This window comes from Pseudaquabacterium rugosum (assembly GCF_038066575.1).
In the GTDB taxonomy this organism is placed as follows: domain Bacteria; phylum Pseudomonadota; class Gammaproteobacteria; order Burkholderiales; family Burkholderiaceae_C; genus Pseudaquabacterium; species Pseudaquabacterium rugosum.
The window spans coordinates 1-55,925 of the sequence record NZ_JBBUTF010000025.1 but is presented as its reverse complement, the minus strand read 5'-3'; the positions used below and the strand labels follow the sequence as shown (position 1 = coordinate 55,925).

53 protein-coding genes and 1 pseudogene (1 of these 54 running past the window's edge) are annotated in these 55,925 nt (G+C 73.2%); 31 read left to right on the top strand and 23 right to left on the bottom strand.

All coding sequences use genetic code 11. The annotated features are described in order from the left end of the window. A protein-coding gene (locus AACH11_RS21440; protein WP_341376313.1) for a LacI family DNA-binding transcriptional regulator crosses the window boundary here: on the top strand, positions 1-681 show its 3' portion. Its footprint begins 414 nt before the window's first position; the window shows 681 of its 1,095 coding nt (coding positions 415-1,095); the start codon falls outside the window, past its left edge; its stop codon occupies positions 679-681. Positions 682-761: 80 nt separating this feature from the next. Here AACH11_RS21440 and AACH11_RS21435 read toward each other — a convergent pair whose 3' ends face one another. From AACH11_RS21435 to cobA, 7 genes are all read right to left on the bottom strand, one after another. Beyond that, on the bottom strand, positions 762-1,478 hold the full coding sequence (locus AACH11_RS21435) for a Crp/Fnr family transcriptional regulator (protein WP_341376312.1): 717 nt from the start codon (positions 1,476-1,478) through the stop codon (positions 762-764). Positions 1,479-1,598: 120 nt separating this feature from the next. Then, positions 1,599-3,623 (bottom strand): nitric oxide reductase activation protein NorD, encoded by a 2,025-nt coding sequence (locus AACH11_RS21430; RefSeq protein WP_341376311.1) that lies wholly within the window; start codon positions 3,621-3,623, stop codon positions 1,599-1,601. Next, positions 3,623-4,678 (bottom strand): 4Fe-4S binding protein, encoded by a 1,056-nt coding sequence (locus tag AACH11_RS21425; RefSeq protein WP_341376310.1) that lies wholly within the window; start codon positions 4,676-4,678, stop codon positions 3,623-3,625. Before AACH11_RS21425 ends, AACH11_RS21430 begins: the two co-directional genes overlap by 1 nt. 19 nt (positions 4,679-4,697) lie before the next feature. Beyond that, a complete protein-coding gene (locus AACH11_RS21420; protein ID WP_341376309.1) occupies positions 4,698-5,546 on the bottom strand; it encodes a CbbQ/NirQ/NorQ/GpvN family protein in 849 nt (282 codons plus the stop codon). Between the two features lie 51 nt (positions 5,547-5,597). Next, positions 5,598-7,043 (bottom strand): cbb3-type cytochrome c oxidase subunit I, encoded by a 1,446-nt coding sequence (locus AACH11_RS21415; RefSeq protein ID WP_341376308.1) that lies wholly within the window; start codon positions 7,041-7,043, stop codon positions 5,598-5,600. Positions 7,044-7,446: 403 nt separating this feature from the next. Continuing rightward, positions 7,447-7,884 (bottom strand): c-type cytochrome, encoded by a 438-nt coding sequence (locus tag AACH11_RS21410; protein ID WP_341376307.1) that lies wholly within the window; start codon positions 7,882-7,884, stop codon positions 7,447-7,449. A gap of 82 nt (positions 7,885-7,966) precedes the next feature. Next, positions 7,967-8,881, bottom strand: coding sequence for a uroporphyrinogen-III C-methyltransferase (gene cobA / locus AACH11_RS21405; RefSeq protein ID WP_341376306.1), 915 nt, complete (start codon positions 8,879-8,881; stop codon positions 7,967-7,969). 204 nt (positions 8,882-9,085) lie between these two features. On the opposite strand from cobA, the gene AACH11_RS21400 reads away from it, so the two are divergent. The 25 genes and pseudogenes from AACH11_RS21400 to AACH11_RS21280 all read left to right on the top strand — a co-directional run bounded on the left by AACH11_RS21400 (position 9,086) and on the right by AACH11_RS21280 (position 32,989). Beyond that, positions 9,086-10,855 carry a cytochrome D1 domain-containing protein gene (locus tag AACH11_RS21400; RefSeq protein ID WP_423228794.1) on the top strand — a complete coding sequence of 590 codons (1,770 nt, stop codon included), beginning with the start codon at positions 9,086-9,088 and terminating at the stop codon, positions 10,853-10,855. A gap of 85 nt (positions 10,856-10,940) precedes the next feature. Further along, positions 10,941-11,246 carry a c-type cytochrome gene (locus AACH11_RS21395; protein ID WP_341376305.1) on the top strand — a complete coding sequence of 102 codons (306 nt, stop codon included), beginning with the start codon at positions 10,941-10,943 and terminating at the stop codon, positions 11,244-11,246. A gap of 79 nt (positions 11,247-11,325) precedes the next feature. Next, positions 11,326-11,646, top strand: coding sequence for a c-type cytochrome (locus AACH11_RS21390; protein WP_423228795.1), 321 nt, complete (start codon positions 11,326-11,328; stop codon positions 11,644-11,646). Beyond that, a complete protein-coding gene (locus AACH11_RS21385; RefSeq protein WP_341376303.1) occupies positions 11,646-12,950 on the top strand; it encodes a cytochrome D1 domain-containing protein in 1,305 nt (434 codons plus the stop codon). The genes AACH11_RS21390 and AACH11_RS21385 overlap by 1 nt, the downstream gene beginning before the upstream one ends. A 50-nt stretch (positions 12,951-13,000) precedes the next feature. Beyond that, positions 13,001-14,095 (top strand): siroheme decarboxylase subunit beta, encoded by a 1,095-nt coding sequence (gene ahbB / locus AACH11_RS21380; protein ID WP_341376302.1) that lies wholly within the window; start codon positions 13,001-13,003, stop codon positions 14,093-14,095. Continuing rightward, a pseudogene (locus AACH11_RS21375) lies at positions 14,082-14,501 on the top strand (AsnC family transcriptional regulator); the annotation flags it as partial. The gene ahbB (AACH11_RS21380) and the pseudogene AACH11_RS21375, both read left to right, overlap by 14 nt. 261 nt (positions 14,502-14,762) lie before the next feature. Continuing rightward, positions 14,763-15,242: a siroheme decarboxylase subunit beta gene (ahbB, locus tag AACH11_RS21370; protein ID WP_341376328.1), complete on the top strand. Its 480-nt coding sequence runs from the start codon at positions 14,763-14,765 to the stop codon at positions 15,240-15,242. Positions 15,243-15,290: 48 nt separating this feature from the next. Continuing rightward, positions 15,291-16,574, top strand: a complete 1,284-nt coding sequence (gene nirJ, locus AACH11_RS21365) for a heme d1 biosynthesis radical SAM protein NirJ (RefSeq protein ID WP_341376301.1) — start codon at positions 15,291-15,293, stop codon at positions 16,572-16,574. 111 nt (positions 16,575-16,685) lie between these two features. Beyond that, complete coding sequence (locus AACH11_RS21360) at positions 16,686-17,876, top strand: ATP-binding protein (RefSeq protein WP_341376300.1); 1,191 nt, start codon at positions 16,686-16,688, stop codon at positions 17,874-17,876. 373 nt (positions 17,877-18,249) lie between these two features. After that, on the top strand, positions 18,250-19,776 hold the full coding sequence (locus tag AACH11_RS21355; protein ID WP_341376327.1) for a cytochrome D1 domain-containing protein: 1,527 nt from the start codon (positions 18,250-18,252) through the stop codon (positions 19,774-19,776). Between the two features lie 455 nt (positions 19,777-20,231). Further along, positions 20,232-20,870 (top strand): heme ABC exporter ATP-binding protein CcmA, encoded by a 639-nt coding sequence (ccmA, locus tag AACH11_RS21350; RefSeq protein WP_341376299.1) that lies wholly within the window; start codon positions 20,232-20,234, stop codon positions 20,868-20,870. 18 nt (positions 20,871-20,888) lie between these two features. Next, complete coding sequence (ccmB, locus tag AACH11_RS21345) at positions 20,889-21,548, top strand: heme exporter protein CcmB (protein WP_341376298.1); 660 nt, start codon at positions 20,889-20,891, stop codon at positions 21,546-21,548. Between the two features lie 64 nt (positions 21,549-21,612). After that, entirely contained in the window at positions 21,613-22,443 is an 831-nt protein-coding gene (gene ccmC, locus AACH11_RS21340) for a heme ABC transporter permease CcmC (RefSeq protein WP_341376297.1), read from the top strand. Then, on the top strand, positions 22,443-22,619 hold the full coding sequence (locus AACH11_RS21335) for a hypothetical protein (RefSeq protein WP_341376296.1): 177 nt from the start codon (positions 22,443-22,445) through the stop codon (positions 22,617-22,619). The genes ccmC and AACH11_RS21335 overlap by 1 nt, the downstream gene beginning before the upstream one ends. Continuing rightward, positions 22,616-23,080, top strand: coding sequence for a cytochrome c maturation protein CcmE (gene ccmE, locus AACH11_RS21330; protein WP_341376295.1), 465 nt, complete (start codon positions 22,616-22,618; stop codon positions 23,078-23,080). The genes AACH11_RS21335 and ccmE overlap by 4 nt, the downstream gene beginning before the upstream one ends. After that, on the top strand, positions 23,077-25,176 hold the full coding sequence (locus AACH11_RS21325; protein ID WP_341376294.1) for a heme lyase CcmF/NrfE family subunit: 2,100 nt from the start codon (positions 23,077-23,079) through the stop codon (positions 25,174-25,176). The genes ccmE and AACH11_RS21325 overlap by 4 nt, the downstream gene beginning before the upstream one ends. Further along, a complete protein-coding gene (locus AACH11_RS21320) occupies positions 25,173-25,808 on the top strand; it encodes a DsbE family thiol:disulfide interchange protein (protein WP_341376293.1) in 636 nt (211 codons plus the stop codon). The genes AACH11_RS21325 and AACH11_RS21320 overlap by 4 nt, the downstream gene beginning before the upstream one ends. Beyond that, positions 25,805-26,374, top strand: a complete 570-nt coding sequence (locus tag AACH11_RS21315; protein ID WP_341376292.1) for a cytochrome c-type biogenesis protein — start codon at positions 25,805-25,807, stop codon at positions 26,372-26,374. Before AACH11_RS21320 ends, AACH11_RS21315 begins: the two co-directional genes overlap by 4 nt. After that, positions 26,371-27,000, top strand: a complete 630-nt coding sequence (locus AACH11_RS21310) for a tetratricopeptide repeat protein (RefSeq protein ID WP_341376291.1) — start codon at positions 26,371-26,373, stop codon at positions 26,998-27,000. Before AACH11_RS21315 ends, AACH11_RS21310 begins: the two co-directional genes overlap by 4 nt. Before the next feature lie 2 nt (positions 27,001-27,002). Further along, on the top strand, positions 27,003-27,368 hold the full coding sequence (locus AACH11_RS21305) for a chaperone NapD (protein ID WP_341376290.1): 366 nt from the start codon (positions 27,003-27,005) through the stop codon (positions 27,366-27,368). Between the two features lie 122 nt (positions 27,369-27,490). Further along, positions 27,491-30,043, top strand: a complete 2,553-nt coding sequence (gene napA, locus AACH11_RS21300) for a nitrate reductase catalytic subunit NapA (RefSeq protein WP_341376326.1) — start codon at positions 27,491-27,493, stop codon at positions 30,041-30,043. Positions 30,044-30,110: 67 nt separating this feature from the next. Then, complete coding sequence (gene napG, locus AACH11_RS21295; protein WP_341376289.1) at positions 30,111-30,962, top strand: ferredoxin-type protein NapG; 852 nt, start codon at positions 30,111-30,113, stop codon at positions 30,960-30,962. Continuing rightward, positions 30,959-31,867: a quinol dehydrogenase ferredoxin subunit NapH gene (gene napH, locus AACH11_RS21290; RefSeq protein ID WP_341376288.1), complete on the top strand. Its 909-nt coding sequence runs from the start codon at positions 30,959-30,961 to the stop codon at positions 31,865-31,867. The genes napG and napH overlap by 4 nt, the downstream gene beginning before the upstream one ends. Positions 31,868-31,869: 2 nt before the next feature. Next, positions 31,870-32,349, top strand: coding sequence for a nitrate reductase cytochrome c-type subunit (locus tag AACH11_RS21285; RefSeq protein ID WP_341376287.1), 480 nt, complete (start codon positions 31,870-31,872; stop codon positions 32,347-32,349). A 67-nt stretch (positions 32,350-32,416) separates the two neighbouring features. After that, on the top strand, positions 32,417-32,989 hold the full coding sequence (locus tag AACH11_RS21280) for a NapC/NirT family cytochrome c (protein ID WP_341376325.1): 573 nt from the start codon (positions 32,417-32,419) through the stop codon (positions 32,987-32,989). A 78-nt stretch (positions 32,990-33,067) separates the two neighbouring features. Here the strand turns inward: AACH11_RS21280 and AACH11_RS21275 are convergent, their stop codons facing one another. Next, positions 33,068-33,493 carry a 4Fe-4S dicluster domain-containing protein gene (locus AACH11_RS21275; RefSeq protein ID WP_341376286.1) on the bottom strand — a complete coding sequence of 142 codons (426 nt, stop codon included), beginning with the start codon at positions 33,491-33,493 and terminating at the stop codon, positions 33,068-33,070. A gap of 129 nt (positions 33,494-33,622) precedes the next feature. On the opposite strand from AACH11_RS21275, the gene mobB reads away from it, so the two are divergent. Together mobB and AACH11_RS21265 are read left to right on the top strand one after the other, a co-directional pair. Beyond that, the gene (mobB, locus tag AACH11_RS21270; protein ID WP_341376285.1) at positions 33,623-34,168 is read left to right on the top strand and encodes a molybdopterin-guanine dinucleotide biosynthesis protein B; all 546 of its coding nucleotides are present in this window, start codon (positions 33,623-33,625) and stop codon (positions 34,166-34,168) included. A 77-nt stretch (positions 34,169-34,245) separates the two neighbouring features. After that, positions 34,246-34,878 carry a TetR/AcrR family transcriptional regulator gene (locus AACH11_RS21265; RefSeq protein ID WP_341376284.1) on the top strand — a complete coding sequence of 211 codons (633 nt, stop codon included), beginning with the start codon at positions 34,246-34,248 and terminating at the stop codon, positions 34,876-34,878. A gap of 70 nt (positions 34,879-34,948) precedes the next feature. Here the strand turns inward: AACH11_RS21265 and AACH11_RS21260 are convergent, their stop codons facing one another. After that, positions 34,949-35,878 (bottom strand): AraC family transcriptional regulator, encoded by a 930-nt coding sequence (locus AACH11_RS21260; RefSeq protein WP_341376283.1) that lies wholly within the window; start codon positions 35,876-35,878, stop codon positions 34,949-34,951. 91 nt (positions 35,879-35,969) lie between these two features. On the opposite strand from AACH11_RS21260, the gene AACH11_RS21255 reads away from it, so the two are divergent. Then, positions 35,970-37,139, top strand: coding sequence for a saccharopine dehydrogenase NADP-binding domain-containing protein (locus AACH11_RS21255; RefSeq protein WP_341376282.1), 1,170 nt, complete (start codon positions 35,970-35,972; stop codon positions 37,137-37,139). An 85-nt stretch (positions 37,140-37,224) separates the two neighbouring features. On the opposite strand, the gene AACH11_RS21250 is transcribed toward AACH11_RS21255, so the two are convergent. From AACH11_RS21250 to AACH11_RS21225, 6 genes are all read right to left on the bottom strand, one after another. After that, the gene (locus AACH11_RS21250; RefSeq protein ID WP_341376281.1) at positions 37,225-38,493 is read right to left on the bottom strand and encodes a Zn-dependent hydrolase; all 1,269 of its coding nucleotides are present in this window, start codon (positions 38,491-38,493) and stop codon (positions 37,225-37,227) included. Between the two features lie 27 nt (positions 38,494-38,520). After that, complete coding sequence (hydA, locus tag AACH11_RS21245; protein WP_341376280.1) at positions 38,521-39,966, bottom strand: dihydropyrimidinase; 1,446 nt, start codon at positions 39,964-39,966, stop codon at positions 38,521-38,523. A gap of 23 nt (positions 39,967-39,989) precedes the next feature. Further along, positions 39,990-41,318: an NAD-dependent dihydropyrimidine dehydrogenase subunit PreA gene (preA, locus tag AACH11_RS21240; protein ID WP_341376279.1), complete on the bottom strand. Its 1,329-nt coding sequence runs from the start codon at positions 41,316-41,318 to the stop codon at positions 39,990-39,992. 88 nt (positions 41,319-41,406) lie between these two features. Then, positions 41,407-42,753: an NAD(P)-dependent oxidoreductase gene (locus AACH11_RS21235; RefSeq protein WP_341376278.1), complete on the bottom strand. Its 1,347-nt coding sequence runs from the start codon at positions 42,751-42,753 to the stop codon at positions 41,407-41,409. Between the two features lie 299 nt (positions 42,754-43,052). Beyond that, entirely contained in the window at positions 43,053-43,568 is a 516-nt protein-coding gene (locus AACH11_RS21230) for a hypothetical protein (protein WP_341376277.1), read from the bottom strand. A 211-nt stretch (positions 43,569-43,779) separates the two neighbouring features. Continuing rightward, the gene (locus tag AACH11_RS21225; RefSeq protein WP_341376276.1) at positions 43,780-44,316 is read right to left on the bottom strand and encodes a hypothetical protein; all 537 of its coding nucleotides are present in this window, start codon (positions 44,314-44,316) and stop codon (positions 43,780-43,782) included. A 327-nt stretch (positions 44,317-44,643) separates the two neighbouring features. On the opposite strand from AACH11_RS21225, the gene ylqF reads away from it, so the two are divergent. Continuing rightward, entirely contained in the window at positions 44,644-45,729 is a 1,086-nt protein-coding gene (gene ylqF / locus AACH11_RS21220) for a ribosome biogenesis GTPase YlqF (protein ID WP_341376275.1), read from the top strand. A gap of 64 nt (positions 45,730-45,793) precedes the next feature. Further along, entirely contained in the window at positions 45,794-46,249 is a 456-nt protein-coding gene (locus AACH11_RS21215; RefSeq protein WP_341376274.1) for a hypothetical protein, read from the top strand. Positions 46,250-46,259: 10 nt separating this feature from the next. Here the strand turns inward: AACH11_RS21215 and AACH11_RS21210 are convergent, their stop codons facing one another. The 8 genes from AACH11_RS21210 to AACH11_RS21175 form a co-directional block, all read right to left on the bottom strand. Then, the gene (locus AACH11_RS21210) at positions 46,260-47,096 is read right to left on the bottom strand and encodes a sugar phosphate isomerase/epimerase family protein (RefSeq protein ID WP_341376273.1); all 837 of its coding nucleotides are present in this window, start codon (positions 47,094-47,096) and stop codon (positions 46,260-46,262) included. A gap of 14 nt (positions 47,097-47,110) precedes the next feature. Continuing rightward, positions 47,111-48,391: a TRAP transporter large permease subunit gene (locus AACH11_RS21205; protein ID WP_341376272.1), complete on the bottom strand. Its 1,281-nt coding sequence runs from the start codon at positions 48,389-48,391 to the stop codon at positions 47,111-47,113. Further along, on the bottom strand, positions 48,388-48,939 hold the full coding sequence (locus AACH11_RS21200; RefSeq protein WP_341376271.1) for a TRAP transporter small permease: 552 nt from the start codon (positions 48,937-48,939) through the stop codon (positions 48,388-48,390). The genes AACH11_RS21205 and AACH11_RS21200 overlap by 4 nt, the downstream gene beginning before the upstream one ends. A 146-nt stretch (positions 48,940-49,085) precedes the next feature. Further along, positions 49,086-49,700, bottom strand: a complete 615-nt coding sequence (locus tag AACH11_RS21195) for an NIPSNAP family protein (protein ID WP_341376270.1) — start codon at positions 49,698-49,700, stop codon at positions 49,086-49,088. A gap of 42 nt (positions 49,701-49,742) precedes the next feature. After that, positions 49,743-51,584: an FAD-dependent oxidoreductase gene (locus AACH11_RS21190; protein WP_341376269.1), complete on the bottom strand. Its 1,842-nt coding sequence runs from the start codon at positions 51,582-51,584 to the stop codon at positions 49,743-49,745. 4 nt (positions 51,585-51,588) lie between these two features. Continuing rightward, the gene (locus tag AACH11_RS21185; protein ID WP_341376268.1) at positions 51,589-52,446 is read right to left on the bottom strand and encodes a shikimate dehydrogenase family protein; all 858 of its coding nucleotides are present in this window, start codon (positions 52,444-52,446) and stop codon (positions 51,589-51,591) included. Positions 52,447-52,495: 49 nt separating this feature from the next. After that, positions 52,496-54,427 carry an FAD-dependent oxidoreductase gene (locus tag AACH11_RS21180; protein WP_341376267.1) on the bottom strand — a complete coding sequence of 644 codons (1,932 nt, stop codon included), beginning with the start codon at positions 54,425-54,427 and terminating at the stop codon, positions 52,496-52,498. 73 nt (positions 54,428-54,500) lie between these two features. Further along, the gene (locus AACH11_RS21175) at positions 54,501-55,544 is read right to left on the bottom strand and encodes a TRAP transporter substrate-binding protein (protein ID WP_341376266.1); all 1,044 of its coding nucleotides are present in this window, start codon (positions 55,542-55,544) and stop codon (positions 54,501-54,503) included. Positions 55,545-55,925: the final 381 nt, after the last annotated feature.

The window sequence follows — 55,925 nt, the reverse complement described above, 5'->3', positions numbered from 1 at the left end:
GACACCCTGCTGGGCCGGCGCATCGATGCCCTGGTGGTGGCTGGCCTGCTGCAGGACGCGCAGGCCATCGCCCGCCTGCGGGCCGCGCACCTGCCGGTGGTCGAGACCTGGGACCTGACCGGGCGTCCGGTCGACCAGGTGGTCGGCTTCTCGCATCCGCAGGTGGGCGCGGCCGTGGCCGGCCATGTCCTGGCCCGCGGCTGGGAGGCGGTGGGCGTGGCCACCGGCGACGACGCCCGCGCGATGCAGCGCCTGCAGGGCTTCGTCGGCACCTTCGGCCGTGAGGTGCCGGTGGCCACCGTGGCGACGCCCGGCACGCTGGACAAGGGCCGCCAGGCGCTGGCCCGCCTGCTGGCGGCACAGCCGGGCCTGCGCGTCGTGGTCTGCAGCTCGGACGCGCTGGCCCAGGGCGTGGTCACCGAGGCCCTGGAGCGCGGCCTGCGCGTGCCGCAGGATCTGGCCGTGGTGGGTTTTGGCGATGCCGAGTTCGCGGCCCACATGGCGCCGTCACTGACGACGGTGCGGATCGACGCGGCCGCCATCGGGCGCGAGGCCGCGCGCCGGGTGCTGGCCCGCTGCCGCGGCGAGCGGCTGGACGATCCGGTGGCCGACCTGGGCTTCCATCTGGTGGAGCGCCGCTCGACCCGCGAGGACGCCCCGGGCGGGCCGCGCAGCGCCTGAGGTCGCCGGGCAGGCCATCGGCCACGGCCGGCCGGCCGCGGTCCCGCCGAAGCCCCGCCGAAGCCCCGCTGAAGTCCCGCTCAGGCCCCCTGGGCCTGCCAGGCCGCCAGCGCGCTGACGTCCGGAATGCGGATGTCGCGCTTGTCGACGGCGATCAGGCCCTGCTCCTCCAGCTCGCGCAGCACGCGTGACAGGTACTCGGGCGTCAGGCTCAGCCGCGAGGCGATGGTGGCCTTGCTGACCGGCAGCTGCACCACCACCTCGCCCGTGCTGGGCTCCCCCTCGCCATCGGCATCGATGTGGTCGCGCAGCAGGTAGCCGATCACCCGCTGCAGGCCGCTGTGCAGCGCATAGGCCTGCACGTCGTTGACCAGGCCGTGCAGGCGGCGCGACATGCCGGCCAGCATGCGCAGGGCGAAGTGCGGATCGCGGTCGATCTCGCCGACCACGGCCGCCTTGCCCACGCTCAGCACCAGCGAATCGGTCAGCGCCTGCGCGTTGATGATGTAGGGCCGGTCGCCGAACATCAGCGCCTCGGCGAAGCTCTGGCCGGGGCCGACCAGCTCGATGACCTTTTCCTGGCCGGCTGGTGACAGGCCATAGAGCTTGACCTGGCCCAGCACGGTGACGTGGAAGGCCTCGCAGGGCTCGCCGACGCGGAAGACCATGTCACCGCGGGCCATGCGCCGCAGCTGGCAGCCCTCGGCCACCCGCTGCAGCGCAACGGGGCCGATGTCGGTGAACAGGGGCAGCACCGACAGGTAGCGCGGCACGTCGAACGGGCGGGGATCGGCCATGGGACAGCTCGGCAAAGGGTGGCAACGGGCGCGCATTCTGGCCGCGGGCCGGCCTTCATGGTTTTGATCGCCGTCAAGCGCGCACCGTCACCCTGCCGTCACCGTGCGGACACCCCGTCCTCACCGCACCAGCTGCGCCTGCAGCTGGGCCAGCCGGCCGACCAGCTCGGCCGGCCGCAGCACCCGGGCATGGCCGTGTTGGCCGAACAGGTGGGGCAGGTAGTCGGCCGCCTGCGGGTCGATGGTGACGGCGAACGGGGTCAACCCGGCGGCGCGGGCCTCGCGCACGGCCTCGCGGGTGTCCTCCAGACCGTAACGGCCTTCATAGACGTCCAGGTCATTGGGCTTGCCGTCGGTCAGCAGCAGCAGCAGGCGCTGGCGCTCGGGCCGCTGCTGCAGGCGGCGCGTGGCATGGCGGATGGCCGCGCCCATCCGGGTGTAGTAGCCCGGACGGATCGCGCCCACACGGGCGCAGGGCAAGGCGCCCCAGCGCTCGTCGAAGCCCTTGAGCCGGTGCAGGCGCACCTGCTGCCGGCGCACCGACGAGAAGCCGGTCATCTCGAAGGCGTCGCCGCGGGCGGACAGGGCCTCGCCGAAGACGTAGAGCGCGTCGCGCACGATGTCGATCACGCGCTGGTCGGGCCGGCCGGTGGCCGCATCGCCCTTGACCCAGGCATCGGTGGACAGCGAGAGATCGGCCAGCAGCAGCGTGGCCAGATCCGGTCCGCTGCGCACCTGGCGGGCATAGACGGCCGGCTCGCCGCGGGACGGCACCGCCGCGCGGGCGCCCTCACCCGCCTGGTGGCGCACCCAGGCGTCGAGGTCGATGCGCTCGCCCTGGGTGCAGGCGCGCTGCCAGTGCGGCGCGGCGCGCAGGGCCTCCAGCTGGCGGCGCAACCGGCGGGCGGTGGCCTGCAGCGCCGGCGGGGCTTGCCAGGCCTGCGCCTGCGGCGGGGCGACGAAGGTCTGGGCGCGGCAATGGTCGGGCTGCAGCCGGCCGCGGCGCCAGTCCCACTCGGGCAGCGGCTCGCCGGGGCCGATGGGCAGATCGTCGGCCGCCGCGCTCGGCAGGTCGAGGTCGAAGCGCACGCGCGAGGCGCAGGCCCGGCCGTCGGGCGCCAGGCTCAGGTGGTCGAGATCGGCGGCCGCGGTGCGGGCGCTGTCGTCGGGCGTGTCGTCATCGGCGCGGTCGATGCGCATCGGGTCACCGAAGGTCAGCAGCGATTCGGCGCGGAAGGGCAGGATCAGCGGCGCCCGGCCACGCTCGTCGGCGATGCGGCGCGCGGCATGGCGGCGGGCATCGGGCGCGTCGGCGGCCGATGGCGGGCGGTCGGCATCGGCAGCGGGCGCGGTGGCCGCGGCCGGAGCGTCGGCGACCAGGGGCGCGACGGCCAGCCAGCACCAGACCGGCGCGACATCGGCCGGGTCCACGCGCGGCACCTCCACAGCCCGCGCGAGGAAGGCGGCGGTGTCGGCCGGCTCCAGACCCGCACGCAGCGCGGCCTGCACCGCCTGTTCGGCCGGGTCGTCGCCTGCCGGCGGGCGGCGGTCCAGCTCGGCCTGCAGCAGCGCGCGGTGGCTGTCGGCCAGGCCCGGCAGCGTGCGGCGGACCTGCAGGCCAGCCGCGAGGTTGAGGGCCAGCCAGCCGGGCGAGCCGGCGCGGCCATGGGGGCGATCGGGGTCATCGTCCGCCTGCTGTGCCCGCTCCGCCAGCAGCGCGCCCGCCTGCGGCCAGGCGGCCGCCACGGCAGCCAGCCACACGTAGAGCTGGCGGTTGAGCGTGCGTTCCGGATGGACGTCGAGGTCGGGCGGCAGGCACAGCACCGGGCCGGCGGCGGCCGCAGCGCCCGCCGCGGCGCGGTCCGCAGCGGACGAGCCCTGCCAGGCGACCAGCGAGGCCAGCGAGGCCCGCGTGCCGCTGCCGGCCACGCGCTGCAGCCAGCCGCGGGCGACGCGGCCCTGGCCGACCGGCTGCGCGCTGGCTTCGGCCAGGCGCGCGGCCGGATCCCCGCCGAAGGCACGGAACATCAGGCCGAGCTGCGGCCGCATCTCGGCCAGCGTGACGGCCGCCTGCGGATGCCGGCGCCCCCGCTCGGCACCGGCCGTCACCAGACGGTGCCACCAATGACCGATCCACTCTTCCATCACGACTCCTCGGTTTTCGGGTCAGGCGGCGGCAGGTCGCGCGCCGGCATCGGGGCGGGGGCGGCGGCAGGAGGCGCCGCCACGGCGGCCACCGGACGGCGCTGGCGCAGGCTCTCGCGCAGCGCGTCGCTGCCGACCGTCCACTGCAGCAGCGGCGCCACACCCACGCCGCCCTCGAGCGCGGCGCGCGTGTGCTGGGCCCGGTCGCAGGCCGTCAGGCAACGGCCGCACTGCACGCAGGCGAACATCCAGCGCTTGGTCTGGCGCGGCGTCAACCGCATCGGGCAGGCCTGCTCGCAGGCGCTGGCGTGCACGGTCGGGCGGGTGGCGTCGGGCACGCAGCCCCGGCAGTGCGCGGCCCGCTCGCGGGCGAAGCCCACCACCCGCGCACGCGGGTTGGCCATCCAGACCAGGCTCTGGAACAGGCCCACCGCACAGCCATAACGGCAGAACAGATGGCGCGCCAAAGCGAACTCCAGCGCGAACACGCCGGAGGCGATGACGATGAAGCGCAGTTGCCCGGGCGTGGAGCTGCCGTGCAGCAGGCCGCCCCAGACCTCGGCCGGCGGCAGCAGATAGCACAGCAGCGTGATGCCCCAGGCCGTGCCGGCCAGCACGCAGGCCAGGCCGTAGACCACCCACCAGCGGCGCTGCGGATGGCGGCCACCGGCCAGCGGCACCGGCGTGCGGTCCCACAGGCTGAGCCGGCCACAGGCCCGCTGCAGCACCGCATTGATGGCCTCGACCAGACTGAAGTGCGGACACAGCCAGCCGCAGTACAGCCGCCCCTGGCGCCAGGCGACGGCCAGAAAGCCGCCCACCAGCAGCAGCAGGGGCAGCAGGCCGTGGGTCAGCAGAGTCAGCACCGTGTGGCCGACGCTGACGCGGCCGGCCTGGAGGTCGCTCAAGCCCAGGGACCAGGGCTGGCCGAACAGCCACAACTGACGCTCGTGCAGATCGAAGCGCAGCAGATCGACCGCCGGGGCGATCAGGAACAGCAGCATGAAGCCCGCCTGGCTCAGGCGCCGCCACTGCTGCAGCCGGTCGGCGGCCACCGCTGCGCCCCGGTGCGGCTCAGGCCGTGCCGAGCACCGCGGCGGCCACCTGCTCCAGCGCGGCCACCGTCTGTGCGTCGTCGCTGAGCGCCTGCAGCACGGCCGCCCGGCAGGCCCGCGGCAGCGGCAGGCCGGCGGCATGCAGCCGCGCGGCCATCACCAGCAGGCGGGTGCTGGCCACCTCCTCCAGATCCTGGCCGCCGAGGCGGCGCAGGGCCTGGGCCAGCTGCACCAGACGGGCGGCGGCCTCGGGACCGACACCGCCCTCGGCGGCGACGATGCGGGCCTCGACCTCGGGCTGCGGCCAGTCCAGCGTCAGCGCGACGAAGCGCTGGCGGGTGCTGGGCTTCAGGCTCTTGAGCAGGTTCTGATAACCCGGGTTGTAGGAGACCACCAGCATGAAGCCGGGTGCGGCCGGGATCAGCTCGCCGGTGCGCTCGACCGGCAGCACGCGTCGGTCATCGGCCAGCGGATGCAGCACCACGGTGGTGTCCTTGCGCGCCTCCACCACCTCGTCGAGGTAGAGGATGGCGCCCTCGCGCACCGCCCGCGTCATCGGTCCGTCGCACCAGACCGTGCTGCCGCCGACGATCAGGTGCCGGCCGACCAGATCGGCCGCGCCCAGATCGTCATGGCAGCTGACGGTGACCAGCGGCCGGCCCAGCCGGTGAGCCATGTGCTCGACCAGCCGGGTCTTGCCGCAGCCGGTCGGGCCCTTGATCAGCAGCGGCAGGCGCTGCGCGGCGGCATGGGCGAACAGCGCGCACTCGTCGCCCTGTTCGGCATACCAGGGGGCATCGGCCGGGCCGGCCTGCGCTGCGCCGGCAGGTGCGGTGCGCAGCGGGGGCGGAATGTCCAGCGGCTTCATCAGGGGCTCCTCAGGCTTGCATCCAGGTTCTCAAGGCCGTGCGGACAGGGCTCAGGCCTGACGGGCCGGCTGGCCGCGCAGGCTGCCCGCGCCACCGCCCACCGCCGCCCGCTCGTCGGCGCCCGCACCGACGAAGAAGCTGGCCAGATAGGCGACCAGGCCGATCAGGAAGATCACGCCACCGGCCAGACGGGTCCAGTAGAAGAAGGCCAGCTGGTCCTGGGTGGCCATGAAGCTCAGGGCACCTTCGGTCGGCAGGCGCTGCAGCCAGACCTGCAGGATGCCGGCGCCGGTCAGGGCCAGCACCATGACGGCCATGCCGATGGTCATGATCCAGAAGCTCCACATCTCCACGCGCTGGGCCCGCATCGGGGCGGCCTCGCGGCCGCGCAGGATCGGCATCGAGTAGCTGATCATCGTGATCACCACCAGCACATAGGCGCCGTAGAAGGCCAGGTGGCCGTGGGCCGCGGTGATCTGGGTGCCGTGGGTGTAGTAGTTGACGGGGCTGAGGGTGTGGATGAAGCCCCACAGGCCGGCGCCCAGGAAGCCCAGCACCGAGGTGCCCACGGCCCACAGCACGGCGGCCTGGTTCGGGTGCTCACGGCGGCGGCGCTGCACCATGTTGAAGGCGAACACCGTCATCGCGAAGAAGGGGATGGGCTCCAGTGCCGAGAACACGCTGCCGATCCACTTCCAGTAGCCGGGCAGGCCGATGAAGTAGTAGTGGTGGCCGGTGCCGAGGATGCCGGTGACCAGCGCGAGGGCGATGATCGAGTACATCCACTTGTCGATCACCTCACGGTCGACGCCGGTGGTCTTGACCAGCACGAAGGCGAGCAGCGAGGCGAGGATCAGCTCCCACACGCCTTCGACCCACAGGTGCACCACCCACCACCAGGCCATCTTGTCCTTGACGAGGTTGCTGGGGTTGTAGAAGCTGAAGAGGAACAGCAGGGCCAGTCCGGTCAGACCCATCAGCAGCACCAGCGTGATGCTGGTCTTGCGGCCCTTGAGCACCGTCATGACGATGTTGAGCAGGAAGCCGAGGGCGACGACGACGATGCCCACCTTGGTCGGCAGGGGCTGCTCCAGGAACTCGCGGCCCATGGTCTGCAGCAGCTCGTTGCCGGTGAGCTCGGCCAGCTTGGCATAGGGCACGACGAGGTAGCCGACGATGGTCAGCGCGCCGGCGACCAGGAAGATCCAGAACAGGGCGAGCGCGAGCTTGGGGCTCCACAGCTCGGTCTCGGATTCTTCGGGCACCAGGTAGTAGGCGCTGCCCATGAAGCCGAACAGCAGCCAGACGATGAGCAGGTTGGTGTGGACCATCCGCGCCTGGTTGAACGGGATGTAGGGGAACAGGAAGTCGCCCACGACGTACTGCAGCCCCAGGCCGAGACCGAAGACGATCTGGCCGGTGAACAGCGCGAGTGCGGCGACGAAGTAGTACATCGCCACCTTCTGCGATGCGTATCTGACGTTAGCGGGTTGCATGCTCGCTACTCCTCTTGAAACTTGACATCGTGGTTCGCTCGATGGGGTGTGGTTCGGTGCTGTTCGTGTGAGGGGCGGTCGGGGCCTGGGGCGGTCCTTCGCGTTGGACCGAGGCCGCGGGGCACCCGGATTCCTTCATGTCCCCCGGGCGGCGCTTCGCACCGCCCTCCTCCTTTACTTACGGAATCCGGGTACCCCACGACCTCGGCCCGGCACGATGACCGCATGCGACGACAGGACCGTGGCATGCGGCGATGGGCACCGAGCGCCGGGGCGGGGGAAGCGATTCACGCAGGTCAAGGAGGAGGGCCGCAGGCCCGGGGGACACGGAGTGAATCGCTTCCCCCGTCCCGGCGCGATCGCTCAAACCGCTGCAAGCACGGCCAGCCCCCAACCGCACACCTCAGCCCTCGATGTTCGGCGGCCACTTCTCCGTGTTGATCTGGCCGGTCCACTTCAGGAACTCGACCATGTCGTTCAACTGTTCCTCGGTGAAGTTGAACTGCGGCATCTGCCGGCGGCCCGGCGCATGGGTGGGCTGGGCCTTGATCCAGGCCTTGATGAACTCACCCCCGCGGCGCTGGTAGACGTTGCCCAGCTCGGGCGCGAAGTACGCGCCCTCGCCCAGCAGCGTGTGACAGCCGATGCAGTTGCGGGTCTCCCACAGCGTCTTGCCACGCTCGACGGCCGGCGTCAGCGCCGGCTGGTTCGAGCGCTGCGGGATCTCGCGCCAGCTGTGGGTCACCAGCCCGATGAACAGCAGCACGAAGAACACCGTGCCGCCATAGAACATGTTGCGGGCGGCCTGCTTGGTGTAGCCGCCGGTCGATCCGGTTGTCATGCCGGGCCTCCTCGGTTGGAACGGGATGGAAGGGGTCGGAACCTGGGCTCGCCGGCGCGGACAGGGCGACGACGATCAGGCCTCAGCTTAGGCAGTGCGCCGGCCCGCGTCCTTGAACCGCTTCAAGAACGCGGACGATGGGCGGCTCCGGCCGCTCCGCACGCACCGGGCCGCCCCGCAGGGCGCCGACGGCCTCGGCCGCGGCCGTCCACGGCACCAGCGCACCCAAGGCCGGATCGGCCAGCGCCACCACCTCGCCGATCACGATCAGCGCTGGCGCACGCACGCCGCACTCCCGTGCACGCTGCGGCAGATCGGCCAGCGTGGCCCGCACCAGGCGCTGCCCCGGCCGCGTCGCCTGCTCGATGGTGGCCGCGGGCGTGGCCGATGGCAGGCCGTGGCGCTGCAGCGCCGCGCAGATCGTGGGCAAGGCGCCCAGGCCCATGTAGAAGACCAGCGTGCGGCCCGGCCGGGCCAGTGCCGCCCAGTCCAGCGGCGGCGCATCGGCCGGCATGTCGTCGAGCCCGGCATGCCCGGTGGCCAGCACCAGCGAGGGCGCCAGGCCGCGCTGCGTGAGCGGCAGGCCGAAGGCGGCCGCCGCCCCCTGGGCCGCGCTGATGCCCGGCACCACCTGCACCGCGATGCCGGCCGCACGCAGCGCCTGCAGCTCCTCGCCCCCGCGGCCGAAGATGAAGGGGTCACCGCCCTTGAGCCGGATCAGCTCGTGGCCCTCGCGCGCCAGCCGCACCATCAGCGCGCAGATCTCGCCCTGGCGCATCGCATGGCGGCCACAGCGCTTGCCGACGTCGATGCGCACGCAGTCGCTCGGCAGCAGGTCCATCACGCCGGAGCCGATGAGCTGGTCATGCAGCACCAGCGTGGCCTCGCTCAGCAGGGCGTGGGCGCGCCAGGTCAGCAGGCCGGGGTCGCCCGGACCGGCGCCCACCAGCCAGACACGCGGCCGCTCGCCTGAGCGGTCATGGTCGAGAACGTTCATCGCCTGATCCCTGCGGGTACGGCCCGCCTGCCGCCGGAGATGAGCGGATGCATCGTCCGGATGACGCTGCGCATGGTCGGCGTGGGGTGGCGGTCGCGTCCTTGAACCAGTTCAAGGACGTCCCGCGACGGCGGCAGGAGCATGCGCCCCGTACCGCGAAGAAGCCCGTACCCGACCGCATCACCCACCCGAAGGAGAGGACGCATGCGCCCGCAACCCACCCCATCCGCAACCCCTGCCCGTGCCTGGCTGAACCCCTTGAACCTGAGCCTGGCCCTGGCCGGCGCCGTGGCCGCACTGGCCCCGGTGGCCAGCCATGCCACCGATCCCAAGGCCACCAGTGCCGCCGAGGTCGCCTACCAGGCCGGCACCTCACCGCTGGCGTCAGAGCCGATGTACCAGGCGACCAATCCCAAGGCGCCGCCGATGACGCAGGCCGAGTTCGACCGCGCCCGCCAGATCTACTTCGAGCGCTGTGCCGGCTGCCACGGCGTGCTGCGCAAGGGCGCCACCGGCAAGCCGCTGACGCCCGACATCACCCAGTCCAAGGGCACCGACTACCTGAAGGTCTTCATCGCCTACGGCTCCCCGGCCGGCATGCCCAACTGGCAGACCAGCGGTGACTTCGACGAGAAGACCGTCGATCTGATGGCCCGCTACATCCAGCACGACGCGCCGACGCCGCCGGAGTTCGGACTGGCGCAGATGAAGCAGTCGTGGAAGGTCCTCATTCCGCCCGAGAAGCGCCCGACGCGGAAGATGAACGGCTACAACATCGCCAACATCTTCAGCACCACGCTGCGCGACACCGGCGAGGTGGCGCTGATCGACGGCGACACCAAGCAGGTCATCAACATCGTCAAGACCGGCTATGCGGTGCACATCAGCCGGCTGTCGGCCTCGGGCCGCTACCTGTTCGTGATCGGGCGCGACGCCAAGATCAACATGATCGACCTGTGGATGGCGCAGCCCGACAACGTGGCCGAGATCCGCGTCGGTCTGGAGGCCCGCTCGGTCGACACCAGCAAGTACAAGGGCTTCGAAGACAAGTACGCGATCGCCGGCAGCTACTGGCCGCCGCAGTACACGATCATGAACGGCGACACGCTGGAGCCGCTGAAGATCGTCTCGACCCGCGGCAACACCGTCGACACCCAGGACTACCACCCCGAGCCCCGCGTGGCCTCGATCGTGGCCAGCCACTTCAAGCCCGAGTTCGTCGTCAACGTCAAGGAGACGGGCAAGACGCTGCTGGTCGACTACTCGAACATCGACGCGCTGAAGGTCACCGAGATCGGCACCGCGCGCTTCCTGCACGACGGTGGCCTGGACGCCAGCAAGCGCTACTTCATGGTGGCGGCCAACCAGAGCAACAAGATCGCCGCCGTCGATCTGAAGGAAGGCAAGCTGACGAAGCTGATCGACGTCGGCAAGATCCCTCACCCGGGCCGCGGCGCCAACTTCACCCACCCGCAGTACGGCCCGGTGTGGGCCACCGGCCACCTGGGTGACGAGACCATCTCGCTGATCGGCACCGATCCGGTCAAGCACGCGAAGTACGCGTTCAGGCAGGTCGCCCAGATCAAGGGTCAGGGGGGCGGCAACCTCTTCATCAAGAGCCACCCGAAGAGCAGCCACCTGTACGTCGACACCACGCTGAACCCGGATCCGAAGCTGTCGCAGTCGGTGGCCGTGTTCGACACCCGGGCGCTCGACAAGGGCTACCAGGTGCTGCCGATCGCCCAGTGGGCCGGCCTGCCGGACGACGGCGGTGCCAAGCGCGTGGTGCAGCCCGAGTTCAACCGCGCCGGCGACGAGGTGTGGTTCAGCGTCTGGAGCGCCAAGGACAAGGCCAGCGCGCTGGTGGTCGTCGATGACAAGACCCTCAAGTTGAAGGCCGTGATCAAGGACCCGCGCCTGATCACCCCGACCGGCCACTTCAACGTGCACAACACCCAGCACGACGTGTACTGACCCACCCCGGCCCGGACGGCCGCAGGCCCTGCGGCAGCGACCGCAGACCCGCCGGCCGACCGGGTCCCCATCGGAGGACACCCTCATGAAGATCCTGCTCATCGCCGCCGCGCTCGCGCTCGGCAGTGGCGGCGCCATCGCCGGCCCGGACGAGGCCATGAACAAGGCCGGCTGCATGGCCTGCCATGCCAAGGACAGGAAGCTGGTCGGCCCGGCCTTCAAGGAGATCGCCGCCAGGCACAAGGGCCAGGACGTGGTGGCCCGCCTGGTCGACAAGGTCCGCAAGGGCGGCGCCGGCGTCTACGGACCGATCCCGATGCCGGCCCACGGTGCGGACAAGATCTCCGACGCCGACCTGAAGGCGGCCGTCGAGTCCATCCTCAAGAGCTGAGGCCACGGAGATGCACGGGCCCGCGACGGCGCCAGCGCAGGGGCGGCACGCCGTCCGCCTGACCGGCGTTCTGCACGGCATCCTGGCGACGCTCCTGCTGGCGGTCGGCGGGCCCGCCGATGCCGCCGCCCCGGTGCCTGCCGACGATCGCCGGCAGGCGCTGGTGCGGATGGTGCGGCAGGACTGCGGCTCCTGCCACGGCATGCGTCTGACCGGCGGGCTGGGCCCGCCACTGACCCCCGCCGCCCTGGCGGGCAAGCCGCTGTCGTCGATGGCGGCCACCATCCATGCGGGCCGGCCCGGCACCCCGATGCCGGGCTGGCGCGCGATGCTCAGCGCGGACGAGGCGGCCTGGATCGCCGAACGTCTGGCTGACGGTTTTCCTGAGGAGTTGCGGTGATGGATCGACGCGACTGGATGCGCGCACTCGGTGGCCTCGGCGCGCTGGCCTCGACGGCCCTGCCGGCCATCGCCCTGCCGACGGACCCGTTGAGCACGGCAGACCCGGCACGGATCGCCGCGTCTGCCGGTGAGGCCCCGTCCCTGCGCGGCACCGGCGACCTGGCCGTCATCGTGCTGCGCGCCAGCGGTGCGCTGGCCATCGTCGAGACCACCGGCGGCCGCCTGCTGGGCCGCGTCGACGGCCTGGGCGATCTGTCGCACGCCTCGGTCGTGTTCTCCCGCGATGCGCTGCGGGCCTATGTCTTCGGCCGCGATGGCGGGCTCAGCGTCGTCAACCTGCTGAGCCGGCGCATCGAACAGCGCCTGATGCAGGCCGGCAACGCGATCGGCGGCGCCATCAGCGCCGATGGCCGCCGCGTGGCGGCGCAGAACTACAGCCCCGGCGGTGTGCGCGTGTTCGATGCCACCAGCCTGGCCCCGCTGGCCGACATCCCGGCCTGGCGCCAGCCCGGCGCCATCGGCCCGCAGCCCCCCGGCGGCCTGCCGGCGGACGACCCGGCCGCACAGCGCTCACGCGTGGTCGGCCTGGCCGACGTGGCCGGCGACCGCATGGCCTGGAGCCTGTTCGATGCCGACGCGATCCTGCTGGCCGACTTCAGCGCCGATCCGGCCGAGCCGCGCCTGCTGCGCCTGGACGGCATCGGCCGCCAGCCCTATGACGCGCTGGTCACGCCGGATGGCCGCCACTACATCGCCGGCCTGTTCGGCGAGGACGGCCTGGCCCTCGTCGACCTGTGGGACGAGCGGCCGAAGGTGCGCCGCATCCTCGACGGCTACGGCCGCGGCAGCCAGCCGCTGCCGGTCTACAAGATGCCCCACCTGAGGGGCTGGGCGGTGGCCGGCCGCCACGCCTTCCTGCCCGCCATCGGCCGACATGAGGTGCTGGTGGTCGACACCACCACCTGGTGCGAGGTCGACCGCATCCCGGTCGCCGGCCAGCCGGTGTTCGTGATGGCGCGGCCGGATGGCCGCCAGATCTGGGTCAACTTCGCCGTGCCCGACTACCACCGGGTGCAGGTCATCGATGCGCCCACCCGCCGCGTGCTGCGCACGCTGGAGCCCGGCCGCGCCGTGCTGCACCTGGAGTTCAGCCCACGCGGCGAGCAGGTGTGGATCAGCTGCCGTGACGACGACCGCGTGCTCGTCTACGACACGCGCACCCTGGCCGAATGCGGGCGGCTGGACCTGCCCGCCCCCTCGGGCATCTTCATGAGCGCCCGCGCGCACCGCATCGGCCTGTGAGCCTGGCCGCGCGCGCCCGGCACCTGCCCGCAATGTCCGGAATCCACGCCATGAACGGCTTCATCGACACGCCGCCGCCCGATCCCGCCGACCTGGGCGGCCTGACCGATCTGCTCAACCCCTGGCAGCGGCGCTTCCCGCTGGTGGCCGATCCCTTCCGGCTGATCGCCGGACGCACGGCCCGCACCGAGGCCGCGGTGATCGATGCCTTTGCCCAGGCCCGCGACAGCGGCCTGCTGAGCCGCCTGGGCGGGGTGTTCGACCCCCGTGCCGGCGGTGACTCGCTGCTGTGCGCGATCGCCGTGCCACCCGGGCGGCTGGACGCGGTGGCCGCCATCGTCTCCGAGCGGCCCGGCGTCAACCACAACTATGCGCGCGAGGACGTGCTGAACCTGTGGTTCGTGCTCACCAGCGCCGACCGGCAGGACACGGCCCGCACGCTGTGGCAGCTGCAGCAGCGGATCGGCCTGCCCATCGTGCAGCTGCGCATGCTGCGTGCCTACCGCATCGACCTGGGCTTTGATCTGAGGGGCGTGCCGGACAGCGCCGGCGCGCCGGGCCGCACGCTGCCGCAGCCCGACGAGGGCCTGCGCGCGCTGCCCGCCTCGGTCATCCCCCTGCGGCCCGAGGACCAGGCGCTGGCCGCGCTCGTCGAGCAGGGTCTGCCGCTGGAGCCCCGGCCCTATCGGGCCTGGGCCCGGCAGCTGGGGCAGGACGACTGCCGGCCGCTGCGCAGCCGCCTGGCCGCCTGGTTGGCCGATGGCCGCCTGCGGCGCTTCGGCGCCGTGCTGCGCCACCACGAGGCCGGCATCGCCAGCAACGCGATGACGGTGTTCGACGTGCCCGACGCCCTGCGCGATGCGGCCGGTGCCCGCCTGGCCAGCCAGCCCGGCATCACGCTGGCCTATGCCCGCGAACGAGCGCCGGGCTGGCCTTTCAACCTGTACTGCATGGTGCACGGACGCGACCGCGCGGCCGTGTGTGCCCGCATCGACGCGGCCACCGCGGCGGCCGGCCTCGCACCCTGGCCACGGCGGATGCTGTTCTCCAGCCGGCGCTACAAGCAGACCGGCGCCCGCCGCTTCACCGCGCCCCGCCCTCTTCCTGACCGCCATCCCGAGGTGTTCTGCCATGACCCTTGCTGAGCCCCACGCCGGCCTGCCGCAGGCCGCGCTGCCCCACGATCCGGTCCTGCTGGACACGACCGATGCGCGCCTGATCGACCACCTGCACGGCGGCTTCCCGCTGACGGACCGGCCCTTCGCCGAGGTCGGCCGGGCGCTGGGCCTGAACGAGGTGACGGTGATCGCCCGGCTGCGCCGTCTGCTGGGCCAGGGTGTGCTGACGCGCTTCGGCCCGCTGTTCCAGATCGAGCGGGCGGGCGGCCGCTTCGTGCTGTGCGCGATGGCCGTGCCCGAGGAGCGCTTCGACGCCGTGGCCGCCGAGGTGAACGCCCAGGCCGCCGTCGCCCACAACTACCGCCGCGACCACCGCCTGAACCTGTGGTTCGTCATCGGCACCGAGACCGAGGACGAGCAGCCCGCCGTGCGCACCGCCATCGAGTCGGCCACCGGCCTGCCGGTCCACGCCTTCCCCAAACTGCGCGAATACCGGGTCGAGCTGCGGCTGCCGGCCACCGGGCCCCTCACGTCGGCCGGCCGGCCGCAGCCGGCAGCCGCGGCCCTGGGCTGCCAGGCCTGTGATCCGCAGACCGGCCTGCAGGCGGCGATGCCCGAGCCGCGCCCGGCCGTCGCGCTGTCCGACACCGGCGCCATCACCCGCACCGCCGCCCCCCGCGCCACGGGCGCGCCGCTGAGCCCCTTCGAGCGCGCGCTCGTCACCGCCACCCAGGCCGGCCTGCCGCTGGTCGAGCGGCCCTATGAAGCGGTGGGCGCGATGCTGGGCGTGGACGGCGGCAGCGTGCGCGAGGCGCTGGCCGCGATGCTGGAGGCCGGTCTGGTGCGCCGCATCGGCGCCGTGCCCAACCACTGGCGCCTGGGCTGGACGGCCAACGGCATGAGCGTCTGGGATGTCGACGACGCCCACATCGATGCCCTCGGCGCGCAGCTGGCCACGCTGCCCGGCGTCAGCCACTGCTACCGCCGCCCGCGCCATGGCGCCCAGTGGCCGTACAACCTGTTCGTCATGCTGCACGGCCGCCAGCGCGCCGAGGTCGAGGCACAGGCCCGCCAGGTGGCGGCCCTGCTGGCCCCGCACTGCCGCGGCCACGAGATCCTGTATTCGACCGCCATCCTGAAGAAGACCGGCCTGCGGCTGGCCGGCGCCGCCTGATCCCGGCCGCACGACACCCTCCCCCCGTCCGCTCCGGAGCGTCCCCTCATGTTCCGCATCACCCAGTACCTGCGCCTGCTGGCCCGCGCCGCGCGCGAAGGCGACTTTCCGCCGCCCGCCACCCCCCGCGGCCCGGCAGGTGACGATCGGCCGGCGGCCCGGCCCGGCCCCGTCGTCATCTGGAACCTGATCCGCCGCTGCAACCTCACCTGCCAGCACTGCTACGCCCTCTCGGCCGACCACGACTACGCGGGTGAGCTGCGCACCGACGAGGTCTTCACCGTCATGGACGACCTGAGGGCCTTCCGCGTGCCGGTGCTGATCCTGTCCGGCGGCGAGCCACTGCTGCGACCCGACCTGTTCCCGATCGCCGAACGGGCCGTGGCCCTGGGCTTCTACACCGGGCTGTCGACCAACGGCACCCTCATCGACGCGCCGGTGGCCGCACGCATCGCCGCCACCGGCTTCGACTACGTCGGCATCAGCCTGGACGGCCTGCGCGCGACCCACGACCGCTTCCGCCGCCTGGACGGCGCCTTCGACCGCAGCCTGGCCGCCACCCGCCACCTGCGGGCGCGCGGCGTCAAGGTGGGCCTGCGCTACACGCTGACCGCCAGCAACGCCGAGGACTTCCCCGCCCTGCTTGACCTGATGCGCGACGAGGGCGCGCAGAAGTTCTACTTCTCGCACCTGAACTACGCCGGCCGCGGCAACATCCACCGCGGCAAGGACGCGCGCTTCGCGGCCACCCGCCAGGCGCTCGACCTGCTGTTCGACCGCGCCTGGGACGCCGCCCGCCGCGGCCTGGACGAGGAGTACGTGAGCGGCAACAACGATGCCGACGGCCCCTGGCTGCTGCACTGGCTGCAGCGCCGCGAGCCCACCCTGTACGCGCGGCATGGCGCGGCCCTGCGGCAGCGCCTGCAGGCCTGGGGCGGCAACGCCTCGGGCGACCTGGTGGCCAACATCGACAACCTGGGTGAGGTGCATCCGGACACCATGTGGTGGCACCACGCGCTGGGCAACGTACGCCAGCGCCCGTTCAGCGCCATCTGGTCCGACACCAGCGACCCGTTGATGGCGGGCCTCAAGCAGCACCCGCGGCCGGTCGGCGGCCGCTGCGCCGCCTGCGCCCACCTGGCGATCTGCGGCGGCAACACCCGCGTGCGCGCCCAGCAGATCAGCGGCGACGCCTGGGCCGAGGACCCCGGCTGCTACCTGGACGACACCGAGATCGGCCTGGACGGCAGCAACCCGCGGACCGTGCTGACCACGCCGTTCCGCAGCCGGCGGACGGTGCCGGTGGTGGTCGAAGCCGGTGCCGGGGCCTGAACGACGCGCGGCCGCCGACGCACGGACGCCCGATCGAATCAAGCGAGGTTTTGGAAGTTATCCAAGTTATCGCCGTCCGATAACTTTCCGAACTTCGCTATCATTGCCCGCATGGACCCGATCCGTAACCCGTTCGCCCCTGGGGCCGGCACACCGCCACCCGAGCTGGCCGGGCGCGACGCGCTGCGCGAAGCCCTGCGCATCAGCCTGGAACGCACCCGCCTGGGCCGCCCTGCCAAGAGCGCGATGCTGGTCGGTCTGCGCGGCGCGGGCAAGACCGTGCTGCTCGACCGCATCCGGCAGGATGCCGAGGCCAGCGGCATCCACACCCTGCGCGTCGAGGCCCCGGAAGGCCGCTCGCTGCCGGCCATCCTCGCCCCGCAGCTGCGCCAGGCCCTGCTGCGGCTGAGCACCCTGGCCGCCGCCAAGGACTACGCCGTGCGTGGTCTGCGCGCGCTGGCCGGCTTTGCCGGCAAGCTGAAGGCGACCTACCAGGACATCGAGGTCGGCTTCGACTTCGAGGCGGAACCCGGCCTGGCCGACAACGGCGATCTGGAGCATGACCTGCAGGCCCTGTTCGAGCAGGTCGGCCTGGCGGCCAAGGCCGCCCGCACCGCCGTCGCCCTGTTCGTCGACGAGCTGCAGTACGTCGAGGAAAGCCAGCTGGCCGCGCTGATCACCGCCATGCACCGCACCGAGCAGCGCCAGCTGCCCGTCATCCTGATCGGCGCCGGCCTGCCCCAGCTGCGCGGCCAGCTGGGCAACGCGAAGTCCTACGCCGAACGCCTGTTCGACTTCCCCGACATCGGCGCACTGCCCGAGGCTGCTGCACGCCAGGCCATCGCCCTGCCGATCGCCAGCGAAGGCGCCGCCATCGAGCCCGCAGCCGTCGACCGCATCCTGCAGCTGACGCACGGCTATGCCTACTTCCTGCAGGAATGGGGCAGCCACACCTGGCTGGCCGCAGCGGCCTCGCCGATCACGCTGCAGGATGTCGAACGGGCGTCGCTCCAGGCCGTCGCGGCCATGGACGAGAGCTTCTTCCGCGTGCGCTTCGACCGCTGCACCCCGAAGGAAAAGCGTTATCTGCGCGCCATGGCCGAACTGGGGCCGGGTCCGCACCGCTCCGGAGACATCGCCGCCTGCTTCGGCACCCGGGTCTCCTCGCTGGCGCCCACGCGCAGCGCCCTGATCCGCAAAGGCATGATCTGGAGCCCGAACCACGGCGACACCGCCTTCACCGTGCCGATGTTCGACGCGTTCATGCAGCGGATCATGCCGGGCGAGGACTGGCGGGAGTGAGGCGCCGGCAGGCGTCGCCGACGTCCGCCGCCTGCCCGGCCCTCCACGCCCTGCGCGCCGCCCGCCCAGAACCCGAACCCGTTCAAGGAAATTCCCGGCGCCCCTGCCTAGAGTGGGCGCCATGCCACCCCTGCACCGCCACGACGCCCGGCTACGGGCCGCCACGCCCCGCGCCCAGCCTGAGGCCCGGAGCGCCACCGCCGCCCCGGCCCGGCAGCCCGCCCCGACCTGCCTGCGGACCTCCGGGCTGTCGCTCAGCATGCGCTTCAGGCAGTGGCTCAGGCAGCGGCCCGGGTGGCTGCTCGGTCGAAAGTGCAGGCTGACGACAGCCGGCCCGACACTCGGCGTGACGCTGGGCCTGACGCTCAGCCTGATGGCCCCCTCCGCCGCCCGGGCCGAGCCCGACGCGGCCGCGCTCTACCAGCAACACTGCGCGGCCTGCCACGGCGCACAGCGCACCGGCGGCATGGGCCCCGCGCTGCTGCCGGAGAGCCTGGAGCGCCTGCGTCCGACCGAGGCGCAGCGCACCATCGCACAGGGGCGCACGGCCACGCAGATGCCGGCCTTCGGCGCGCAGCTGGCCGCCGACGAGATCGCGGCCCTGGTGCGCTGGATCCACCAGCCCGTGCAGCCGGCCCCGCGCTGGGACGAGGCCGACATCCGCGCCTCGCGCACCGCGCCGGCCCCGACCGCGGCGCTGTCCTCGCGCCCGGTGTGGTCGGCCGATCCGATGAACCTGTTCGTCGTGGTCGAGGGCGGCGACCACCATGTCTCGCTGGTCGACGGCGACCGCTTCGAGCTCATCGCCCGCTTTCCCAGCCGTTATGCGCTGCACGGCGGACCGAAGTTCACGCCCGAGGGCCGCTTCGTGTTCTTCGGCTCGCGCGATGGCTGGATCACCAAGTACGACCTGTGGAACCTGCGCGTGGTGGCCGAGGTGCGCGCGGGCCTGAACATGCGCAACATCGCCGTCAGCAGTGACGGACGCCACGTGATGGCGGCCAACTACCTGCCGCGCACGCTGGCGCTGTTCGACGCGGATCTGAACCTGCAGCGCAGCTGGGCGGCCACCACGCGGGACGGGCGCACCGCCAGCCGCGTCTCGGCCGTGTATGACGCCGCGCCGCGCCGCAGCTTCGTGGTGGCGATGAAGGACATTCCCGAGCTCTGGGAGATCAGCTACGACCCGCAGGCCGCACCGATCCACGACGGCCTGGTGCACGACCACGCGCTCGGCGAGGCCATCGCCACGCCCGGCCATCTGGGCGTGCGCCGCACGCTGCTGGACGAGCCGCTGGACGACTTCTTCTTCGATCCCGCCTACCGCCACGCCCTCGGCGCCACACGACCCAAGACCGAGGCGGGCGCGGCCACGGCGCAGGTGGTCAACCTGGACATCCGGCGCAAGATCGCCGATCTGCCGCTGGCCGGCATGCCGCACCTGGGCTCGGGCATCACCTGGGCCTGGAAGGGCACGACGGTGCTGGCCAGCCCCAACCTCAAGGGTCAGGGGGTGGACGTGATCGACATGGCCACCTGGAAGCCGGTGGCCACCATCCCGACGCCGGGGCCGGGCTTCTTCATGCGCAGCCATGCCGCCAGCCCCTACGCCTGGACGGATTCGATGATGAGCCCGACGGCGCGCGACACGCTGACGGTGATCGACAAGGCCACGCTGCAGCCGGTGGCCACCGTGCGCGAGCCCGGCCGCACGCTGGCCCACATCGAGTTCACGCGCGACGGCCGCCATGCGCTGGCCAGCGTGTGGGAGGACGACGGTGCGCTGATCGTCTACGACGCGCGCACGCTGCAGGAGGTCAAGCGCCTGCCGATGCGCAAGCCGGTGGGCAAGTACAACGTGTGGAACAAGATCACCCGGGAGGAAGGCACGTCGCACTGAGCACGGAGCACGGAGCACCGGGCACGGAACGCCGCACCGCCGGCCGCCTGCGCCGCGGCGGTGCGGCCGCGCACCGTCGCGAGGCCGGATGCACCAGCGCGCTGCGGACTTGATCCGGCTCAAGTCGCCGGAGCCGCCCGCGGATGACACTGCGCAGCGGCCGATGACGGCCCTGGCCCGTCTGACGAAGGACGGTCCGGCTCATGAACTGATCCCGCACCCGGTGCGGGGCAGCCAGGCTGCGGCACGACCGCGACCCGGGTGCCCGTCGGCGTGCACGGGCCCTGGCACCGCACCGGCGCCAGGCCGTGCACCCGCTGCCCACCGCTGCGCGCCCGTCTCCCCCGATCCATCCGCCTGCTCCACCGCCACCTCCGGTGGCCGGAGGTCGCGCCGCGGCATGTCCGGACGCGCCTGATCCCGCCGCCGCCCACCCGCCCTTGCGCCCACGCCCGATGACCGACACCGCCCTGCCCCCGCTGCTGCTGGCCCGCGGCCTGCGCCTGGAGCGCCAGGGACGCGTGCTGTGGCGCAGCCTGGATCTGGCGCTGCGGCCCGCCGAGCAGCTGTGGCTGCGCGGGCCCAACGGCTGCGGCAAGACCACGCTGCTGCGCACGCTGGCCGGCCTGCGGGCACCGGCACGGGGCCAGGTGCAGCGGACCGCGGCGCTGCGCTGGCTGTCCCATGCCCACGGCCTGAAGGACGAGCTGACGCTGGACGAGACGCTGACGCTGGAAGCCCGTCTGCACGCGGCGGGCAGCGGCCAGCGCGCCCCGTCGGCCCAGGCCCTGGCGCCGCGCCTGGACGCCGCACGCCGTGCGCTGGGCCTGGAACGCCTGGGCGCGCGCGCCTGCCGCACGCTCAGCCAGGGCCAGCGCCGCCGCGCCGCACTGGCCACGCTGCTGCTGGACGACGGCCACCAACCGCCCGCCGTCTGGCTGCTGGACGAACCCTTCGACGCGCTGGACGACGACGGCGTACAGCGCCTGCACACGCTGATCGACGGCCATCTGGCACGCGGCGGCGCCGTGCTCTACACCAGCCACCAGGATCCGGGCCGCACGGCCCGGACCCTGAGCTGGACGGCCAACTGAGGGGCTTCGGCGATGCGCATGGCCCTCCTTCTGCTGCAGCGTGAGCTGCGCCTGCTGTGGCGCCGCCCGGGCGAGCTGATGCTGCCCTGGGTGTTCTTCATCCTGATGGCCGCGCTGTTTCCGCTGGGCGTCGGGCCCGAGCCCGAGCAGCTGCGGCGCATCGCCCCCGGCGTGGTCTGGGTGGGCGCGCTGCTGGCCGCGCTGCTGCCGCTCGGCCAGCTCTTCGGCGCCGATGCGCAGGACGGCACGCTGGAGCAGCTGCTGCTGCCGCCGCGCCCGGCGCTCGCGCTGGCCTGGGCCAAGGTGGCCGGCCACTGGCTGTCGCAGGGGCTGCCGCTGCTGCTGGTCGCGCCGCTGCTGGGCCTGATGTTCGGGCTGCAGGCGCCGGCCATCGGCGTGCTGTGCGCCGGTCTGGCGCTGGGCACGCCGGTGCTCAGCCTGCTGGGCGCGCTCGGCGCGGCGCTGACGCTGGGCCTGCGCCAGGGCGCCCTGCTGACGCTGCTGCTGGTGCTGCCGCTGGCGGTGCCGGCGCTGATCTTCGGCGCCGGGGCGGTCAGCGCCTGGGAGGCCGGGCTGTCCCCACGCGGCCACCTGGCCCTGCTGGCCGCGCTGCTGCTGGCCACCGGCGCGGCAGCGCCCCCGGCCACCGCCGCCGCGCTGCGCATCGCGGTGGCCTGAAGCCGCACCGCACTGCATCGCACCGAAAACGCCCGCCGCCCGCGCCTCCGACCGGATCCCCACCATGCGCCTGTTCCACTATGCCGCTCCCCGCCGGGTCTATCAGCTGGCCGGCCAGCTGCAGCCCTGGCTGTGGGCCACGGCCGCGCTGTGCGGCGTGGCCGGTCTGGTGCTGGGCTTCGTCATCGCACCGCCCGATGCGGTGCAGGGCGAGGTCTACCGCATCCTGTTCCTGCACGTGCCGGCGGCCTGGCTGTCGATGCTGCTCTACCTGTCGATGGCCTTCTGGGCCGGCCTGGGCTGGGCGCTGCGCGCCCGTGCCGCCTCGCTGATGGCGCGCGCCATCGCGCCCACCGGCGCCGTCCACACCGCCGTCGCGCTGTGGACCGGCGCGCTGTGGGGTCAGCCCACCTGGGGCACCTGGTGGGTCTGGGATGCGCGCCTGACGTCCGAACTGCTGCTGCTGTTCCTCTACCTGGGCTGGATGGCGCTGGTGCAGGCCCTCGATGACCAGCCCGAACGGGCCGATGCCGCCGGGGCACTGCTGGCGCTGGTGGGCGCCGTCAACGTGCCGGTGATCTATTTCAGCGTGCGCTGGTGGAACACGCTGCACCAGGGCGCCAGCATCAGCCTGGAGGCCGCGCCGCGCATGGCCGCCACCATGCTGGCCGCTCTCGCGCTGTGCACGCTGGCCTGCTGGGCGGCGGCGCTGGCCGTGGTGCTGATGCGCTGCCGCGCCCTGCTGCTGGAGCGCGACGGCCATGCCCGTTGGGTCCAGGCCCTGCGCGCCCCGGCACACGGCCGGCCCCGCAGGCCTGAACCGGCCACGACCACGACCACGACCACGACCACGCCCGCCACCGCGAGCCGCAGCGCCCGCATGGAGACCTGCTGATGGACGCGACGCTCGACACCCTGTGGCGCCTGGACGGGCGCGCGCTCTTCCTGTGGGCGGCCTGGGGCATCGGCCTGCTGGCACTGACGCTCGACGCGCTGCTGGCGCGCCGGCGCCACCGCCGTGCGCTGGCCGCCCCCGACAGCACCTGGAACAGCACGGAGGACGACCGATGAAACCGCGTCACCGGCGTCTGGCCTGGCTGGTGGGTAGCGTGCTGCTGGTCGGCGCGATCACCGCGCTGGTGCTCGACGCCTTCCGCAGCAACCTGGTGTTCTTCTACACGCCCACCCAGGTGATGCAGCAGCAGGTACCGCAGGGCCGCAGCTTCCGCCTGGGCGGGCTGGTCGAGGACGGCAGCCTGCGCCGCCAGGGCCTGGACGTGCAGTTCCGCATCCATGACGGCGTGCAGGCCGTGCCGGTGGTCTACCGCGGCGCACTGCCCGACCTGTTCAAGGAAGGCAAGGGCGCGGTGGCCCAGGGCCGCTGGCAGGCCGGCCGCTTCGAGGCCCGTGAACTGCTGGCCAAGCACGACGAGAACTACATGCCGCCCGAGGCCGCGGCCGCGCTGCACACGCCGGCCGGCCCGGCGCCCCGGCCCACGGCCCTGACGACCCCGACCGGAGCCGCCCGATGAGCGTCGAGCTCGGACACCTCACCCTGTGGCTGGCCGTGGGCCTGGCGCTGCTGCTGGCCCGCGACGGGCTGGCCGCCGGCCACGACGCCGCGGCGGCCGCGCGCAGCCGCGTCCTGGCCCGCCGGCTGGCCGCCCTCGTGGCCAGCGGCTACCTGCTGCTGACGCTGGCCTTCGCCAGGGCCGACTTCTCCGTCGCCTACGTGGCCCAGCATGCGCACAGCACGCTGCCGCTGGCCTACCGCCTGGCGGCGGTGTGGGGCGGCCACGAAGGCTCGCTGCTGCTGTGGATCACGCTGCTGGCCGGCTGGGCCGCGCTGCTGACCGGTGCGGGCCGCTGCGGCACGCCGCGGCTGCAGGCCCGGGTGCTGGGCACGCTGGGCGCGATGACGGCGCTGCTGCTGCTGTTCCTGCTGCTGACCTCCAACCCCTTCCGCCGCCTGATGCCCGCGCCCGACGAGGGGCAGGACCTGAACCCCATGCTGCAGGATCCGGGCATGGTGCTGCACCCGCCGCTGCTGTACCTCGGTTACGTCGGTCTGGTGGTGGCCTTCGCCTTCGCCATCGCCGCCCTGCTCGACGAGGACCTGCAGGGCGATCCGGCCCGCACCCGTCAGGCCTGGGGCCGCTGGGCCCGGGCTGCGCGGCCGTGGACGCTGCTGGCCTGGAGCGCGCTGACGCTGGGCATCGCGCTCGGCAGCTGGTGGGCCTATCACGAACTGGGCTGGGGCGGCTGGTGGTTCTGGGACCCGGTGGAGAACGCCTCGCTGATGCCCTGGCTGGCCGCCACCGCGCTGCTGCACACGCTGGCCGTCGTCGACCAGCGCGGCGCGCTGCGGGCCTGGGCGCTGCTGCTGGCCATCGCCTGCTGCGCGCTGGCGCTGCTGGGGACCTTCCTGGTGCGCTCGGGCGTGGTCAGCTCGGTCCATGCGTTCGCCACGGATCCGGCGCGCGGGCTCTGGCTGCTGGGGCTGATGGTGCTGGTGGTCGGCAGCGCGCTGGCGCTGTACGGCACCCGGGCCGCCCGGCTGGGCCTGGGCGCACGCTTCGCCCTGTGCAGCCGCGAGACCGGCATCCTGCTGAACAACGTCGTGCTGCTGGCCGCCGGTGCCGCGGTGCTGCTGGGCACGCTCTATCCGATGGTGCTGGACGCGCTCGGCGGCCCGCGCATCTCGGTGGGCGCACCGTACTTCGAGACCGCGGTGGTGCCGCTGCTGCTGCCGGCCGTGCTGCTGGCCGCGCCCGGCGCCGGCCTGCGCTGGGGCCACCATGCACCGGCCGATCTGCTGCGCGCGCTGCGCCTGCCGCTGCTGCTGGCCGCCGTGGCCGCGCTCGCCCAGGCGCTGTGGCTGGGCCATCTGCGCTGGGCGGCCCTGCCCGGCCTGCTGCTGGCCTGGTGGGTGGCGGCCGGCACGCTGCTGGATGCGCTGGCCCGCCTGCGGCCGCTGCCGGGCCAGCGCCGCTGGCGGACGCTGCCGCGCCCGGTGGTGGCGATGCTGACGGCCCATCTGGGTCTGGCGGTGTTCGTCCTCGGCGTCAGCCAGGCGGCCACCGGCCTGCACGAGCGGGATCTGCTGCTGAGCGTCGGCGACCGCGTGCCCTTCGGCGGCCTGACGCTGCGTCTGAGCGGCCTGCAGCAGACCCCGCGCGAGAACCACGAAGCCCTGCGTGCCAGCGTGCAGCTGTGGCAGGGCGATCGCCTGGTGGCCACGCTGCAGCCCGAGAAGCGCCGCTACGCCAGCAGCGAGATGCCGATGACCGAGGCCGCCATCCAGCGCCGCTGGGACGGCGATCTCTACCTGGCGCTCGGCGAGCGGGTCGAGGGCCCGGACGGCCGGCCGGCCTGGGTGCTGCGCGCCGCGCTCAAGCCCTGGGTCAGCGCGATCTGGACCGGCTGCCTGCTGATGGCCGCCGGCGGGCTGATCGGCGCCAGTGCGCGACGGCTGCACCGGGCGCCCGCGGCGGCTGCACAGGACGCACAGGACGCACGGGCGACGCTCGCCACCGTCGGGGACACCCACGGCGAGACGGCCGACGATCCCCGCCCGGGCCACCCCTCGGCCGCACGGCCCATCAACCGCTCCGGACTCGCGACATGAACACCCCGACCCCTGCCGCGACGCCCGCCGCGTCCGTGTCCGCGTTCACCGGCGCCAGCGCAGCAGCCTCCGCCGCCACAGCAGCAGCCCGCCCGCCGGCTGCGGCCTGGCGTCGCCTGCTGCTGCCGCTCGGCCTGCTGGCCGGCGTGGCCCTGCTGCTGGCCGCCGGCCTGCGCCAGGACCCGCGGGCCCTGCCCTCGGCCCTGATCGGCCGCCCGGTGCCGGCGCTGGCCCTGCCGTCCCTGCACGACGGTCGCAGCGGCCTGGACCTGCGGCCCGGCGGCCTGCACGGCCCCTACGTGCTGCACGTCTGGGCCTCCTGGTGCGCGCCGTGCCGCGAGGAGCAGCCGGTGCTGATGGCGCTGGCCCGTCAGCATCCGCGCTGGACGCTGGCCGGCATCGCCTACAAGGACGCCCCGGCCCAGGCCCGCGCCTTCCTCACCCGCCTGGGCGACCCCTACACCGCCATCGGCCAGGACAGCGACGGCCGCGCCGCGATGGAGCTGGGCGTCTACGGCGTGCCGGAGACCTTCGTCGTCGATGCCCGGGGCCGCATCACCTGGCGCCATGCCGGGCCGCTGGACGCCGCGGCGCGCACCGAGCTCGAAGCCCGCATGGAGGCGGCGCGATGAGCCCGCACCAGCTCGTGCAGACCCGCCAGCCCCGCCGGTCGCGCGCCACGCGCCCGTCCTCGCTGCTGGTGCTGGCGGTGCTCGCAGCCGCGGCGTCGTCCCATGGCGTGACCGCCGCTGCGGCGGCCGGCCCCGTGGCGACAGCCGCGCCGGGCTTCGCGGCTGCGGCCGCGGCCGAGGCCACACCGGCGCCGGAGCAGGCGCTGCGCCTCGACGCCCGGCTGCATGCGCTGGCCCAGCAACTGCGCTGCGTGGTCTGCCAGAACCAGAGCCTGGCCGATTCCCACGCGCCCCTGGCCCTCGACATGAAGGCCGAGCTGCGGCGCCAGCTGGCCGCCGGCCGCAGCGATGACGAGGTGGTCGCCCATCTGGTCGACCGTTATGGCGACTTCGTGCGCTACCGCCCGCCACTGCGCGCGGCCACCGCCCTGCTGTGGGCCGGACCGGCGCTGCTGCTGGCCGGCGGCCTGTGGCTGCTGCGGCGCACGCTGCGCCAGCGCGCCGCCGCACCCGACGCCGCCTTCGACACCGCCGTCAACGACAACGACAACGAGGTCACGACATGAACCTGATGACCGCCGCGTCCGGCACGGCCCGCCCGTGGCCCCGCGCCGCCTTCGTGCTGCTGCTGGCCGCCGCCGGCTACGCACTGACCGGCCAGCCCGCCGCCTGGCACGGCGTGCCGGTGGAGGACGCCCGCGCCCGCATGGTCGAGCAACTGGCCCAGCGCCTGGCCACCACACCGGCGGCCGACAGCCGGGCCGAGGACTGGGCGATGCTGGGCCGCTCACAAGCCGTGCTGGGCCGCCATGACGAGGCCCGCACCGCCTGGGCCCAGGCCCTGCGCCGCCGGCCCGATGACCCGGCCCTGCTGGCCGAGTACGCCGACGCCCTGGCCAGCGCCCAGGCCGGCGCCCTGCAGGGCGAACCCGCGGCGCTGATCGACCGCGCCCTGGCCATCGACCCGCGCCAGCCGCGCGCCCTCGGCCTGCGGGCCACGCTGCAGTGGCAATCCGGCGATGCCGAGGCGGCCCTGCGCACCTGGCAGCAGCTGCGGCAGACCACGGCCGCCGAGCATCCGATGCATGCCTGGGCCGTGCAGCAGATCGCGCAGATCGAGCAGGTCGAACAGGCCGCGCGTCAGCGCGAGGCCACCGAAGCCGCCCCCGAAACCTCTTCTGACAAGCCCTGAACATGAGCATCCTCGGCGTCGTGGCCAAGACCCTGCCGGCCCATCTGCCCACCCTGCGCACCCGCCTGGCGACCTGCGCCGGCCTGGAGATCACGGCCGACCCCGGCGACGGCCGTCTGGTGCTGGTGCTGGAAGACAGCGCGGCCGGCAGCGCCGCCGCGCTGCTCGGCGAGATCGCCCGCTGGCCCGAGCTGCTGAGCACCACGCTGGTCTACGAGTACTCCGGCGCCGATCACCCGGCACCCGAAGGCCATGCCCGGGCCGACTGGCGCACCGACCTGGACCGGCTGGACCGGCCCGCCGCAGCGGCCGAGCCCTCTGCCCACGCCATCCACGGCCTGCACGACACCCCGTCGACCGAATCTTGACCCAGTTCATGGCGCGGCCCCGAGCCCGCGCCGAGCATCGGGCACTGGCGATCCGCCTGCGGCCCGCCCCCTTTTCCCGCTGAACCCGTTGCTGACCCGGAGCCCTGCGCATGACCGTCGACCTGACCGCCAGCCGCCGTGATTTTCTGAAGACCCAGGCGGCCACCGCCGCTGCCGCGGCCGCCGGCATCCCCATCGTCGTCGAGGCCGCCGGCAACGCCTCGCCCCCGGCCGCCGGCAGCCCCGGCGTGCGCTGGGACAAGGCCCCGTGCCGTTTCTGCGGCACCGGCTGCTCGGTGGTCGTCGGCGTGCAGGACGGCCGCGTGGTGGCCACCCAGGGCGACCCCGAGGCGCCCGTCAACCGCGGCCTGAACTGCATCAAGGGCTACTTCCTGTCCAAGATCATGTACGGCCAGGACCGTCTGACCACGCCGCTGCTGCGCAAGAAGAACGGCGTCTACGACAAGGAAGGCGAGTTCACCCCGGTGAGCTGGAACGAGGCCTTCGACATCATGGCCGCCAAGTGGAAGACGGCGCTGAAGGAGGACGGCCCCGGCAGCGTGGCCATGTTCGGCTCCGGCCAGTGGACGGTGTGGGAGGGTTATGCCGCCGTCAAGCTGTGGAAGGCCGGCTTCCGCTCGAACAACCTCGATCCGAACGCCCGCCACTGCATGGCCAGCGCGGTGACCGGCTTCATGCGCACCTTCGGCATCGACGAGCCGATGGGCTGCTACGACGACATCGAGCAGGCCGACGCCTTCGTGCTGTGGGGCTCGAACATGGCCGAGATGCACCCCATCCTGTGGAGCCGCATCACCGACCGCCGCCTGAGCCACCCCGAGACCAAGGTGGCCGTGCTGTCGACCTACGAGCACCGCAGCTTCGATCTGGCCGATCTGCCCATCGTCTTCAAGCCGCAGACCGATCTGGCGATCCTCAACTACATCGCCCACCACATCATCAAGTCGGGCAAGGTCGACAAGGCCTTCGTGCAGCAGCACGTGAACTTCAAGGAAGGCGTGACCGACATCGGCTACGGCCTGCGCCCGGTGCACGCACTGGAGAAGGACGCCAAGGCCAACGGTTATCCCGGCGCCGACGGCAAGCCCAAGGGCAATCCGAACGACAGCAAGCCGATCAGCTTCGACGAATACGCGAAGTTCGTCAGCGAGTACACCGCCGAGAAGGTCAGCGCGCTGTCCGGCGTGCCGGTCAAGCAGCTGGAGGATCTGGCCCGGCTGTATGCCGACCCCAAGGTCAAGGTGATGAGCCTGTGGACGATGGGCTTCAACCAGCACACCCGCGGCACCTGGGCCAACAACCTCGTCTACAACATCCACCTGCTGACCGGCAAGATCAGCCAGCCCGGCAACAGCCCGTTCAGCCTGACCGGCCAGCCGAGCGCCTGCGGCACCGCGCGCGAGGTGGGCACCTTCGCCCACCGCCTGCCCGCCGACATGGTGGTCACCAACCCCGAGCACCGCCACCATGCCGAGGAGATCTGGCGCCTGCCCGAAGGCACCATCCCCGACAAGCCCGGCCTGCACGCGGTGGCCATGGCGCGCGCGCTCAAGGACGGCAAGCTGCGCTGCTACTGGAACACCACCAACAACAACATGCAGGCCGGGCCCAACATCAATGGTGAGCTGCTGCCCGGCTGGCGCAACCCCAAGGCCTTCGTCGTCGTCTCCGACGTCTACCCGAACGCCAGCGCGATGGCGGCCGACCTGATCCTGCCGAGCGCGATGTGGGTGGAGAAGGAAGGCGCCTTCGGCAATGCCGAGCGCCGCACCCAGGTCTGGCGCCAGCAGGTCACGGCCCAGGGCGAGGCCCGCAGCGATCTGTGGCAGTTCATGGAGTTCGCGCGCCGCTTCAAGATCGAGGAGGTGTGGCCGGCCGAGCTGCTGGCCAAGGCCCCGGCGCTCAAGGGCAAGACGCTCCATGAGGTGCTCTACCGCAACGGCAAGGTCGACAAGTTCCCGCTGGCCGACGTCGCCAAGGTCAACGGCAAGTACATCAAGGGTTATGCCAACGCCGAGTCGACCGCCTTCGGCTTCTACGTGCAGAAGGGCCTGTTCGAGGAGTACGCCGAGTTCGGCCGCGGCCACGGCCATGACCTGGCGCCGTTCGACACCTACCACGAGGTGCGCGGCCTGCGCTGGCCGGTGGTCGACGGCAAGGAGACGCTGTGGCGCTTCCGCGAGGGCTACGACCCCTACGTCAAGAAGGGCGAGGGGGTGAAGTTCTACGGCCACAAGGACGGCAAGGCGGTGGTCTTCGCGCTGCCCTACCAGCCGCCGGCCGAGAGCCCGGACAAGGACTTCGACCTGTGGCTGTGCACCGGCCGCGTGCTGGAGCACTGGCACACCGGCAGCATGACGCGCCGCGTGCCCGAACTGCACCGCGCGGTGCCCGAGGCCCTGCTGTTCATGCACCCCGATGACGCCCGTGACCGCGGCCTGCAGCGGGGCATGAAGGTCAAGGTGGCCTCGCGCCGCGGCGAGATCCAGTGCCAGGTCGAGACCAAGGGCCGCAACAAGGTGCCGCGCGGCCTGGTCTTCGTGCCCTTCTTCGACGAGAGCCGCCTGGTCAACAAGCTGACGCTGGACGCGACCTGCCCGATCAGCAAGGAGACGGACTACAAGAAGTGCGCCGTCAAGGTGCTGCGCGCCTGAGGCCCGTGCCGCCGCTGCGCCCGACCCCCGCCGCCTGACGTCGCCACCGCCACCGCCGAGCCGTCCCATGTCCCTGAACCGACGCGCGCTGCTGCAAGGTGCCTCCGGTGCCGCCACCGCCTGCCTGCTGGCCGGCGGTGCGGCCCTGGTCGCGCCGGGCTCAGCCGCGCGCACGGCCCAGGCGCTGCGCCCGCCGGGCGCGCTCGACGAGGCGGACTTCCTGGCTGCCTGCGTGCGCTGCGGGCTGTGCGTGCGCGACTGCCCGCCGCAGAACCTGCGCCTGTCGACCGGCACCGGCGACGGCCGCACGGTGGCCATCGGCACGCCCTACTTCGTCGCCCGCGACATCCCGTGCGCGATGTGCGAGGACATCCCGTGCGTGCGCGCCTGCCCCAGCGGGGCGCTCGATCCGGCGCTGCGCCGCATCGAGGACGCCCGCATGGGCCTGGCGGTGCTGATCGACCACGAGAGCTGTCTGAACTTCCTCGGCCTGCGCTGCGATGTCTGCTACCGGGTCTGCCCGGTGATCGATCGCGCGATCACGCTGGAGAAGGTCAGCAACCCGCGCAGCGACCGCCACGCGATGCTGCTGCCCACGGTGCATGCCGACGCCTGCACCGGCTGCGGCGCCTGTGAGCAGGGCTGCGTGCTGCCACGCCCGGCGATCAAGGTGCTGCCCCGGCCGCTGGCCCAGGGCGAGGCGGCCAGCCACTACCGGGCGCCGGGCCAGGGCCTGCCGCCCGCGGTGGCCGGCGCCGGTGCACAGCCGCTGCCGGGCGCCGCCACGGCACCGGACCCGGCCGCCCGGCCGGACTTCCAGCGCCCGGTGCAGCGCCTGCCGGCCGACGGCAGCGACCTGGGCCCGTTGCGCGACGGCCGGCCGGCCTATCCGGATGCGGGCGGAGGCCGCACGCCATGACGCCGCCGAGCCTGACGACCCCGCCGACCCCGCCGGTGCCCCCGACCACGACTACGACCACGGCACCGGCCGACCGCCCGCCCCGCGGCCTGTGGCGCGCCCGGCGCTTCCTGCTGCTGCGCCGGGCCTGCCAGGCCGGCGTCTTCCTGCTGTTCCTGCTGGGGCCCTGGGCCGGGCTGTGGATCGTCAAGGGCAATCTGGCCAGCAGCCTGACGCTGGGCGTGCTGCCGCTGACCGATCCGCTGGTGCTGGCCCAGTCCTGGGCCGCCGGCCACGCGCCGGTGCTGGCCACGCTGACCGGCGCGGCCATCGTGCTGGCCTTCTACGGCCTGCTGGCCGGGCGCATGTACTGCGCCTGGGTCTGCCCGGTCAACGTCGTCACCGACGCCGCCGCCTGGCTGCGGCGCCGGCTGCACCTGTCCGGCGGGCGGGCGCCCTCGCGCACCTTGCGGCTGTGGCTGCTGGGCGCCGTGCTGCTGGCCGCGGCCGTCGTCGGCCAGCCGGTGTGGGAGGCCGTCAACCCGGTGACGCTGGCCCAGCGGGCCCTCATCTTCGGCGGCAGCCTGGCCTGGGGCGCACTGGCCGCCGTCTTCCTCTTCGACCTGCTGGTGGCCCCGCGCGGCTGGTGCGGCCATGTGTGCCCGGCCGGCGCGGCCTGGGCCCTGATCGGCCACAAGCCGCTGCTGCGCGTGGCCGCCACCCACCGCAGCCGCTGCGACGACTGCGGCGACTGCTACGCCATCTGCCCCGAGCCGCAGATCCTGCCCGCCCCGCTCAAGGGCAAGGGCGGCGCCGGCCCGGTGATCGACACCGGGGTGTGCACCGGCTGCGCCCGCTGCGTCGACGTCTGCCACGTCGACGTGTTCCGACTGACCCATCGCTTCGATACCCAGACCCGAGACTGATCATGAACCTGCTCGCCCGCCTCAAGTCCCTGCTGCTGCTGGGGCTCGCCGTGGCCCTGGTGGCCATCGGCCACGACATGGCCCGCGCCGCCGACACCCCCGCGTCCGCACCGGTCAAGCTGCAGGGCCTGCGCCAGGGCCTGCCGCTGAGCCAGGACGCCCCGCCGGCCAACCACCGCCAGGAGCGCGACCACCCGGTCGGCGACCGCGACTTCGTGCAGCAGCCGCCGCTGATCCCGCACACCATCACCGGCTACCAGGTGACGAAGAACTTCAACAAGTGCATGGACTGCCATGCCTGGCAGAAGACCAAGGAAAGCGGCGCGACCAAGATCAGCGTCACCCACTTCAAGACCCGCGACGGCGTGGAGCTCGACCAGGTCAGCCCGCGGCGCTACTTCTGCACCCAGTGCCACGTGCCGCAGAGCGATGCCAAGCCGCTGGTGAGCAACACCTACCAGCGGGCCCGTGGCCTGCAGTGACGGAGCATTCCCGATGAGCGGCCTTCTGACCTGCGTGCGCGCGCTGGTGCGCACCAAGCGCTTCTGGATGCTGTCCGGCGCCTTCGTGCTGGGCATCCTGTTCTGGGGCGGCTTCAACACCGCGATGGAATGGACCAACCGCGAGGCCTTCTGCATCTCCTGCCACGAGATGAAGGACAACGTCTACGTCGAGTACCGCAACACCATCCACTACCAGAACCGCACCGGCGTGCGCGCCACCTGCCCGGACTGCCACGTGCCCAAGGAATGGGGCCCGAAGATGATCCGCAAGATCCAGGCGAGCAACGAGGTGCTGCACAAGATCCTGGGCTCGATCGACACGCCGGAGAAGTTCAACGCCAAGCGGCCGATCCTGGCCCAGCACGAGTGGGACCGCATGAAGGCCAACGACAGCCGCGAGTGCCGCAACTGCCACAACTTCGCGTCGATGGACTACGCGGAGCAGAACAGCCGCGCGGCGACCCGCCACCAGACGGCCTTCGGCGCCGGCCAGACCTGCATCGACTGCCACAAGGGCATCGCCCACACGCTGCCGCCGATCGTCCAGCCCATCGGCGCGCCCAAGGCGGGCGAGGTGTCGACGGCGGTGCCGGCCGTGCCGGTGAAGAGCCCGCACTGAGCGCCTGAACCGGCCTGAGCGGGCGTCCATCCCGCCTGGACGGGCGGCGCGCGCCCCGCCGACTCCGCCGGCGGGGGCTCAGGCCCGGCCGGCCGCGGCGGCGGCCGCCGTCACCGGCACCAGCAGCAGCGCGGCGGTCGGGCACACCGCCAGGCAATCGCCGCAGCCGCTGCAATCGGCCTCGATGACCACCGGCAGGGGCATGCCGCCCTGGCGCGGCCGGAAGCGCAGGGCGCGCGGCTCGCAGCTGTCGGCGCACAGCCGGCAGTCGATGCCGCGCAGGGCCAGACAGCCCGGCTGCGGGCGGGCGACCTGCCGCGGCACGGCCGGACCGGCCGCCGGTGCTGCGCCCTCGGGCACGGCACGGGCATCGGCACCGGCACCGGCACCGGCGTCGGCACCCGCATCAGCACCCCCGTCAGCACCGGCCGGCCGGGCCGCCGCAGCCCCCTGCGCCGCCGCCGGACGGCGGCCGAACAACCACGCGCGTCGCGCTGTGTCCACGTAGACTCCCCCGGCCTCGACGGCCCTGCAATGGACGACCGTGCCGCGGCCGTCGTCGGCGGAGACGGCCCCGCGCCGCTCCGCCCGCCATCGTGCCGCAGACGCCGTCCCCCGACCCTGATCCAGCACATGAAGATCTTCGGTATCGCCGGCCGTTCCGGCATGGGCAAGACCACCCTGCTCGAACGGCTGATCCCCGCACTGCGCGCGCGCGGCCTGAGCGTCTCGCTGATCAAGCACTCGCACAAGGACATCGAGGTCGACCGCCCGGGCAAGGACAGCCACCGCCTGCGCGAGGCCGGCAGCCAGGAGGTGGTGCTGATCGGCCGCAGCCGCTGGGCGCTGATGCACGAGCTGCGCGGCGCGCCCGAGCCCACGCTGCGCGAGCTGCTCGGCCATCTGTCGCCGTGCGACCTGGTGCTAATCGAGGGCTTCAAGCAGGGCGGTTTCCCCAAGCTGGAGGTCTGGCGGCCCAGCGTCGGGCAGCCACCGCTGGGCCCGCAGTGGCCGGGCCGCGTGGCGGTGGCCACCGACGCGGCCGAAGGCCCCTACCCGCTCAGCGACGAGGACCGGCCACCCCTGCTGGCGCTGACCGACATCGAGGCCATCGCCGACTGCGTCTGCCGCGAGGCCTGGCCGCTGCAGCGGCTGCTGGACGGCGATCCGGCCCCCTGATCCGGCCCCCGATCCGCCCCCCTGAGCGGCCGCGGGCGGTGGCCGCCCGCCCCTGCTGCGGTTAAGCTCGCCGCCCCATGACGACCGCCCCCCCGGCGCCCCGCAAGGGCCAGATCCGCCAGGCCAACGAGGCCGCCATCCTGCGTGCGGCCGAGCAGGTGTTCGCGCGCACCGGCTTCCAGGGCGCCACCATGGCCGAGATCGCCGAGGTGGCCGGCCTGCCCAAGGCCAATCTGCACTACTACTTCGGCCACAAGCGCGAGCTCTACCAGGCCGTGCTCGACGCGGTGCTGGCCGACTGGCTGGACCCGACCGACGCGCTGGTGCCCGAGGCCGACCCGCGCGAGGCGCTGAGCCACTACGTGCGCCGCAAGATGGCGCTCAGCCGCGAACGGCCGGACGCCAGCCGCGTCTTCGCCAACGAGCTGCTGCACGGCGCGCCGGTGGTCGGCGAGGCCCTGCGCGGCCATCTGCACGCGATGGTGCGCGACAAGGCCGCGGTGCTCGACGGCTGGATCGCCGAAGGCCGCCTGCCGCCGCTCGACAGCACCCACCTGTTCTTCACGCTGTGGGCGATGACCCAGACCTATGCCGACTTCGACGTGCAGATCCGCGCCGTGCTGGGCCGCGAGACGCTGACGGCCGAAGACCACGCACGCGCCGAGGCGCACGTGCTCGGCATGGTGCTCAAGGGCTGCGGGCTGGGCTAGCCGGGGCGCACGGCCGGCGCCGGGCCGTGGGGGCTGGTGCGGGCGCGTGAGCCTGCCGTCCGCCCGGACCTCAACGCCCGACGGTGGACGGCGCCACGCCGTGGTGGCGGCGGTAGGCGGCGCTGAAGCTCGCCGCATGCCGGTAGCCCACCGCCTGGCCGACCTGCGACACCGGCAGCCCGGCGTGCAACAGCGCCTGGGCGCGCTGCATGCGCAGGCCGATCAGGTACTGGCGCGGCGTGCGGCCATGCACCTCCCGAAAGCCCCGCTTGAACGTGCACTCGTTGAGGCCGACGGCCCGGCACAGCGCGGGCAGGGTCAGCGGCTGGTCCAGCCGCTGCTGCATCAGGTCGCGGGCACGGGCCAGCTTCTGCAGATCGGCCATCGACAGGCGGAGCGGCGATCCGGCCTCTGCTGCCGCTGCACGCGCCGCCCCGGCTGCGGGCACCCCGGACAGGGCCGCCGCCAGCGGGCGCAGGTGCTCGGCCGCCAGCGTCAGGGCCGCGATGTGGCGGTCCACCGGCGCCGTGCCGTCCGGCCGCAGCAGTGGCCGCAGCAGCTGCCGGCACCAGGGCGCGGTCGCCTGCTCGCCCAGATGCATCAGACCGCGGCGGCTGGCCAGGCGCGCCACCGCCGCCTCACCCAGATAGCGCAGCAAGGCCGGGCCGTGCAGCACCAGGCGCAACTGGCGCACGGCGACGCCGGCCTGGATGTGCCGCTCACCGCGCGTGCGGGCAAAGGCGGTCAAGGTGGTCCGACCGGCGGCAAAGCGCACCCGGGCGCCGTCCTCAGCGACGAAGCAGGACTCGCCGGCCAGCCCGTAGGTGATCACCAGCGTCGGGCCGGCCGCATCCTGGTCCGAGGCCTCGACCCGGTCGACCGACGGCGGGTAGCGCGAGCTGACCAGCGTCAGCCCGTCGGCCAGCACGGTCCGTTCGATCCAGCCGTCGGCCGCGTCGGCCGCGGCGCCCGTGCAGCCGGGATCGGCTCCGTTTCGCATGCGCATCGCTCCCGATTTCCTGTGTCAGATGACGAGAATGATTCTCATCGCTTTCTAGCATGGGGGCTGACCAGAGCGCAGGAGAACCTTCATGCCCACCCCCCGGCCGCGGATCGAGCCCCGGCCCCCATCGATGCACGGACCGTCCGCACCGCCGCCGCCGGACCGGGATCCCGCCCCCCGGGTGCTGGTGGTCGGCGGCTACGGTGCGGTCGGCAGCGGCATCGTGCGCACGCTGCTGCGGGACAGCCGCTGCCGCATCGGCGTCGTCGGCCGCCGCCTGGCGCAGGCCGAGGCCTTCTGCCAGCCGCTGGGCCCGCGCGTGCGGGCCGTGGCGCTGGACGCCGACGGCCGGCTGGCACCGGCCACCCTGGCCGAGGGCGCGGCCGTGCTGGTCAACGGCGTGGAGGCGCTGAGCCCGGGGCTGGCGGCGCAATGCCGGGCCGCCGGCATCCACTATGTCGACGTCTCCGCCACGGCCGAGGTGCTGCAGGCGGTGCAAGCGCAGTGGACGGCCGCGGCGCCGGGCACCGGCACGCCCGGCGCGGCGCACAGCTGCGCGGTGCTGAGCGTCGGCGTCGCCCCGGGGCTGAGCCATCTGCTGGTGCGCGAGGCCTGCGAGCGGCTGGGACCGCTGAGACACGCGGACATCACGGTGCTGCTGGGCGCGGGCGAGGTGCACGGCCTGGCCGCCATCGGCTGGACGCTGGCGCGTCTGGGCCGGCCCTACACGCTGCACACCGGCACGGGCCCGCACACCGTGCGCGGCTTCGGCGACGCGCGCCGGGTGCGCCTGCCGGCACCGCTGGGTCGCCGCCGGGCCTGGCGCTTCGACTTCTCGGACCAGCACACGCTGCCGCGGACCCTGCCGCTGGATTCGGCCGCGACCTGGCTGTGCCTGGACTCGCGGTGGGTGACGGCGCTGCTGGCCGGCCTAGCCTGGGTGCGCGCCCCGCGCTGGCTGCCGATGGCGGGCCTGGCGCGGCTGCTGGCCTGGAGCGCGGCCCGGCTGCCGGTCGGGGGCACCGGCTTCTGCGTGCAGGTCGAGGCCCTGGGCGCTGCCGGACAGCGCGCCGCCTGGGCGCTGGGCGGCGACGGCGAAGCCGCCTGCACCGCGGCCGTGGCCGCCCGCGTGGCCCGCCTGCTGCTCGACGGCCGGCTGCCGCCCGGCGTCCATCACCTGGAACAGGTGCTGACGCTGGCCGAGCTGCTGCACGATGGCGCCCCGGCCACGCTGCGGCGGCTGCCGGTCCAGCCCTGACGCCGGCCGGGCCCTGGGCGCCGCGCCCCCGGGTCGAGGGCCCGCGCCCGCGCCCGCGCCCAGGCCCAGGCCCAGGCCCAGGCCTTCAGCCCGCGCGCTCCAGCATCGCCTGCAACAGCACGTTGCAGCCGGCCTCGATGTGGGCCGGATCGGCGTCCTCGATCTCGTTGTGGCTGATGCCGTCCTTGCACGGGATGAAGATCATGCCGGCCGGCGCCAGACGGGCCATGTAGACGGCATCGTGGCCGGCGCCCGAGACCGCCGGCATCGCGCTGTAGCCCAGGCGCTCGGCGGCGGCGGCCACCGCCTGCACGCAGTCGGCATGGAAGGGCTGGGCCGGGTAGGCCGACACCGGCGTGATCGTGATGGACAGGCCGCTGTCGGCCGCCAGGCGCGCGGCCACGGCGCGGATGTCGGCGTCCATCGCGTCGCACAGCGCGTCGCTGGCATTGCGCAGGTCGATGCTGAAGGTGACGCGGCCCGGGATCACGTTGCGGCTGTTCGGGAAGACCTGCACCATGCCGACGGTGCCGCGGCCGTGGTTCACGCCATCGGCCTGCGGATGGCGGTGGGCGCAGGCCACCACCTGCTGCATCAGCCGCGTGGCGACCTGCAGCGCATCCTTGCGCAGGGCCATCGGCGTCGGGCCGGCATGGGCCTCCATGCCGGTGACCACGCAGTCGTACCAGCGGATGCCCAGCACGCCGGTGACGATGCCGATGGTCTTGCCGTGGTCCTCCAGCACCGGGCCCTGCTCGATGTGGGTCTCGAAATAGGCGCCGATCGGATGCTGACCCGGCACCTCGGCGCCGAGGTAGCCGATGGCCTGCAGCTCGTCCTTCACCGTCCTGCCGTCCAGGTCGGTCGCGGCATGGGCGGTCTCCAGGCTGAAGGCGCCGGCGAACACGCCCGAGCCCATCATCACCGGCACGAAGCGCGAGCCCTCCTCGTTGGTCCAGGCCACCACCTCCAGCGGGGCTTCGGTCTGCAGGCCCAGGTCGTTGAGCGTGCGCATCACCTCCAGCCCGGCCAGCACGCCGTAGTTGCCGTCGAACTTGCCGCCGGTGGGCTGGGTGTCGATGTGGCTGCCGGTGACGATGGGCGGCAGGCTGTCGTCACGGCCCGGGCGGCGCATGAAGATGTTGCCGATCCGGTCGACGGTGACGGTCAGGCCGGCCTCGCGCGCCCAGCGGGTGACGAGGTCGCGGCCCTGGCCGTCGAGCGCGGTGAGCGCCAGCCGGCAGACGCCGCCCTTGGGCGTGGCGCCGATGGTGGCCAGCTCCATCAGGCTGGCCCACAGGCGCGGGCCGTTGATGCGCAGGGTGGCAAGGTCCAGGGCGGTGAGCGCGGTCATGGGAGAGCTCCGGAATCAGGGGTGGGGTCAGCGCAGGACGGGCGTGGGCGCCTGCAGCGCGGCCCGCTTGCCCAGCGCGCTGAACTGCGGGCCGAAGGGCGGGCGCTTCAGGTAGCGGCCGGCGCCGCGCTCGGCCCGCAGATCGCCCAGGGCACAGACGACGCGGCCCTGGCTGACGGTGTGGCTGGGCCGGCCCACGACCGGGCGGCCTTCGAAGAGGTTGAAGTCGCCCCGCGAGTGCTGGCTGGCCACCGAGATCGTGTGGTGGGCCGCCGGATCCCAGACCACCAGATCGGCATCGGCGCCCGGCGCCACCAGGCCCTTGCGCGGATAGAGGTTGAACAGCCGGGCCGCGTTGGCCGAGGTGATGGCGACGAACTCGCTGGGCGTCAGCCGGCCGCTGTTGACGCCGGCATCCCACAGCACGGTCAGCCGCTCCTCCACGCCGCCGGTGCCGTTGGGGATCTTGCCGAAGTCCAGCCGGCCCATCGCCTTCTGCTCGGCGCAGAAGCTGCAATGGTCGGTCGCGGTGGTGTGCAGATGGCCGGCCTGCAGGCCGCGCCACAGCGCCTCCTGGTGGGTCTTCTCGCGGAAGGGCGGGCTCATCACGTGCGCGGCGGCGAAGGCGAAGTCCGGATGGCGGTAGACGCTGTCGTCGATCAGCAGATGGCCGGCCAGCACCTCGCCGAACACGCGCTGGCCGCGGGCGCGGGCGCGGGCGATGGCCTCGGCCGATTCGGCGCACGAGACGTGCACGACGTAGATCGGCACGTTCAGCACGTCGGCGATGGCGATGGCGCGCTGCGCGGCCTCGGCCTCGACGGCCGGCGGGCGCGACAGCGGATGGCCCTCGGGCCCGGTCACGCCGCGCGCCTTGACCTCCTGCTGCAGCAGGAAGACCAGCTCGCCGTTCTCGGCGTGCACGGTGGGCATGGCGCCCAGCTCCAGCGCCCGACGGAAGCTGCGCACCAGCGTCTCGTCGTCGCACATGATGGCGTTCTTGTAGGCCATGAAGTGCTTGAAGCTGTTGACGCCCTCCTCGCGCACCAGCGTGCCCATGTCGGCATGCACGCTGTCGTCCCACCAGGTGATGGCGACGTGGAAGGCGTGGTCGCTGGCGGCCTTCTCGGCCCAGCCGCGCCAGGTGCGGTAGGCGTCCATCAGCGGCTGCTTCGGATCGGGGATCACGAAGTCGATGATGGTGGTGGTGCCGCCGGCCAGGGCGGCGGCGGTGCCGCTGTAGAAGTCGTCCCGCGTGACGGTGCCCATGAAGGGCAGCTGCATGTGGGTGTGCGGATCGATGCCGCCGGGCATCACGTACTGGCCGCCGGCATCGACCACGGTGGCGCCGACAGGGGCCTCCAGGTCGGGCGCCACGGCGGTGATCAGGCCGCCCACGCACAGCACGTCGGCACGGCTCTCACGGTCGGCGTTCACCACGGTGCCGCCACGGATCAGCAGGGTGTCACTCATCGCACGGTCTCCTCAGGATCGGGTCAAGGACGGGCCACGCCGGCACCGACGCCGGCCTCGCGCAGCGGGTTGTTCGGATGGGTGCGCCAGTCGCGGTGCGCGGCCGGCACCGGCTGTCCGGTGCGGGCATCGACCTCGCCCGGGGCCAGGTCACGCATCGTGATCGCGCCGGGCACCGGGCAGATGGACACGCACAGATTGCAGCCCACGCACTCGTCCTCCTTCACCTCGAAGTGGCGCTGGCCGTTCTTGAGCGCCGTGATGGCCTGGTGCGAGGTGTCCTCGCACACCACGTGGCAGCGGCCGCACTGGATGCAGGCGTCCGGGCGGATGACGGCCTTGGAAACGTGGTTCAGGTTGAGGAAGCGCCAGTCCGAGACCGTGGGCACGGCCTTGCCCTGGATGGCGGCCAGATCGGGCAGGCCGCGCTCGTCCAGGTAGCTGTCCAGGCCGGAGATCATCTCCTGCACGATGCGGAAGCCATGGACCATGGCGGCGGTGCAGACCTGCACATTGCTGGCGCCCAGCGCCAGGAACTCGGCCGCATCGCGCCAGCTGCTGACGCCGCCGATGCCCGAGATCGGCAGGCCGGCCGTCAGCGGATCACGCGCGATCTCGGCCACCATGTTCAGCGCGATGGGCTTGACCGCCGGCCCACAGTAGCCGCCGTGGCTGCCCCGGCCGCCGGTGCTGGGCGTCATCGTGAGGGTCTCCAGATCGACGCCGATGATCGAGTTGATGGTGTTGATCAGGCTGACCGCATCGGCGCCGCCCTGCTTCGCGGCGCGCGCCGGATGCCGCACATCGGTGATGTTGGGCGTGAGCTTGACGATCACCGGCAGGCGGCCGTGGTGCTTGCACCAGGCGGTGACCATCTCGATGTACTCGGGCACCTGGCCGACGGCCGCGCCCATGCCGCGCTCGCTCATCCCGTGCGGGCAGCCGAAGTTCAGCTCGATGCCGTCGGCGCCGGTGTCCTCGACCATCGGCAGGATGGTCTTCCAGCTCTGCTCGTTGCAGGGCACCATCAGCGAGACCACCAGCGCGCGGTCGGGCCAGTCGCGCTTGACCTGGCGGATCTCCTGCAGGTTCAGCGCCAGCGGGCGGTCGGTGATCAGCTCGATGTTGTTGAAGCCCAGCACGCGGCGGTCGGGCGACAGCAGCGTGCCGTAGCGCGGGCCGTGCACGTTGACCACCGGCGGATCCTCGCCGAGCGTCTTCCAGACCACGCCGCCCCAGCCCGCCTCGAAGGCGCGGTTGACGTTGTAGGCCTTGTCGGTGGGCGGCGCGCTGGCCAGCCAGAAGGGGTTGGGGCTGGAGATGCCCACGAAGGTGCTGCGCAGATCGGCCATGGCAGTGGCTCCGGAGATGAGGGGCTGGATCAGGGGGCGCGGCGGCGCAGGCCACCGCGGTGACGGACCGGGCGGCCGGCGGCGGGCTTCAGCCCCGCAGATGGCGGTCGATGGCGGCGGCGGCCCGCTTGCCGTGCTCGACCGCCCAGACGGTGAGGTCGCGGCCGCCGGCCACGCAGTCGCCACCGGCCCAGACGCCGGGCAGCGGCGTCGCGCCGTCGGCATCGGCCTGCAGCTTGCCGCCGGCGGTGGCCAGGCCGGCGTCGGTGGCCCAGGGGGTGGCCAGCTTCTGGCCGATGGCCTTGAGCAGCAGGTCGGCCGGCAGGGTCTCGATCTCGCCGGTCGGCTCCAGGCGGCCGTCCAGCAGCGCCTGCTGCGCCAGCGTCACCGCCCGCAGCGCACCGCCCTCGCCCACCAGGGCCTGCGGCGCCAGCCAGTGGCGGATGACCACACCGTTGTGCAGCGCCCAGCGCTGCTCGTCGACCGAGGCGCCCATGGTCTCGGCCCCCCGGCGATAGGCCAGCGTCACCTGCTCGGCGCCGAGCAGCCGGCACTGCACGGCCGCATCGATGGCCGTCATGCCGCCGCCGATCACCACCACGCGGCGGCCCACCGGCAGGGTGCTCAGGTCGGCCGTCTGGCGCAGGCGGGCGATGAAGGCGACGGCATCCTCGACGCCCGACAGGTCCTCGCCGTCCAGGCCCAGGCGCTGGGTGTCGCCCAGGCCGAGGCCGAGGAACACGGCGTCGTGGCCCTCGCGCAGCGATGCCAGCTGCGCCGCGGTCTCCAGCCGCCAGCCGCTGCGCACGCGGATGTCGCCCTGGCCCAGCAGCCAGGCCACCTCGCGCTGGGCGAAGTCGCCCGGTGTCTTGTAGCGGGCCAGGCCGTACTCGTTGAGGCCGCCCGGCCGCTCATGGGCGTCGTACACGGTCACGCGGTGGCCGCGCAGGGCCAGCTGCTGCGCACAGGCCAGCCCGGCCGGGCCGGCGCCCACCACCGCCACGTGCCGCCCGGTGGCCGGGGCCGCGGGCAGCAGCGTGGGCAGCGGCAGGTGCATCACCGCATCGACCGCATGGCGCTGCAGGCGGCCGATGGCGATCGGCTGGCCCTGCTGCGTGTGGCGCACGCAGACCTGCTCGCACAGCTCCTCGGTCGGACAGACCCGGGCGCACAGGCCGCCCAGCGGATTGGCCGCCAGGATGGCCTGGGCCGCCCCGCGCAGATTGCCGTCACCGATGCGGCGGATGAACTGCGGCACCGGGATGCCGGTCGGGCAGGCCGTCTCACAGGGCGCGTCATGGCAGTACAGACAGCGCTCGGCCTCCAGCACCGCCTGGGCGGCGGTCAGCGGCGGCTGCACATCGGCGAAGCGCCGGGCGTACTCGGCGGCCGGCAGGCGGCCGGCGCGGAGGTCGGGGACGGGACGTGCGGTCACGCGGACTCCTGTGCTGGGGACGGCACCTCGGGCGAGGTGTTCAGCTTTCTGACCGTTTGGTCAGCTTCTGGAGTTCGCAGACAGCGAGAAGCGTGCCATCCACCGCGCCGCGCGCCCGGGGGTGGACGGTGGGCGGATCACGCGCCGCAGGCCACGCGGTGGTGCGGCCGGCACCGTGGCCGTGCACGCGGACGCGCCACGCCCGTGCCCGGGCACCGGACGGGGGCCACCGGGTGCCGACGGGGGCCGCCGGGGCCAGGACGGCCGCGGGGCCGCGCCCTCCCCGCGCGGCCGCGGCCTCAGGCGAAGGCCAGGGTCATGAACGGACGCGGCTCGGCCACACCGTCGGCCGCCAGGGGCCGCACGTCGTCCGCGGGACCGGACCAGACCTCATGCAGGACGGGCGGCGGTGCGCCGGGGGACAGGACCCGGGAGCCCGTCGGCATGGCCGCACGGCGGGCCGACGGTGCGCCCTGCAGCTCACGCAGGGCACGCGAGTACGCGGCCGCATCCGGACACAGCAGCAGCAGCGTGTCCCCGGCTTCCAGCAGGCCCGCGCTGCGCCGCAGCAGATCGGCCAGACGGCCGTGGTTGTCGACGGCCACGGCCACCATCTGGCTCAGCGGATGGCTGCGCAGGCCGAGCGCCCGCAGGCGCAGCATGCACTGGCGACCGAGCTCAGACACCTCGGGCCGCCCGCCGACCAGGCGGCCCTGCACCAGGCCGAGGTGGCCCTCCATCCCGTCGAGGCGGATGTGGAAGACCATCAGGGGGGTGCCGGGTTGAGGCAGAAGAAGGCGGGCGTGGAAGGTCATGGTCGTCGGCTGGTACTGCGTGGCGCGGACGCATGTGGCCGCTGCGTCGAAACGTCAGGCGGCAACAAGCGCGCAATGTAGTCGCAGACCCTGGCCCGGGCGCGGACGGCGACCCAGCCAGGGACAGACCTGCGGAAATGTTCACGGTGGACGGTGCGGGACCTGGTCGTCAGCCGCTGCACATCCCCGTTACGGACGGTGAACCCCCTCTTCAGCCGGTCAGCAACAGGCATCGATCGGTGCGCCGACGCCCTCCTGCCGGGACCGGCCGCCCGGTCCCGGCCGCCGCACGGGCCGTGCACGGCGACGGCCCGTACGCGGGCACCGGCGCATCGAGCAGATCCAGACCCGGCATGAACGACCCAGCCCTCAGATGGAGCGTCCGGAGGGCACGCGCATGGGCGTCGCGCCGGGTGCAGATGACCAGCAGGGCGTCATCGGCGGCGCACTGTCCGAGCGTCTGGCACAGGCGGGTCTCGATGTCGTGTGGATCGGCCACGTCGCCCAGCATCAGGCGGTGCAGCCGGCAGCAGGGCGAGCGGCGTTCGAGACGGGCCCGCAGCAGGCGCACGGCCTGCTGCGGGCCCTCGACATCGGCCAGTGCATCCATCCCTGCACCGTCTCCACCACCCGTCACCGACCAGCGCCGCACCAGGCCGACGTCCATCCGCTGGCCGTCGATCCAGGTGTCGAGCAGCATGAAGGCGCTGGGGTGGGCGGACAGGGACAGACGGCTGTGGATCTGCATGATCACGGACGGGACGGACGGAAGGTCCGGACCGGCGCAGGAATGGGCGATGACGGAGGGCGCGGGCGGAGGGCTGACGAGCGGAGGGCGACGGGCCGAGGGCCGAGGACCCAGGGCCGGAAGCGGCATCGGCGGGCACCGGATCGGACCCGCATTTGCCGCTCACATTGTCAGTAAAAGAGTGCCCCGGACCATGGGGGGACACCCCGAGCCCGGACTTGACGGACAAGGGATGGACACCCCTGCCCACGGCGCGCACGGGGCCGGCGGACACCCGTGGAGCCGTGCCGGAGACAGGGGATGGCCGGCCTCGGCGACAATCCGGCCATGTCTGTCCAATGGTTTCCCGGCCACATGCACGCCACGCGCAAGGCGATCGGCGAGCGTGTGCCCGACATCGACGTCGTCATCGAGCTGCTCGATGCACGCCTGCCCGGCTCCAGCGAGAACCCGCTGCTGGCGGAATTGACCGCCGGCAAGCCTTCGCTGAAGGTGCTGAACAAGCAGGACATCGCCGACGCCGCCACCACCGAGGCGTGGCTGGCGCATTTCCGCGCCCGGCCCGACACCCGCGCCATCGGCCTGGACGCCAGCGTCAAGGCGCCGGCCCAGGCGCTGGTGCAGGCCTGCCGCGCGCTGGTGCCCAACCGCGGCGGCATGGCCAAGCCGGTGCGGGTGCTGATCTGCGGTGTGCCCAACGTCGGCAAGTCCACGCTGGTCAACACCCTGGCCGGCCGCAAGCTGGCCAAGACCGGCGACGAGGCCGGCATCACCAAGACCGAGCAGCGCATCAACCTGGCCACCGACTGCTACCTGTTCGACACGCCCGGCATGCTGTGGCCGCGCATCCGCATCGAGACCAGCGGCTGGCTGCTGGCCGCCGGCGGCAGCGTGGGCCGCAATGCCTATGACGAGCAGGAGGTGGCGATGGCGCTGCTGGAGCGCACCGTCGTGCGCCACCCCGACGCCCTGCGCCAGCGCTACAAGCTGACCGAGGCCCATCTGGGCCTGCCGGCCGAGCAGCTGCTGGAGGAGATCGGACGGCGCCGCGCCGCGCTGATGAGCGGCGGGCGCATCAACTGGCAGAAGGCCGCCGAGGTGGTGCTCAACGACTTCCGCGCCGGCGCCTGGGGCCGCATGACGCTGGAGACGCCCGAGGAGTTCATCGCCTGGGAGGCCCAGGCCGTGCTGCGTGACGCCGAACGTGAGGCGAAGATCGCCGCGCGTACCGCCGCCCGCAAGGCCGGCCGCAAGGCGCTGATCGGCGACCCGCGCGGCCTGCGGCCGCTGGGCGACGAGGCAGATGACGAGGCCGACGAGCCCGATGCCGAGCTCGACCTCGACGACCACGACGCGCCCACCGGAGCCCCGTCCGACGGCGCCGATGGCCTCGCCCCCGACGACCGCGGCTGAGCCTCGCTCAGCCCCTTCAACCTTCCCTGATCCGCAGAACGATCCGATCCCGGACGACACCGCCATGACCGACCACGACCCCGACCACGACCCCGATCACGCCCACGACGACGAAAGCGCCGAGGACGCCGGCGACGCCTTCAGCCGCATCGTGCTGGCCGTGCAGGCCCTGCGCAGCCGCCTGGCCGCGCTCAGCGCCGAGCCGGCAGCCGCCGCCGCCTCCAGCGACTGGAGCACCCAGGTGGCCAGCCTGGCCGAGTACGCCACCGAGCTGGGCGGCCAGCTGGGCCAGAGCGCCGACCTCGCCTTCGAGGCCCAGGACGAGCTGGTGCAGAGCCTGGCCGCCCAGGCCACCGAGCAACTGGCCACCGCGCTGCGCGAGGCCGGCGACGCCTTCCAGACCATCCCCTGGGGCGAGACCGAGACCGCCCAGCACCAGGTCGAGGCGCTCGAAGCCGCCTGGGACGAGACCTGCGACGCCGGCTGGCATCTGCAGGCGGTGCTCGAAGACGTGCGCTGAAGGCGCTTCTTCAGCCCGGCGCGCGGCCGGTCCGCGCCAGCAGCGCGCGCACGGCCTGTGCCGCCTGCGCCGCCCAGGCCGGTGCGCCCAGCGCCTGCAGCCGCCGCACGCTCGGGATCTCGATGCTCAGCGGCAGTGTCGGCGGCAGCAGGGCCAGCAGATCGGCCAGCGGGAAATCGCCCTCGCCGGGCAGCAGGCGGTCCTGCCGGGCATCGTGGATCAGGTCCTCGGTGCGGGTGGGCGCCGGCCGCCGGGCATCGCAGATCTGCGCGTAGTGCAGCCAGTGCGCCGGCACCTGCGCCAGCTCGTCCAGCGGGCTGTCCGAGCGGAACAGGTGCAGCGCATCGACCAGCAGGCCGGCGGCCGGATGGTCGACATCGCGCAGCACCGCCACCGCCTCGCGCAGGCAGGACACGGCCGTCCAGGGCATGAACTCCAGATCGGCGCTCAGGCCATGGGCCGCGGCCGCCTCGCACAGCGCGTGGAAGTTCGCGCGCAGGCGCTGCGGCTCGCCATCCTCGCCGCTGACCAGCAGATGGCGGGCACCGAGCGCCTGGCCGGTGGCCAGCAGCGGCTCGAAGTCGGCGATCCTCACCTCGGGCGTCAGGCGCAGCACCTCCAGATCGAGGATGCGCACGCCGGTGTCGCGCATCACCGCCTGCGTCTGCCGCAGCAGGGCGGGGTCGCCGATCAGGTCATGGAAGGGCCCGCCCGGGGCCGAGGGCCGCAGCCGCAGGCCGACGCCGGTACAGCCGGTGGCCGCGGCCAGACGCAGCAGTTCGGGCGGCGGGCTGGGCAGGCTGACCAGCTGGGCCAGCGACAGCGGGGGGGGGGTCATCGCGGTCATCGCGCGCATCCGTTTCAGCGGGTCAGCCATTGCGCCGGCACGGTGACCAGGGCCGGGAAGGCCACCAGCAGCACCAGCACCAGCATCTGGGCGGTCAGGAAGGGCAGCACGCCGCGGGTGACGGCATCGAACTTCAGCTTGCCGACGCCGGCCACCGTGTTCAGCACCGTGCCCACCGGCGGGGTGATCAGGCCGATGGCGGTGTTCATCACGAACAGCACGCCGAAGTACACCGGATCGATGCCCGCGGCCTTGACCACCGGCATCAGCACCGGCGCCAGGATCAGGATGGTGGGCGCCATGTCCATCGCCGTGCCCACCGCCACGATCAGCAGCTGGATGGCGGCCATCAGCAGCACCGGACGGTCCATCAGCGGCTGCAGCAGGCCGATCATCTGGCCGGGAATGTCGGCCACCGTGATCAGCCAGGCGCTGACCATCGCGGCCGCGACCAGGAACATGATGATGGCCGTGGTGCGTGCCGCGCTGGCGAAGACGGCGTAGAGCTGGTGCACACGCAGCTCGCGGTAGACCAGCAGCGAGACGGCCAGCGCATAGACGGCCGCCACCACCGCGGCCTCGGTCGGCGTGAAGACGCCGGCCTTCAGGCCCCCGACCACCACCACCGGCAGCACCAGGGCCCAGACCGCATCGCGCAGGGCCTGGCCCCGCTCGGCCCAGCTGGCCCGGGGCGGCGGCACGACGTCCTCGCGCCGCACCACCCAGGCCCAGGCGATGGCGATGGCCACCGCCAGCATCAGCCCCGGCACGATGCCGGCCAGGAACAGCTTGCTGATCGAGACATTGGCCGCGACGCCGAACATCACGAAGCCGATCGACGGCGGGATCACCGGCGCGATGATGCCGGCCGCGGCGATCAGGCCGCCGGCGCGTGCCGGGTCATGGCCGGCACGCCTCATCATCGGCAGCAGCAGCGCGGCGAGCGCGGCCGTGTCGGCCACGGCCGAGCCCGACAGCGCGGCCAGCAGGCAGGCCGCGACGATGGTGACGAAGCCCAGACCGCCACGCCAGTGGCCGACCAGCGTCAGCGCCAGATGGACGATGCGCCGGCTCAGGCCGCCGACGTTCATGATCTCGCCGGCCAGCATGAAGAAGGGGACGGCCAGCAGCGGGAAGCTGTCGGCACCGTTGATCACGTTCTGCGCCAGGATCTGCGCGTCGAACAGGTCCTGCTGCCACATCAGGGCCACGCCCGAGGCCAGCAGCGCATAGGCGATCGGAAAGCCGATGGCCATCGCGGCCAGCAGCGAGCCGAGGAACAGCACGATGGTCATGCGGCCTCCTGCGCACGGGTGGCGGGCGGCGTCGCGCCGTGGGCTTCGCCCGGTGCATCGGCCAGCGCCCGCTCGGCGGCGGTCGGTTGCCCGCGCAGCACGGCGACGATGTCGGCGCCCAGGGCCAGCAGCGCGCCGACGGCAAACACCACACCCGAGGCGTAGAACCAGGCCACCGGTGCGCCGGTGCCCGGCGCCACCGTCTCGCGGTTGATCACCATCTGGGCCCAGGCCCCCTGCAGCATCAGCACGGTGATGGCCGCCATGGACAGCAAGGTGAACAGCTGCAGCGCGCGCCGCAGCGGCCGCGGCAGGCGGTCGATGACCAGATCGGCGCCCATGTGGCCGCCCTCGCGCAAGGCGAGCGCGGCACCGAGAAAGGTCATCCACACGAACAGCCAGCGCGCCAGCTCCTCGCTGGCCGACAGGCCACTGTCGAACAGGTAGCGCAGCGCGACGTTGGCGAACACCATCACCACCATCGCGGCCAGCATCAGCACCATCAATCCTTCGGTCAGGCGGCAGCCCCACCGGCTCACGGCGTTCATCATCGGTCTCCTGGATCGGTCATCGGCGGGGCCCGGCGCACGGCGCGGGCCACGGGTCCTGGCCCGGCGGGTCGGGCCGGCAGGCCGGACGGCCGGCGGGCCTGGCGTCTGGCGCGCCAGGTCCCGTCGCGGCCTCGCGGCAGGTCTCAGCGCAGCGGCGAGACGGCGGTCGGCAGCCAGATGCCGGACTTCATCGCCGGCATCAGCCAGTCCGGCCCGCCCTTGGGCGGCCAGACGCCGGCCTTGACCGCATCGGCACGCGCCTTCGAGCGCTCGTCGAGCGTGCGCGAGGGCCAGATGTGGGTGATGCGCGGCGTGCCGTCGAGCGCGTACAGCGCGATGGTGCAGGGCGAGACCTTCGTGCGCTCGGGCAGCGCGGCGGCCCAGGCGGCCAGCGTGGGCTGCAGGCCGCCGGTCCTGAGCTCGTAGGTGCGGATCTCGTAGACCGGTCCGGCCTCGCCCGGCTGCACGTCGGGCAGGCCGGGGAACGGCGCATAACTGTCGAGCTGCAGATGCACCAGATGGGCGGCGCAGCCGTAGGGGTCGGCCGCCATCAGCACGCGCTGGCGCTCGGCCATCAGCGCCTCCAGGTCAGGGTAGCCGCGCAGCACCAGCAGCTCGTTGAGGTCGCCGATGTCGCTGCTCCAGCAGCCCAGCAGCGTGCCGCGGGACTCGGGCGCGCGGCACCAGGCGTCGACGGCGGTGGCGGCGGCGCCGGCAGTGAACAGGCGCAGCTTCAGGGTGGCGATGTCGTAGAGCATGAGGGGCTTCCGGGATCGGGGTTCGGGAACAGGGTTCAAGGTTCAGGGGGTGGCCGAGGCCGTCGCCGTGGCGGCGCTGGCCTCGGTGGCCGCCACGGTGGCCGCCGCGGGCGGACGGCCGTCTTCGGCGCCCGGCTCGCGCCCGGCCGCGTCATGGCCGACGATCCAACCGAAGGTCATCGCCGGGCCGAGGGTGATGCCGCCGCTCGGGTAGCGGCCGCCCATCACGCTGGCCATGTCGTTGCCGGCGGCCCACAGGCCGGCGATCGGGGCGCCATCGGCCTGCAGCACGCGGCCGCGGGCATCACAGCGCAGGCCGGCGAAGGTGCCCAGGCTGCCAGGCAGCACCTCGACCGCGTAGTAAGGCCCGGCCCCCAGAGGCGCCACGCAGGGGTTGGGGCCGTGCTCGGCATCCCCGTTGACGCGGTTGTAGGGCGTGCCGCCGCGGCCGAACTCGGGGTCCTCGCCGCGGGCGGCATGGCGGTTGTAGGTGGCCACGGTGTCCTGCAGCACGGCGGCGTCGATGCCGCAGGCTCGGGCAAGTGCGGCCAGCGTGTCACCGCGCTTCAGGTAGCCGCTGCGCAGGTGGGCGCCGATGGGCAGCGGCTGCGGCCGCACCGCGCCCAGGCCGTAGCGGCGCAGGAAGCGGTGATCGCACAGCAGCCAGGCGCGCGCCGGTTCGTCCGGTGGCAAGGCGGCGAACAGCGCGCTCATGAAGTCGAAATAGGAGTCCGCCTCGTTGACGAAGCGCCGGCCGCCCCGGGTGACGGCGATCAGCCCCGGCTTGGCCCGCTCGATCAGGTGCGGGAAGTGGCCGCAGCGGCCATCGGCCTGCGGCACGCGCGAGACCGGCGCCCACGCCGCATCGGCGGCCAGATCGTCGGCCACCACCGCGCCGACGGCCTCGCCCAGGCGCAGGCCGTCGCCGGTGAGGCTGTCGGGCGCGGCCGACCAGTGCGGCTGGCCGCCCCGGGCATGGGCCAGGCGCTGCGCGATGCGGGCCGCGTCATGCGGAAAGCCGCCGCAGGCCAGCACCACGCCGCAGCGGGCCTGCACCTCGATCCCACCGTCAGGCGTGGCGATGCGCGCCCCGCTGACGCGCGGCCGGCCATCGGCGCCGGGCACGGTCAGCAGGCCTTGCGCGGCGGCATCGCACCAGAAGCCGACGCCCCGGTCCAGGCCCGACCGCAGCAGGCGCGCGACCAGCGCATTGCCGTTGACCAGGTGCAGACCGCGGCCGTGGCGCAGCAGATCCAGGCCATGGCGCACCAGCCGCCGCAGCACATGCCAGGCCGCGCCCGCATCCCGCGTGCAGCGCAGGAAGGCGCGCAGATCGGGCCCGCTGGCGATGCCCATGCCCCAGGGCGCGATCAGGCCCAGCGGCGGGCGCAGGCGCTGCAGATCGGCGCCCAGCAGGCGGCCGTCGAAGGGCGCGGCACACAACTGCCGACCACCGGTGACGGCCCCCGGGCTGCGGCCGTGGAAATCCGGGACGCCGTTGCCGGCAACGAAGTCCATCGCGGTGTGGCGGCGGAAGTAGTCGACCATCGCCGGCGCATGGCGCAGGAAGGCCTCGATGCGGGCCTCGTCGTGGTGCGCCCCCAGTTCGTGGCGCAGGTAGGTGCGCGCCGCCTCGGGCGTGTCGGTGATGCCGGCCGCACGGGCATCGGCATGGCCGGGCAGCCACATCCAGCCGCCGGACCAGGCGGTGGTGCCGCCCAGCACCGGCGCCTTCTCGACCACCCGCACCCGCAGGCCGAGCGTGGCCGCGGTGACGGCCGCCGACAGCCCGCCGGCACCGGAGCCGATGACCAGCAGGTCGACCGTCTCGCGGCGCAGCGCCACCGGCTGGCCGAGGCGCGGGACATCGGACAGATCGGCCATCGCTTCAGGCCCGGGCCACACCGGCCGCCGCCACACCGGCCGCCGCCGCCTCGGCCAGCGGACCGGCCTCCAGCAGGAAGTCGACCATGCGCTCACAGACGGCGGCGAACATGCCGGCGCCCACCTGCGTGCGGCAGCCGAGCGCGCGGGCGGCCTCCAGCAGCGGGGTGACGGCCGGCATCGTGATCACGTCACCGACGAACATGCCGCCGTGCAGGCCACTGATGTCGACGGGCAGGCCGTCGTCGGGCCGCATGCCGGCCGGCGTGGCGTTGAAGACGATGTCGAAGCCGCGCGGATCGGCGCTGCCGGCCTGCACGCGTGGGCCGAAGACCGTGGCCAGGCGGGCGATCAGCGCATCGCGGCGCACGGCGTCCCCGTCGTGGATGGCCAGCTGCGCGGCTCCGGCCTCCAGCACGGCCTGGGCGATGGCCGAGCCCGCACCACCGGCGCCGGCCAGCAGCACGCGCCGGCCTTCCGGCTCGCAGCCCGCGCGGCGCTGGGCCTCGACGAAGCCCAGACCGTCGGCATGGTCGCCATGCCAGCTGCCGTCCGGATTGCGGCGCAGCACGTTGACGCCTTCCAGGAAGCGGGCGCGCTCGGTGGCCGTCGCGCACAGCGCGTAGGTGGCCAGCTTGTGCGGCACGGTGATGATGAAGCCGTCGACATTGCGCACCCGCTGCGCGGTGGTGATGACGGCGGCCAGATCGTCCGCTGCCACGTGCAGCGGAATGACGACGGCGTTGACGCCGCGGTCGATCAGCGCCTGGGTCACGCCCGAGGGCGATTTCACCTGGGCGATCGGGTCGCCGATGATGCCGATGACGCGGGTGGCGCCGCTGAGGGTCTGGGCGATGTGCATGGGGCGGAGATCGTGGGTCGGAGAAACAGGCGGAAAGAGGGGATGCCGCTCAGGCCGCGGCGCGCAGGCCGGTCGTGGACGCCGGGGCCGGCGCCGGATCGGACCTACCGCTCTCGGCGGCCGCGAAGCGGGCGGCCCGTTCGGCCGCCGCCCGGCCGGCCAGCGTGCCGAAGACGATGCCCGGGCCCAGCGTGATGCCGGGGCCGGTGTAGATGCCGCCCATGATCGAGGCCGCATCGTTGCCGACGGCCCACAGCCCGGGCAGCGGCCGGCCCGCGGCATCGAGCAGGCGGGCAGCGTCATCGGTGCGCAGGCCGGCACTGGCGCCGATGTCGCCCGGTTGCAGGCGCACGGCGTAGAACGGGCCCGGGCCGATCGGCCCCAGGTTCGGGTTCTTCAGGCCGCGCGTGGCATCGCCCATGTGGCGCTGGTAGTCGGTCTCGCCGCGGTGGAACCGTGCGTCGTGCCCGCTGGCGGCCGCCGCGTTCATCTGCGCCAGCGTGCGCGCCAGCGCGGCCTCGGGCAGGTGCAGGCGGCGGGCCAGATCCTGCGGCGTGTCGGCGCGCTGCAGGTAGCCGTCGGCCAGGAAGGGCGCCAGGCCCTGGCCGCCCGGCCGCACCAGACCGATGCCGTAGCGCTGCAGGGCCTGGGCGTCGCAGATCAGCCAGGCCTGCGCGGACTGGAGCGGGGGCAGGCCACCGGCAGCGCCCGCCGACCCCGGCCCCAGCCCCTGCAAGGCCATGCCGAACAGGTGATAGGACGTCGCCTCGTTGACGAAGCGCTCGCCGCGGCCATCGACGGCGACGAAGCCGGGCTTGGCCCGGTCCATCAGGAAGTGCGGGAAGACGGCCGTGCTGCCGTCCGCCCGCCGACGCAGCGAGACCGGTGCCCAGAAGGCCGGGCTGTGGCCCGCGGCCTCGAACTGCGCCCCGACGGCCAGCGCCGCATCCTGCGCCTGACCGCCGTGGCCGGGTGCGCCCGGGCACCAGGCCTCGGTGATGCCCGGCAGCAGCGCGGCACGCCGCTGAGGATGGCGGTTGAAGCCGCCGCTGGCCAGCACGATGCCGCCGCGCACGCACAGCCGGTGGCGCACCGGGCCGCTGTGCAGCTCGACGGTGCAGGGGCCCGCCTCGGCCGCGCCATCGCGCCCGTCGATGCGGGCCAGCACGGTGCCGAGGGCCAGCCGCACGCCGGGGCCGAAGCCCGCACCGCCGCCGACGGCCGGGGCACGGCGCGCGGCCAGCGAGGCCAGGAAGCGGCCGATCAGCGCATTGCCCATCACCAGCCGTGTGCCACGCGGCCGGCTCAGCCGGTCGATCGCGTGGCGCCCCAGCAGGCGGACGGCATGGCGCAGCGAGACCCACGAGCGGCGCAGGTTCAGCAGGTGATGGATGTCGTTGCGGTCGACCATCATGCCGCCGAGCACGGTGAACTCGGGGATGGGCGGGCGCAGGATGGCCAGCAGCGCGCCGAGCGAGCGGCCATCGAAGGGCAAGGGCTCCAGCGCACGGCCGTGCAGCGTGGATCCCGGCAGCTCGGACAGGTAGTCCGGATGCCGGGCATAGGGCCGCCAGCGCAGCTCGCCCTGCCGCTCCAGATGGGCGATCACGCCCGGGCCGTGATCGAGAAAGGCCTGGCGCAGCGCACGCGGCGCATGGTCGCCCACCGCGGCATCCAGATAACGGTCGACCTGCGACCTGTCATCGGCCGGGTTGGCGGCCAGGCCCTGGGCCGTCAGCGGCACCCAGGTGGTGCCGCCCGACCAGGCCGAGGTGCCACCCACATGGCCGGTGCGCTCGATCAGCAGCACCCGCGCGCCATCGATGGCCGCGGCCAGCGCGGCGGCCAGGCCAGCCGCGCCGGCACCGACCACCAGCACGTCGACCTCGTCGGGCAGGGCCCGCGGCGTGCCCGCGCGGGCGTGCTGCGGGTCGAGCAGCAGCGGGTGATCGGGCACGGTCAGCAGGGGGGCGGCGGACACGGTGGCAGGCATGGGCAGACGGAGCGGGCGGGTCGGACGGCGGCGGGCAGGGGCGGGGCCGGGGCGGCAGGCCTCACGGGCGCGCGGCGCGCACCTTGTCGATCTCGGCGTAGACCTCCTTGACCAGCGTCTCGCCGACCTGCTTCGCGTACTTCTCGTTGACCGGCCGGGCCTTGTCGCGCATGCGGGCCAGCTCGGCCGGCGACACCTCGTTGACCTGCAGGGTCTTGCGCAGCTCGGCCAGCGCCTCGGCGTTCTTCTGGCGCGAGACCTTGCGCTCGTACAGGCCGGCTTCACGCGCGGCGTCGACGAGGATCTTCTGCTCGTCGGCGCTCAGCGCGGCCCAGGTCTTGCCGCTCATCAGCAGGGTCTGGGGGTTGTACATGTGGTGGGTGACCGAATAGAACTTCTGCACCTCGTCGAACTTCTGCACCTTCATCGTGATGGGCGGGTTCGTGGCGCCGTCCATGGCCTTCTGTTCGAGCGCGGTGTAGAGCTCGGGGAAGGGCAGCGGCACGGCATTGGCGCCGAGGGTGTTGAGCAGATCCAGGTAGATCGGGGTCTGGATGACGCGCATCTTCAGGCCCGCCAGGTCCTCCCAGCGGGTGATCGCTCGCTTGCTGTTGTGCATGTTGCGAAAGCCCAGCTCCCAGTACGCCAGGCCGACGAGGCCCTTGGCCGGCAGCAGGTCCAGCAGCTTGCGGCCGACGGGGCCGTCGACGACGGCGTCCGCTTCCTTCTCGTTGGCGAACAGGAAGGGGAAGTCGAAGACGGCGAATTCCTTGACGTTGCCCTGCAGCAGGCTGGCGTTGAGCAGCGTCATCTCGATGGTGCCGCCCTGCAGCGAGGACAGCACCGGGAGATCCCCGCCCAGGGTGCCGCCGCCGAAGATCCGGACCTTGAGCAGACCGCCGCTGCGGGCCTTGACCTGCTCGGCGAACTTCTCGGCGCCGTCGTACTGGGCGGTGCCGCGGTCGACGACGAGGGCCAGCTTGATGTTGCGTTCCTTGATGTCGGCGGCCTGGGCGGCGGTGGACAGCGTGGCGACGGTGGCGCTGGCAGCCAGCAGGCCGCAGGTGGTGAGCAGGCGCAGGGTGGCGCGCAGGTGGCGGATCATCAGATGTCTCCTGATCGTGAACTGTCGGGGGGAGTCCCGGGAGGGGCTGGCGGCTGTTCTGCTCTGCCTTCCTCCGTCTGGGGCGGATCTTAGTTCTCTATTTGGTGAATTACAAGGCGGTTTCTTGCCGGTGTCGGTGGGCGGACCGGTGTTCGCGGTCGCGACGGGTGGCGCCCTGCGCTTCACTCCGTGTCCCCCGACGCCCTGCGGGCGCCTCCTCCTTGACCTGCGTGAAGCGCAGGACACCACCCGCCACTCCAGCAGCATCGCCACTTGTCACGAAATGACGAATACCGACGTACGGCGCAGGACCGCCCACGTGGCCAGGTCGAGGGCGTGGCGGGCCCGGATGCCGCAGGTCAAGGAGGAGGCGCCCGCAGG

Bases quoted from the DNA above. Each gene is read 5' to 3' on its own strand.
- cobA (WP_341376306.1), bottom strand. From the start codon at position 8,881: ATGAACGTTCTCGACCATGACCGCTCAGGCGAGCGGCCGCGTGTCTGG.
- preA (WP_341376279.1), bottom strand. From the start codon at position 41,318: ATGGCCGATCTGCGCAGCACCTTCGTGGGCATCTCCAGCCCCAACCCC.
- AACH11_RS21325 (WP_341376294.1), top strand. From the start codon at position 23,077: ATGAGCGTCGAGCTCGGACACCTCACCCTGTGGCTGGCCGTGGGCCTG.
- AACH11_RS21395 (WP_341376305.1), top strand. From the start codon at position 10,941: ATGAAGATCCTGCTCATCGCCGCCGCGCTCGCGCTCGGCAGTGGCGGC.
- AACH11_RS21420 (WP_341376309.1), bottom strand. From the start codon at position 5,546: ATGAAGCCGCTGGACATTCCGCCCCCGCTGCGCACCGCACCTGCCGGC.
- AACH11_RS21185 (WP_341376268.1), bottom strand. From the start codon at position 52,446: ATGCACATCGCCCAGACCCTCAGCGGCGCCACCCGCGTCATCGGCATC.
- AACH11_RS21320 (WP_341376293.1), top strand. From the start codon at position 25,173: ATGAACACCCCGACCCCTGCCGCGACGCCCGCCGCGTCCGTGTCCGCG.
- AACH11_RS21430 (WP_341376311.1), bottom strand. From the start codon at position 3,623: ATGGAAGAGTGGATCGGTCATTGGTGGCACCGTCTGGTGACGGCCGGT.
- AACH11_RS21400 (WP_423228794.1), top strand. From the start codon at position 9,086: ATGCGCCCGCAACCCACCCCATCCGCAACCCCTGCCCGTGCCTGGCTG.
- napG (WP_341376289.1), top strand. From the start codon at position 30,111: ATGTCCCTGAACCGACGCGCGCTGCTGCAAGGTGCCTCCGGTGCCGCC.
- nirJ (WP_341376301.1), top strand. From the start codon at position 15,291: ATGTTCCGCATCACCCAGTACCTGCGCCTGCTGGCCCGCGCCGCGCGC.
- AACH11_RS21205 (WP_341376272.1), bottom strand. From the start codon at position 48,391: ATGACCATCGTGCTGTTCCTCGGCTCGCTGCTGGCCGCGATGGCCATC.
- AACH11_RS21255 (WP_341376282.1), top strand. From the start codon at position 35,970: ATGCCCACCCCCCGGCCGCGGATCGAGCCCCGGCCCCCATCGATGCAC.
- mobB (WP_341376285.1), top strand. From the start codon at position 33,623: ATGAAGATCTTCGGTATCGCCGGCCGTTCCGGCATGGGCAAGACCACC.
- AACH11_RS21200 (WP_341376271.1), bottom strand. From the start codon at position 48,939: ATGAACGCCGTGAGCCGGTGGGGCTGCCGCCTGACCGAAGGATTGATG.
- AACH11_RS21335 (WP_341376296.1), top strand. From the start codon at position 22,443: ATGGACGCGACGCTCGACACCCTGTGGCGCCTGGACGGGCGCGCGCTC.
- ccmE (WP_341376295.1), top strand. From the start codon at position 22,616: ATGAAACCGCGTCACCGGCGTCTGGCCTGGCTGGTGGGTAGCGTGCTG.
- AACH11_RS21190 (WP_341376269.1), bottom strand. From the start codon at position 51,584: ATGGCCGATCTGTCCGATGTCCCGCGCCTCGGCCAGCCGGTGGCGCTG.
- AACH11_RS21305 (WP_341376290.1), top strand. From the start codon at position 27,003: ATGAGCATCCTCGGCGTCGTGGCCAAGACCCTGCCGGCCCATCTGCCC.
- AACH11_RS21355 (WP_341376327.1), top strand. From the start codon at position 18,250: ATGGCCCCCTCCGCCGCCCGGGCCGAGCCCGACGCGGCCGCGCTCTAC.
- AACH11_RS21250 (WP_341376281.1), bottom strand. From the start codon at position 38,493: ATGACCGCGCTCACCGCCCTGGACCTTGCCACCCTGCGCATCAACGGC.
- AACH11_RS21225 (WP_341376276.1), bottom strand. From the start codon at position 44,316: ATGCAGATCCACAGCCGTCTGTCCCTGTCCGCCCACCCCAGCGCCTTC.
- AACH11_RS21435 (WP_341376312.1), bottom strand. From the start codon at position 1,478: ATGGCCGATCCCCGCCCGTTCGACGTGCCGCGCTACCTGTCGGTGCTG.
- AACH11_RS21410 (WP_341376307.1), bottom strand. From the start codon at position 7,884: ATGACAACCGGATCGACCGGCGGCTACACCAAGCAGGCCGCCCGCAAC.
- AACH11_RS21260 (WP_341376283.1), bottom strand. From the start codon at position 35,878: ATGCGAAACGGAGCCGATCCCGGCTGCACGGGCGCCGCGGCCGACGCG.
- napH (WP_341376288.1), top strand. From the start codon at position 30,959: ATGACGCCGCCGAGCCTGACGACCCCGCCGACCCCGCCGGTGCCCCCG.
- AACH11_RS21215 (WP_341376274.1), top strand. From the start codon at position 45,794: ATGACCGACCACGACCCCGACCACGACCCCGATCACGCCCACGACGAC.
- AACH11_RS21385 (WP_341376303.1), top strand. From the start codon at position 11,646: ATGGATCGACGCGACTGGATGCGCGCACTCGGTGGCCTCGGCGCGCTG.
- AACH11_RS21265 (WP_341376284.1), top strand. From the start codon at position 34,246: ATGACGACCGCCCCCCCGGCGCCCCGCAAGGGCCAGATCCGCCAGGCC.
- AACH11_RS21280 (WP_341376325.1), top strand. From the start codon at position 32,417: ATGCTGTCCGGCGCCTTCGTGCTGGGCATCCTGTTCTGGGGCGGCTTC.
- ccmA (WP_341376299.1), top strand. From the start codon at position 20,232: ATGACCGACACCGCCCTGCCCCCGCTGCTGCTGGCCCGCGGCCTGCGC.
- AACH11_RS21210 (WP_341376273.1), bottom strand. From the start codon at position 47,096: ATGACCGCGATGACCCCCCCCCCGCTGTCGCTGGCCCAGCTGGTCAGC.
- ccmB (WP_341376298.1), top strand. From the start codon at position 20,889: ATGGCCCTCCTTCTGCTGCAGCGTGAGCTGCGCCTGCTGTGGCGCCGC.
- AACH11_RS21315 (WP_341376292.1), top strand. From the start codon at position 25,805: ATGAGCCCGCACCAGCTCGTGCAGACCCGCCAGCCCCGCCGGTCGCGC.
- ccmC (WP_341376297.1), top strand. From the start codon at position 21,613: ATGCGCCTGTTCCACTATGCCGCTCCCCGCCGGGTCTATCAGCTGGCC.
- AACH11_RS21415 (WP_341376308.1), bottom strand. From the start codon at position 7,043: ATGCAACCCGCTAACGTCAGATACGCATCGCAGAAGGTGGCGATGTAC.
- AACH11_RS21310 (WP_341376291.1), top strand. From the start codon at position 26,371: ATGAACCTGATGACCGCCGCGTCCGGCACGGCCCGCCCGTGGCCCCGC.
- hydA (WP_341376280.1), bottom strand. From the start codon at position 39,966: ATGAGTGACACCCTGCTGATCCGTGGCGGCACCGTGGTGAACGCCGAC.
- AACH11_RS21195 (WP_341376270.1), bottom strand. From the start codon at position 49,700: ATGCTCTACGACATCGCCACCCTGAAGCTGCGCCTGTTCACTGCCGGC.
- AACH11_RS21175 (WP_341376266.1), bottom strand. From the start codon at position 55,544: ATGATCCGCCACCTGCGCGCCACCCTGCGCCTGCTCACCACCTGCGGC.
- ylqF (WP_341376275.1), top strand. From the start codon at position 44,644: ATGTCTGTCCAATGGTTTCCCGGCCACATGCACGCCACGCGCAAGGCG.
- AACH11_RS21360 (WP_341376300.1), top strand. From the start codon at position 16,686: ATGGACCCGATCCGTAACCCGTTCGCCCCTGGGGCCGGCACACCGCCA.
- ahbB (WP_341376302.1), top strand. From the start codon at position 13,001: ATGAACGGCTTCATCGACACGCCGCCGCCCGATCCCGCCGACCTGGGC.
- AACH11_RS21230 (WP_341376277.1), bottom strand. From the start codon at position 43,568: ATGACCTTCCACGCCCGCCTTCTTCTGCCTCAACCCGGCACCCCCCTG.
- AACH11_RS21285 (WP_341376287.1), top strand. From the start codon at position 31,870: ATGAACCTGCTCGCCCGCCTCAAGTCCCTGCTGCTGCTGGGGCTCGCC.